General features: G+C 70.4%; 45 protein-coding genes and 1 riboswitch (1 of these 46 running past the window's edge). Of the genes, 26 read left to right on the forward strand and 19 right to left on the reverse strand.

Going from position 1 to position 48,432, the window contains the following annotated elements; all coding sequences use genetic code 11:
- Positions 1-1,929, reverse strand: the 5' portion of a protein-coding gene (locus tag ACIPK3_RS29910) for a helix-turn-helix domain-containing protein (RefSeq protein WP_402574666.1). Its footprint begins 120 nt before the window's first position; the window shows 1,929 of its 2,049 coding nt (coding positions 1-1,929); its start codon is at positions 1,927-1,929; the stop codon falls past the left edge of the window.
- A 261-nt stretch (positions 1,930-2,190) separates the two neighbouring features.
- On the opposite strand from ACIPK3_RS29910, the gene ACIPK3_RS29915 reads away from it, so the two are divergent.
- The gene (locus tag ACIPK3_RS29915; RefSeq protein WP_402574668.1) at positions 2,191-2,925 is read left to right on the forward strand and encodes a methyltransferase domain-containing protein; all 735 of its coding nucleotides are present in this window, start codon (positions 2,191-2,193) and stop codon (positions 2,923-2,925) included.
- Between the two features lie 42 nt (positions 2,926-2,967).
- On the forward strand, positions 2,968-5,469 hold the full coding sequence (pabB, locus tag ACIPK3_RS29920) for an aminodeoxychorismate synthase component I (protein ID WP_402574670.1): 2,502 nt from the start codon (positions 2,968-2,970) through the stop codon (positions 5,467-5,469).
- Here pabB and ACIPK3_RS29925 read toward each other — a convergent pair.
- From ACIPK3_RS29925 to ACIPK3_RS29935, 3 genes are all read right to left on the reverse strand, one after another.
- On the reverse strand, positions 5,390-6,397 hold the full coding sequence (locus ACIPK3_RS29925) for a transaldolase family protein (RefSeq protein ID WP_402574672.1): 1,008 nt from the start codon (positions 6,395-6,397) through the stop codon (positions 5,390-5,392). The two genes, pabB and ACIPK3_RS29925, sit on opposite strands and share 80 nt — an antisense overlap.
- Before the next feature lie 124 nt (positions 6,398-6,521).
- Positions 6,522-6,821 carry a PASTA domain-containing protein gene (locus ACIPK3_RS29930; protein ID WP_402574674.1) on the reverse strand — a complete coding sequence of 100 codons (300 nt, stop codon included), beginning with the start codon at positions 6,819-6,821 and terminating at the stop codon, positions 6,522-6,524.
- A gap of 116 nt (positions 6,822-6,937) precedes the next feature.
- Complete coding sequence (locus ACIPK3_RS29935; RefSeq protein ID WP_402574676.1) at positions 6,938-7,456, reverse strand: GNAT family N-acetyltransferase; 519 nt, start codon at positions 7,454-7,456, stop codon at positions 6,938-6,940.
- A gap of 98 nt (positions 7,457-7,554) precedes the next feature.
- On the opposite strand from ACIPK3_RS29935, the gene ACIPK3_RS29940 reads away from it, so the two are divergent.
- Positions 7,555-8,838, forward strand: coding sequence for a geranylgeranyl reductase family protein (locus ACIPK3_RS29940; RefSeq protein WP_402574678.1), 1,284 nt, complete (start codon positions 7,555-7,557; stop codon positions 8,836-8,838).
- Positions 8,839-8,974: 136 nt separating this feature from the next.
- Here the strand turns inward: ACIPK3_RS29940 and ACIPK3_RS29945 are convergent, their stop codons facing one another.
- The 7 genes from ACIPK3_RS29945 to ACIPK3_RS29975 all read right to left on the reverse strand — a co-directional run bounded on the left by ACIPK3_RS29945 (position 8,975) and on the right by ACIPK3_RS29975 (position 14,203).
- Positions 8,975-9,418, reverse strand: a complete 444-nt coding sequence (locus ACIPK3_RS29945; protein ID WP_402574680.1) for an NUDIX domain-containing protein — start codon at positions 9,416-9,418, stop codon at positions 8,975-8,977.
- Positions 9,415-10,071 carry a dTMP kinase gene (gene tmk / locus ACIPK3_RS29950; protein ID WP_402574682.1) on the reverse strand — a complete coding sequence of 219 codons (657 nt, stop codon included), beginning with the start codon at positions 10,069-10,071 and terminating at the stop codon, positions 9,415-9,417. The genes ACIPK3_RS29945 and tmk overlap by 4 nt, the downstream gene beginning before the upstream one ends.
- Complete coding sequence (locus ACIPK3_RS29955; protein WP_402574684.1) at positions 10,068-11,564, reverse strand: B12-binding domain-containing radical SAM protein; 1,497 nt, start codon at positions 11,562-11,564, stop codon at positions 10,068-10,070. Before ACIPK3_RS29955 ends, tmk begins: the two co-directional genes overlap by 4 nt.
- Positions 11,524-12,366: a hypothetical protein gene (locus tag ACIPK3_RS29960; RefSeq protein WP_402574686.1), complete on the reverse strand. Its 843-nt coding sequence runs from the start codon at positions 12,364-12,366 to the stop codon at positions 11,524-11,526. Before ACIPK3_RS29960 ends, ACIPK3_RS29955 begins: the two co-directional genes overlap by 41 nt.
- Positions 12,363-12,626 carry a hypothetical protein gene (locus tag ACIPK3_RS29965; RefSeq protein ID WP_402574688.1) on the reverse strand — a complete coding sequence of 88 codons (264 nt, stop codon included), beginning with the start codon at positions 12,624-12,626 and terminating at the stop codon, positions 12,363-12,365. The genes ACIPK3_RS29960 and ACIPK3_RS29965 overlap by 4 nt, the downstream gene beginning before the upstream one ends.
- 508 nt (positions 12,627-13,134) lie before the next feature.
- Entirely contained in the window at positions 13,135-13,338 is a 204-nt protein-coding gene (locus ACIPK3_RS29970) for a DUF397 domain-containing protein (RefSeq protein WP_402574689.1), read from the reverse strand.
- 10 nt (positions 13,339-13,348) lie between these two features.
- The gene (locus tag ACIPK3_RS29975; protein WP_402574691.1) at positions 13,349-14,203 is read right to left on the reverse strand and encodes a helix-turn-helix domain-containing protein; all 855 of its coding nucleotides are present in this window, start codon (positions 14,201-14,203) and stop codon (positions 13,349-13,351) included.
- Between the two features lie 244 nt (positions 14,204-14,447).
- On the opposite strand from ACIPK3_RS29975, the gene ACIPK3_RS29980 reads away from it, so the two are divergent.
- Together ACIPK3_RS29980 and ACIPK3_RS29985 are read left to right on the forward strand one after the other, a co-directional pair.
- Positions 14,448-14,876 (forward strand): ATP-binding protein, encoded by a 429-nt coding sequence (locus tag ACIPK3_RS29980; RefSeq protein WP_402574693.1) that lies wholly within the window; start codon positions 14,448-14,450, stop codon positions 14,874-14,876.
- Positions 14,876-15,082, forward strand: coding sequence for a hypothetical protein (locus tag ACIPK3_RS29985; RefSeq protein WP_402574695.1), 207 nt, complete (start codon positions 14,876-14,878; stop codon positions 15,080-15,082). Before ACIPK3_RS29980 ends, ACIPK3_RS29985 begins: the two co-directional genes overlap by 1 nt.
- A gap of 258 nt (positions 15,083-15,340) precedes the next feature.
- Here ACIPK3_RS29985 and ACIPK3_RS29990 read toward each other — a convergent pair whose 3' ends face one another.
- Positions 15,341-16,150, reverse strand: coding sequence for a C40 family peptidase (locus ACIPK3_RS29990; protein WP_402574697.1), 810 nt, complete (start codon positions 16,148-16,150; stop codon positions 15,341-15,343).
- A 754-nt stretch (positions 16,151-16,904) separates the two neighbouring features.
- On the opposite strand from ACIPK3_RS29990, the gene ACIPK3_RS29995 reads away from it, so the two are divergent.
- Genes ACIPK3_RS29995 through nuoN form a run of 14 tightly spaced genes read left to right on the forward strand, consistent with a single transcriptional unit; the run spans position 16,905 to position 32,924 of the window.
- Complete coding sequence (locus ACIPK3_RS29995; protein WP_402574699.1) at positions 16,905-17,264, forward strand: NADH-quinone oxidoreductase subunit A; 360 nt, start codon at positions 16,905-16,907, stop codon at positions 17,262-17,264.
- A gap of 13 nt (positions 17,265-17,277) precedes the next feature.
- Entirely contained in the window at positions 17,278-17,832 is a 555-nt protein-coding gene (locus ACIPK3_RS30000; protein ID WP_402574701.1) for a NuoB/complex I 20 kDa subunit family protein, read from the forward strand.
- On the forward strand, positions 17,829-18,593 hold the full coding sequence (locus ACIPK3_RS30005; RefSeq protein WP_402574702.1) for an NADH-quinone oxidoreductase subunit C: 765 nt from the start codon (positions 17,829-17,831) through the stop codon (positions 18,591-18,593). The genes ACIPK3_RS30000 and ACIPK3_RS30005 overlap by 4 nt, the downstream gene beginning before the upstream one ends.
- Positions 18,590-19,930, forward strand: a complete 1,341-nt coding sequence (locus tag ACIPK3_RS30010) for an NADH-quinone oxidoreductase subunit D (RefSeq protein WP_402574704.1) — start codon at positions 18,590-18,592, stop codon at positions 19,928-19,930. The genes ACIPK3_RS30005 and ACIPK3_RS30010 overlap by 4 nt, the downstream gene beginning before the upstream one ends.
- The gene (gene nuoE / locus ACIPK3_RS30015) at positions 19,927-20,799 is read left to right on the forward strand and encodes an NADH-quinone oxidoreductase subunit NuoE (protein WP_402574706.1); all 873 of its coding nucleotides are present in this window, start codon (positions 19,927-19,929) and stop codon (positions 20,797-20,799) included. The genes ACIPK3_RS30010 and nuoE overlap by 4 nt, the downstream gene beginning before the upstream one ends.
- Complete coding sequence (gene nuoF, locus ACIPK3_RS30020) at positions 20,796-22,145, forward strand: NADH-quinone oxidoreductase subunit NuoF (protein WP_402574708.1); 1,350 nt, start codon at positions 20,796-20,798, stop codon at positions 22,143-22,145. Before nuoE ends, nuoF begins: the two co-directional genes overlap by 4 nt.
- Positions 22,142-24,646, forward strand: coding sequence for an NADH-quinone oxidoreductase subunit G (locus ACIPK3_RS30025; protein WP_402574710.1), 2,505 nt, complete (start codon positions 22,142-22,144; stop codon positions 24,644-24,646). The genes nuoF and ACIPK3_RS30025 overlap by 4 nt, the downstream gene beginning before the upstream one ends.
- Positions 24,643-26,007, forward strand: a complete 1,365-nt coding sequence (gene nuoH / locus ACIPK3_RS30030; RefSeq protein ID WP_402574712.1) for an NADH-quinone oxidoreductase subunit NuoH — start codon at positions 24,643-24,645, stop codon at positions 26,005-26,007. The genes ACIPK3_RS30025 and nuoH overlap by 4 nt, the downstream gene beginning before the upstream one ends.
- Positions 26,000-26,647 carry an NADH-quinone oxidoreductase subunit NuoI gene (gene nuoI, locus ACIPK3_RS30035; RefSeq protein ID WP_402574714.1) on the forward strand — a complete coding sequence of 216 codons (648 nt, stop codon included), beginning with the start codon at positions 26,000-26,002 and terminating at the stop codon, positions 26,645-26,647. Before nuoH ends, nuoI begins: the two co-directional genes overlap by 8 nt.
- Positions 26,644-27,486 (forward strand): NADH-quinone oxidoreductase subunit J, encoded by an 843-nt coding sequence (locus ACIPK3_RS30040; RefSeq protein WP_402574716.1) that lies wholly within the window; start codon positions 26,644-26,646, stop codon positions 27,484-27,486. The genes nuoI and ACIPK3_RS30040 overlap by 4 nt, the downstream gene beginning before the upstream one ends.
- Complete coding sequence (nuoK, locus tag ACIPK3_RS30045) at positions 27,483-27,782, forward strand: NADH-quinone oxidoreductase subunit NuoK (protein ID WP_121787439.1); 300 nt, start codon at positions 27,483-27,485, stop codon at positions 27,780-27,782. The genes ACIPK3_RS30040 and nuoK overlap by 4 nt, the downstream gene beginning before the upstream one ends.
- Positions 27,783-27,796: 14 nt before the next feature.
- A complete protein-coding gene (gene nuoL, locus ACIPK3_RS30050; RefSeq protein WP_402574718.1) occupies positions 27,797-29,701 on the forward strand; it encodes an NADH-quinone oxidoreductase subunit L in 1,905 nt (634 codons plus the stop codon).
- Positions 29,702-29,706: 5 nt separating this feature from the next.
- Positions 29,707-31,278 (forward strand): NADH-quinone oxidoreductase subunit M, encoded by a 1,572-nt coding sequence (locus ACIPK3_RS30055; RefSeq protein ID WP_402574720.1) that lies wholly within the window; start codon positions 29,707-29,709, stop codon positions 31,276-31,278.
- Positions 31,275-32,924: an NADH-quinone oxidoreductase subunit NuoN gene (gene nuoN, locus ACIPK3_RS30060; RefSeq protein WP_402574722.1), complete on the forward strand. Its 1,650-nt coding sequence runs from the start codon at positions 31,275-31,277 to the stop codon at positions 32,922-32,924. Before ACIPK3_RS30055 ends, nuoN begins: the two co-directional genes overlap by 4 nt.
- A gap of 68 nt (positions 32,925-32,992) precedes the next feature.
- On the opposite strand, the gene ACIPK3_RS30065 is transcribed toward nuoN, so the two are convergent.
- Positions 32,993-33,595, reverse strand: a complete 603-nt coding sequence (locus ACIPK3_RS30065; protein ID WP_402574724.1) for a Uma2 family endonuclease — start codon at positions 33,593-33,595, stop codon at positions 32,993-32,995.
- 200 nt (positions 33,596-33,795) lie between these two features.
- On the opposite strand from ACIPK3_RS30065, the gene recQ reads away from it, so the two are divergent.
- On the forward strand, positions 33,796-35,820 hold the full coding sequence (recQ, locus tag ACIPK3_RS30070) for a DNA helicase RecQ (RefSeq protein WP_402574756.1): 2,025 nt from the start codon (positions 33,796-33,798) through the stop codon (positions 35,818-35,820).
- 24 nt (positions 35,821-35,844) lie between these two features.
- Here recQ and ACIPK3_RS30075 read toward each other — a convergent pair whose 3' ends face one another.
- Positions 35,845-36,783: a M56 family metallopeptidase gene (locus ACIPK3_RS30075; RefSeq protein WP_402574726.1), complete on the reverse strand. Its 939-nt coding sequence runs from the start codon at positions 36,781-36,783 to the stop codon at positions 35,845-35,847.
- A 236-nt stretch (positions 36,784-37,019) separates the two neighbouring features.
- Positions 37,020-38,249 carry a fumarylacetoacetase gene (gene fahA / locus ACIPK3_RS30080; protein ID WP_402574728.1) on the reverse strand — a complete coding sequence of 410 codons (1,230 nt, stop codon included), beginning with the start codon at positions 38,247-38,249 and terminating at the stop codon, positions 37,020-37,022.
- A gap of 180 nt (positions 38,250-38,429) precedes the next feature.
- On the opposite strand from fahA, the gene ACIPK3_RS30085 reads away from it, so the two are divergent.
- On the forward strand, positions 38,430-39,233 hold the full coding sequence (locus ACIPK3_RS30085) for an HAD family hydrolase (RefSeq protein ID WP_402574730.1): 804 nt from the start codon (positions 38,430-38,432) through the stop codon (positions 39,231-39,233).
- A gap of 21 nt (positions 39,234-39,254) precedes the next feature.
- Here ACIPK3_RS30085 and ACIPK3_RS30090 read toward each other — a convergent pair whose 3' ends face one another.
- A complete protein-coding gene (locus ACIPK3_RS30090; RefSeq protein ID WP_402574732.1) occupies positions 39,255-39,725 on the reverse strand; it encodes a transglycosylase SLT domain-containing protein in 471 nt (156 codons plus the stop codon).
- 5 nt (positions 39,726-39,730) lie between these two features.
- Positions 39,731-39,951, reverse strand: a riboswitch (cyclic di-AMP (ydaO/yuaA leader).
- Positions 39,952-40,438: 487 nt separating this feature from the next.
- Here ACIPK3_RS30090 and ACIPK3_RS30095 point away from each other — a divergent pair.
- From ACIPK3_RS30095 to ACIPK3_RS30110, 4 genes are all read left to right on the forward strand, one after another.
- Positions 40,439-41,449 carry a polyprenyl synthetase family protein gene (locus tag ACIPK3_RS30095; protein ID WP_402574734.1) on the forward strand — a complete coding sequence of 337 codons (1,011 nt, stop codon included), beginning with the start codon at positions 40,439-40,441 and terminating at the stop codon, positions 41,447-41,449.
- 237 nt (positions 41,450-41,686) lie between these two features.
- A complete protein-coding gene (locus ACIPK3_RS30100; protein WP_402574736.1) occupies positions 41,687-42,937 on the forward strand; it encodes an outer membrane lipoprotein carrier protein LolA in 1,251 nt (416 codons plus the stop codon).
- A gap of 43 nt (positions 42,938-42,980) precedes the next feature.
- Entirely contained in the window at positions 42,981-43,961 is a 981-nt protein-coding gene (locus tag ACIPK3_RS30105) for an ABC transporter ATP-binding protein (RefSeq protein WP_402574738.1), read from the forward strand.
- Positions 43,948-44,832, forward strand: coding sequence for an ABC transporter permease (locus ACIPK3_RS30110; RefSeq protein ID WP_402574740.1), 885 nt, complete (start codon positions 43,948-43,950; stop codon positions 44,830-44,832). The genes ACIPK3_RS30105 and ACIPK3_RS30110 overlap by 14 nt, the downstream gene beginning before the upstream one ends.
- Positions 44,833-44,835: 3 nt before the next feature.
- Here the strand turns inward: ACIPK3_RS30110 and ACIPK3_RS30115 are convergent, their stop codons facing one another.
- The gene (locus ACIPK3_RS30115) at positions 44,836-45,429 is read right to left on the reverse strand and encodes a flavodoxin family protein (RefSeq protein ID WP_402574742.1); all 594 of its coding nucleotides are present in this window, start codon (positions 45,427-45,429) and stop codon (positions 44,836-44,838) included.
- A 236-nt stretch (positions 45,430-45,665) separates the two neighbouring features.
- On the opposite strand from ACIPK3_RS30115, the gene ACIPK3_RS30120 reads away from it, so the two are divergent.
- Complete coding sequence (locus ACIPK3_RS30120; protein WP_402574744.1) at positions 45,666-46,688, forward strand: hypothetical protein; 1,023 nt, start codon at positions 45,666-45,668, stop codon at positions 46,686-46,688.
- Positions 46,689-46,721: 33 nt separating this feature from the next.
- On the opposite strand, the gene ACIPK3_RS30125 is transcribed toward ACIPK3_RS30120, so the two are convergent.
- Positions 46,722-47,213: a VOC family protein gene (locus ACIPK3_RS30125; protein WP_402574746.1), complete on the reverse strand. Its 492-nt coding sequence runs from the start codon at positions 47,211-47,213 to the stop codon at positions 46,722-46,724.
- Between the two features lie 20 nt (positions 47,214-47,233).
- Positions 47,234-48,223, reverse strand: a complete 990-nt coding sequence (gene rarD, locus ACIPK3_RS30130) for an EamA family transporter RarD (RefSeq protein WP_402574748.1) — start codon at positions 48,221-48,223, stop codon at positions 47,234-47,236.
- Between the last annotated feature and the right edge of the window lie 209 nt (positions 48,224-48,432).

Consider the following 48,432-nt stretch of genomic DNA (forward strand, 5'->3'; position numbering starts at 1 on the left):
CAGCCGCCGCGAGACCGTGTTCGGGTGGACGTGGAGCAGCTCCGCGGCCCGGGTGGGACTGCTGCCGGAGACGAAGTAGGCCTCCAGCGTCCGCAGCAGCTCGGTCGACTGCTGGTGGTCGTAGTCCAGTACGGGCCCGACCGCCGAGGCGACGAACTGCCCGACGTCCTGCTGCTCGGACAACAGCAGCCCCAGAAAACCCAGTTCCCTCGGTGACGCCGTACCTCCCGTGCCGCCCAGCGCGGTGAGCGCGTCCAGGCAGCGCTGGGCCTCCTGGTAGACGCGTCTGATGTCGTCGGGCGCGGTGGTCGGACCGGCCGCACCGCCGGTCACCGGATGCCCGAGCACCGTGGACAGCTCCCGTTGCACCGAGCGGGCGGCGCCGGCCGGGTCGTTGCCCGGCAGCAGGAGCACGATGTGACCGCCGTCGACGTACTTGAGACCGGACAGCCGGTGCGCGTACGACGAGGCCCAGGCGTTGGCCCGGCTCTGCGAACCGCCCTCGGGGCGGACCACGACGATCACGTGCGGCTCGGTGAGGTCGACCGCGAGGCGGCGGCCCCGGGCGGCGAGCTGACCCGGCGGCAGCTGGGAGACATGGAGCAGGTCGTGCAGCAGCTCGTCCCTGACGTGGCCCTCGGCCACGGCCGTACTGCGCTGCATCAGCAACTGCACGGCCACGGCCTGGGCGACCAGCCCCAGCAGCTCCTCCTGGGCCTCGCACGGGGGGCGCGTGGCGCGCAGCACCAGCGTGCCGAGGCTCTCCGTGCCTCCGGTGACCGGGCACGCCGACAGCACGCCGCCCGCTCCGTCGTCGCACCGGACGGGTCCGCCCGCGGCGTGCGCGTCCAGGCAGATCCGGTCGAGAGGGGAGGCGAGGGGGAAGTCCTCCGTGCGGCCGGAGACGCGCCCGGAAGCCCGGTCGGACACGCGGCGGGATCCGGCGCCCCCGGCCTCCGCCGCGGTGTCCGGGAAGTCCTCGGGGCCGGGGAAGTCCTCGGTGCGCGCGAGGTCCTTGCCGATCGTGTCGCGCACCAGCAGCGCGCCGCCCAGTGCGGCGGACGCCCGGTCCACCAGAGTGGTCAGTTCACCGCCGCCGAGCGCCAGTTCGATCAGCTCCCGGTGGATGCCGGACAGCTTGCGCACGGTGGCGGAGGAGTCCATGGCGTCGGAGACGTCGCCGGTCAGCTCCGCGACCTCGGTCCGGGTCCGCTCCAGCAGCCGGGTCCGCTCGATGGCGACGGCCGCGAGGTCGGCCAGCGAGGTCATCAGGGAGATCTCGTTGGGCAGGAAGTGCCGTACGTTGCGGTCCGCGACGTAGAGCACGCCCAGTCCGGAGTGCTCGTGACGCAGCGGGACGGCCATGATCGCCCGCAGCCCCTCGGAGCGCACCACGTGGTCGATGGCCTCGTTGCGGACGAAGCTGTCGTCCCGCAGGTAGTCGGGGGTCCAGAAGGGGGCGGATCGATTTTGCGCGAGTTCGCCGACCCCGCCGCCGAACGGCACCTGGAACCCGACGGTGATCGCCGAGGCGTGTCCGTCGGAGGCCCGGACGAGGGATGCCCCGTCCTCGCCCGGCAGGCTCACCCACGACATGTCCAGGCCCATCAGCAGCCGGGCCCGGCGGGTGATGACGGCCAGCAGGGTGTCCAGGTTGTACGAGTGGGTCAGGTCGCGCGCGGTGTCGACCAGCGCGGACAGCCCGGCCTCGCGCTGCTGGCGGCGCGCGAACAGCTGTCTGACCTCCAGGGAGCGGTCCTTGGCCGCGACGAGCCGGGCGAGTTCCTCCCCGGCGGCGCCCGCTTCGGCCGCCTGCCGGGCCAGTTCCTCGAAGTGCTCCGCGGGTGCCTCCCGGGCCAGCAGTTCGAGCATGGCCAGCGCGTACCTGCCGAGCGATACCTCACCGGGTAATCCCTCACCGGTCAGCACGCTGTGCTCCCCCAAAGGGCAGATGGACTGAAAAAATGGTGATCGCAAGGTAATTGAGTGGTTTCCGATTGGTCAACAAGCGACTCGCCGCAGCGGAGGCGAAAGCCCAGGTCATCGGCGCGCACGGTGATGTGATCACCTTCCTGTGAGCAAGTGGTGTCGTCGGAGCACCTTCCGCTGTGTCGCCGCTGCCCAGCACGCTCGGTACGACGGCATCGCACCGTGCGACGCCGCTGAGCCGAACGGATCGGGTGGGGACTCATGCCGCACACACCGCAGGTGCAGGACTACCGGCGTTCGCTGGAACGCAGCCGACAGTCCCTCGGCCGCGCGGACCGGCCCGCCGTCTTCTCCCTGGCCGGCCGGCAGTGGGATCTGCTGGACGAGGTGTTCGCACCGGTGTACTCCCCGTCGACCGGTGTCGCCCTGGACTTCCTCGGGCTCACCGAGCCCGTCGGCGGCGACCGGTCGCACCGGGGCTCGTTCCTGGAGATCGGCTGCGGCACGGGCGTCATCGCGGTGACCGCCGCCCTGGCCGGTCACGGTCCGGTCGTCGCCTCGGACATCAACCCCCGGGCGGTACGGAACGCGGCCGGCAACGCCCGGCGCCACGGGATGACGGACCGGGTCCGAACCGTGCACGGCGACCTGTTCTCCGGGCTCGGCGACGACGAGCGGTTCGACACCGTGTTCTGGAGCTCCAACTACGTACTGGGCCCCGACCACTACGAGTACCGGTCGGTCCACGAGCGCGCCTACGTCGACGCGGGATACCGGTCCCACCGCCGCTACCTGGAGCAGGCGCCGCACCGCACGACACCCGGCGGGCGGGCGCTGCTGCACTTCAGCAGCCGCGGCGACCGGCGGCTCCTGGCCGGCATCGCCGAGCAGACCGGCCGCGAGCTGCGCGTGCTGAGCAGCTGTCAGGTCCGGGAGGGCGAGTACGGCAACGATGTCGTCGAGCACCAGCTCCTCCAGATCGTGCCCACCACCTGATCGGCCCGCCAGGGCAAGGAGAGACCGAGGGACCGGCCTTCCATGCGCATACTGCTCGTCGACAACCACGACTCGTTCACCTACAACCTCGTCCACCAGCTCGCGCGCGTCACCGGCGAGGAGCCGACCGTCGTCCGCAACGACGACCCGAACTGGCATCCCGCGATGCTGGCGGACTTCGACGGGGTGGTCATCTCGCCGGGACCGGGAACCCCGGAACGCGCCGCGGACTTCGGCATCTGCCGGGAGATCATCGAGCGGACCGAGCTGCCGCTGCTCGGCGTCTGCCTGGGGCACCAGGGCATCGGGCTGTTGCACGGGGCGCGTGTCGGACGTGCCCCCGAGGTGCGGCACGGGCGGACCTCACCGGTGCTGCACGAGGGCAACGGCCTGTTCGCGGGCCTGCCTTCACCGTTCGAGGCGGTGCGCTACCACTCGCTCGCGGTGACCGGCCTGCCGCCGCACCTGGAGGTGACGGCCTGGACACCGGACGGGGTGGTGATGGGCCTGCGCCACCGGGAACGACCGCTGTGGGGCGTGCAGTTCCATCCCGAGTCGATCTGCTCGGAGTACGGCGACGAACTGCTGGCCAACTTCTGCGACCTGGCCCGCACGGGCGACGGCCACCACCGCGGAACCGTCGAGCTCCGGCTCCCGTCCGCCACGGCAGTCCCGGCCGCCTGGACCGCCACGGCAGTCCCGGCCCCGGCGACCACCCCGGCAACCCCGGCTGCGGCGAGCGTCCCGGCAGGCCTGGCCGTCCCGGCTGCGGCGAGCGCCCCGTCCGCCACGGCAGTCCCGGCCGCCCGGACCGCCACGGCAGCCCCGGCCGAGGTGACGACTTCGGCAGCCTCGGTTGCGGTGACCGTCCCGGCTGGCCTGGCGGTCCCGGCTGCGGTGACCGGCCCGGCGGCTCTGGCCGTCCCTGCCGCGGTGACGACCCCGGCTGTCCCGACCGCCTCGACCGTCCCGGCCGCCCCGGCTGTCCCGACCGCCTCGACCGGCCCGGCTGCCCTGGCCGTCCCGGCTGCGGCGACCGCCCCGGCCGTCCCGGCCACCCCGCCCCCCGCGACCGGGACAGCCGTCCCGCCCCCCGCTCGGTCCCTCCGTGTGTTCGCCGTCCAGGTGCCCACCCCGTGCGACGACGAGACGCTCTTCCAGCGGCTCTTCTCCGACGGCGACCACGCCTACTGGCTGGACAGCAGCCGGCGCGACGGCCAGGGCCGGTTCTCGGTCATGGGCGACGCCTCCGGTCCGCTGGCCCGGGTGGCGTCGGCCGACGTGTCCGTCGGCACCGTCACCGTGCGGTCGGCGACGTCCGAGGAGATATTCGAGGGACCGTTCCTGGACTGGCTCGACCGCGACCTCGCCGCCCTGGACGTCGAGGTACCGCCGCTGCCCTGTGACTTCGCCCTCGGCTGGACCGGCTACCTCGGCTACGGACTCAAGGCGGAGTGCGAGGGACCGGCCGGCCACCGGGCCGAGGAACCCGACGCCGTGATGGTCTTCGCGGACCGGGCCCTCGTCCTCGACCACGAGACCGGCACGACCCATCTGCTGGCCCTCGCCGAGCACGACGACACGCGGACCGCCCGCGACTGGCTCGACGACACCGCGCGGCGGCTCGCCGGACTCACCGGCACCGTCCCGGCGCCGCCCCCCGGACCGCCCGCCGGGCTCGGGGAACTGCGGCTGCGCCACAGCCGGGAGGGCTACCTCCGTCTCATCGACGCGTGCCAGGCCGAGATCGCCGCCGGGGAGAGCTACGAGATCTGCCTCACCAACATGGCCGAGGTCCGGGGCACCCTGGACCCCTGGCAGGGGTACCGCTTTCTGCGGCGGAGCAGCCCCGCCCCGTTCGGCGCCCTGCTCCAATTCGGCGAGCTCTCGGTGCTCTCCACCTCCCCCGAGCGGTTCCTGCGGATCTCGGCCGACGGCGTGGCCGAGTCCAAGCCCATCAAGGGGACCCGTCCGCGTGGCCGTACCCCCGAGGAGGACGCCGCCCTCGCCGCCGACCTGCGCACCCACGAGAAGGACCGCGCCGAGAACCTGATGATCGTGGACCTGGTCCGCAACGACCTCGGCCGGTGCGCGGACATCGGCACCGTGCGCGCCGACCCCGTCTTCGCCGTGGAGAGTTACGCCACCGTGCATCAGCTGGTCAGCACGGTGACGGCCCGGCTGCGCCCGGACAGCAGCCCGGTGCGCTGCCTGCGCGCGGCCTTTCCGCCGGGATCGATGACCGGCGCGCCCAAACCGCGCACCCTGGAGATCATCGACCGTATGGAGAACGGCCCGCGCGGGGTGTACTCCGGTGCCATCGGATACCTGTCCCTCTCCGGTGCCGCCGACTTCAGCGTCGTCATCCGCACCGCCGTCGTCACCCCCGGCCGGCTGCGGTACGGCGTGGGAGGCGCGATCGTCGCGCTGTCCGAACCGGCGGAGGAGTTCGAGGAGACCGTCGTCAAGGCGGCTCCGCTGCTTGCCCTGACGGGTACCGGGTTCTCGGACCCGCGGGACGCTGTGCCGGCATCCGTGCGATGAGACCGGCGGCCCGGTACCGCCAGGCGGACCGGGCCGCCAGCAGTTCCGCGGTGACGTCGTCCAGGTCCGCGTCCCGCTGCGCGAGCTCGCGCAGCACCCGCGCGGACTGCTCGTGACGCCCCATCAGGGTGTCGCCCTCCAGCCGGTCCCCGCGCGCCGCCGTCTCCACCGTCTCCGTCGTCATCACATGGCCGGTGTTCCAGCTGACCAGGGACCGCACCTGCTCGGGGCGGGTGCCCGCCCACAGCAGCATCGGCGGACGGCTGCCGGACGCGCGCAGGGCCTGCCAGCGCTCACCGGCCAGCGACGTCTCACGCTGCCAGTACAGGAGCCGCGCGGTGGCCAGGCCCGCCGTGTCGCGCAGTTCGCGCGCCGCGTCGCCGGAGAAGCCGTTGAGACGGGCGTTCACCTCGGCGTCGAGTGCCCCGAGGTCGCAGGAGGCGGCCGTGCCAAGGGGCGCCAGATCCATGCCCCGCGCCCGGGCCCGCTCCAGACCCGCGCACTGGAACTCCAGGACGGCGCGGTACTGCCGCACCGAGAAGACCAGGGTGGACTCGACGCCGATGCCCTCGGCCAGGCACCGGGTCGTGGCGTCCATCCCGGCCCAGGTCGCCGGGACACCGACCAGCAGGTTCGGCCGGTCCACCCCGCTGCGCAGCACCCGCGCCGCCGCCACCCACGCTTCCGGGTCGTCGGCCCCGTCGAAGGCGGCCGCGGCGACGGCCACGACGCCACCGCAGGCCCGCAGCGCGTCACACGCCGCCCGTACCGCGACCAGGGGCGTCCCCGGTGCCATCCGGATGCCGCGAAACCCACTGCGCACCGCGTCGAGCACCGGAGGCTGCTCTTCCGGACACGCCGCCCACCAGGGCGAGACTCCTTCGGCGGCGAGTTCTTCGAGGAGTCCGAGAGCTTCAGCCGTCATCATCCCTCGACGCTATGCCGGACGGCCCGGACCGGTGACCACCAAGCCCAGAGGCTGTCAAGTCTCCACGGAATCTGTCAGGTGGGGCCGGCCCCGGCGGCCCGGCCCCGGCGGGCCGCCGGACGTCTCAGCGGTCGATCATCTCGAACGCGTCACCGGGCCGGTCGAGTTCGCGGTGCGTCCCGCCGTGGGGCGGCCGCGGTTCGCGCGGTTCGCGCACCCCTCCGCCGCCGTCGTCGCCGAAGTCGAACCACACGTACACCAGCGAGTCCCGTGGCACCTCGGCGCCGGGCCGCGGGTACTGCCGTACGACGTAGTCGACGACGGTGAGATGGAAGTCGGGCCGGTCCGGCGCGTTGAGGGAAAGGCCCCAAGTGCGGGCCGTGCGGCGCGCGTCCACGGCCATCAGGCCGACCAGGCGAGGCACGCGAGTTTCGGGTGTTATGCGCACAGATGTCACCCCCAGCGGTACTGGCAGAGTAACTCCGGCGTGCCCCGCCCGGAAGCGTTCGCTGTCTTTCTGTGACAGTCAACTACCCTGAGTCACAGGTCGAGTCGGTAGCAGTGCCCCTCCCGTGACTCCCGCCCCGCCCGCTCCGGCGTCACGAACACCTCCGCGCGACGCATCCCCAGCCGCCGGGCCACCGCGATGGAACGCTCGTTGCGCGCGTCCACCATCGCCACCACCCCCGGTACGCCGGCCGCCCGCAGCCGCTCCAGGGTCTCCCGCGCGGCGGCGGTGACGAAGCCCTTCCCCCAGTGCGCCCGCCCGAGCCGCCAGCCGATCTCGGTCTCGCCCGTCGGCCCCCACGCCCGCTCCCAGGGCTGGGCGCCGGTGAACCCGATGACCTCGCCGGACGCGTCGAGCAGGGACCACAGACAGAAACCCCGCTCGGCGTCGTGCCGGCGCTGGCGCGCCGTGAGCTCCTCGTAGGCGGAGAGCTCCGCGGCCCTGCCGCCGTGGAACTCCATGACGTCCGGGTCCGCGAAGACCCGGTGCCAGGCGAACGCGTCCTCGTGGGTGGGGACGCGGAGCCGTACTGCGGGGAGAGCTCTGTTCACGGGGCAGCCCTTCAGCCGGTGATCAATCGTGCTGAATAGACTGCCCATGTCCAGTGCCGGCCGGCACGTACATTTTCGAACCTTGGGGAGATCCCGCCGTGACCGAGCCCCTCTCCGACAACACCGCCGACGTGATCGTCGTGGGCGCGGGGCCAGCAGGCTCCACCACCGCGTACCACCTCGCACGGGCCGGACTCGACGTACTCCTGCTGGAGAAGACCGCGTTCCCCCGCGAGAAGGTCTGCGGCGACGGACTCACCCCGCGCGCCGTCAAGCAGCTGGTGTCGATGGGCATCGACATCTCCGAGGAGGCCGGCTGGCTGCGCAACAAGGGGCTGCGGATCATCGGCGGCGGCTCCCGGCTCCAGCTCGACTGGCCGGATCTCGCCTCCTTCCCGGACTACGGACTCGTCCGCAGGCGCGACGACTTCGACGAGCAGCTCGCCCGCAACGCCCAGAAGGCCGGGGCTCGGCTGTACGAGCGCTGCAACGTCTCCGGCCCCGTCGTCGACGACCGCACCGGCCGCATCACCGGCGTCACGGCCAGGCTCGGCGAGGAGAAGCGCGAGGTCACCTTCCGGGCGCCCCTGGTGGTGGCCGCCGACGGCAACTCCACCCGCCTCTCCCTGGCGATGGGCCTGCACCGCCGCGAGGACCGGCCGATGGGCGTCGCGGTGCGCACGTACTTCACCTCGCCGCGCCACGAGGACGACTACCTGGAGTCCTGGCTGGAACTGTGGGACCGCCGCGGCCCGCAGGACCGCCTGCTGCCGGGCTACGGCTGGATCTTCGGCATGGGCGACGGCACGTCCAACGTCGGCCTCGGCGTCCTCAACACCTCGGACTCCTTCAAGGAGCTGGACTGGCGCGAGGTCCTGAAGGCCTGGTGCGCCTCCATGCCGGCCGAGTGGGGCTACACCCCGGAGAACATGACCGGGCCCATCCGCGGGGCCGCGCTTCCGATGGCCTTCAACCGCCAGCCCCACTACACCAAGGGCCTGCTGCTCGTCGGCGACGCGGGCGGCCTGGTGAACCCCTTCAACGGCGAGGGCATCGCCTACGCCATGGAGTCGGGGCAGATCGCCGCCGACGTCATCGTCCAGGCGCACGCGCGGGCGACACCGGGCCAGCGGGAACTGGCCCTCCAGCGGTACCCGCGGGTCCTCAAGGACACCTACGGCGGCTACTACACGCTGGGCCGGGCCTTCGTGAAGCTCATCGGCAACCCGAAGGTCATGCAGATCGCGGCCCAGCGCGGCCTGACCCACCCGGTCCTGATGAAGTTCACCCTGAAGCTCCTGGCCAACCTCACCGACCCGACGGGCGGCGACGCGATGGACCGGATCATCAACGGCCTCAGCAAGGTAGCTCCGCGTTCGTGATCATTCAACCGAGACAGCAGAACGCCTGCTGAACTTCGGCGCTCTACCTACGGCGCGAGTCCTTTCGCGCCGTAGGCATGACTCCGCCCGCCGGCCATGGGGGCACCGACGGGCGGAGAGAGGCACGCGTGAGGGGCTACGACCAACCGTGCTCGGTGAGCGCCTCGGCGCCCTTCAGGTAGCCGTACAGGCCCGCGGCGGGGTACTCGATGATGTCCTCGGGCAGGGCGTCGATGGGGAACCACGTGAGGGCGAGGCACTTCTCGGGCTCGCGGTTCTCGGGCTCGCCCGCCCACTCGGTCGCCAGGAAGAACAGGCCGATGCGCTCGACCTGCTCGCTCTGCTTGTGGTGCACGGTGTGCACGAGTCGCAGGTTCTCGGGGTCGACCTCGACCCCGGTTTCCTCGCGCAGCTCGCGGGCGGCGCCGACGGTGAAGGGCTCGCCCTGGTCGAGCTTGCCGGAGGGGGCGTGCCACCGGCCGTGGCCGTAGGGGCCGCCGCGCTGCGAGAGCAGGATCATGTCGCCGTCGCGCAGGATCACGTGCGTGTCGATCACGGGGGTTGCAGGTGCCGCGTTCATGAGTTCACCGTGGGGTCGTCGGGCCGGTTGGGACTTTCGACGCTACCCCTGGGCGGGGGTACGGCGTCGGCGATTCGCTTCGCTACGTCCGTAGGGGTGGTGTCGGTGGTGTCGAGCACGAGCACCTCGACGCCGAGGGTCATCAAGGTCTGTGCTGCCTCGCGGTAGAGCTCGACCTCGCGGGCCGGCCCGTTGGGGTCGTCGTGGAAACGGTGGCGCTTCCCGCGCTTGGCGATGCGGGCCGCGATGCTCTCGGGGTCTGCGGTGAGGATCACGGCGAGGTCGGGCAGTAGGACGTGCCGGTTCAGCGCGAGCACGAACGGCTCGGGTACGCCGTCGAGCCGCTGGAGTACGAGACTCGACGCGAGGTACCGGTCGCAGACGACGGTGCAGCCGTCCTTGAGGAGCGGATCGAGCTCGACGTCGATGTGCTCGTACCGGTTCGCGGCGACGAGGCAGGCAAGGGCCCGTCCGTGGATGTGGTTTGCCTTGGCTCGGGTGAACTCGCCGAGCTCACTCGTCGAGGGTTCGGTCGTCCGGTGGACCGTGGCGCCCTGGTGCGCGAGCAGGCGGCCGAGCTCGGCGGATGTGGTCGACTTGCCCACCCCGCTCGGCCCGTCGAGGGAGAGGAACACGCCGGCGTGCGGGCTCATGCTGCGATCCCCATCCGGTTGCGGTCGTGCTGCTCGCGGGTGAGCTTGGCGAGGGTCGCGCGCAGCTTGGGGAGGGGGACCGTGCCGAACTGGATGCCCACGGTGAAGTTGAACTCGTCGCGGGCGCGCATGGACTCGTTGGCGCCGTCCGCGGTGAGGTCGACGTCGGAGTACGCGAGCAGGGCGTCGGGGTCGTGCCCGGCCTCGGTGAGCGTGTTCCAGACCGGAGTACCGGGGTAGGGCCGGAACTCGAACACGGACGCTCGGAATCGGGCGCCTGCGTGCCGGTCGGCGATAGTCCACAGATTGTGAATGTGGCGCACGGTGGCGTCGAGGTCTTCCTGCTCCTCCCCGGGGTAGCCGAGGATGAAATACCCCTTCACGCCGATGCCGCGTTCGAGCAGGCGGCCGGCGACGCGCTCGGTCATCTCGGCCGTGATTCGCTTGTCCATGCCGGCGAGCACGCGGTCGCTGCCCGACTCGATGCCGAGGGCGACCTCGCGCAGCCCGTTGGTCTTGAGTGTGTCGAGCATGGCGTCGTCGAGGCGGTCGAGAACGTTGATCCGGCCCGTTGCGTCCCACACGTACCGGTCGCCGATCTTGTGGCGGGTGAAGGCTTCCATCTGGGGGACGATCACGCGTTTGGCGCCGAGGAACAGGTCGTCGACGAACCGGTATGCGGTGGTCCCGTAGGTGTCGTGCAGGTGGTCGAGTTCGGCGACGATGCCCTCGGGTGAGCGGGTCCTGATCTTGACGTCAGGGTTTGCCGAGACCGCGGCGCCGCAGAACGTGCAGTCGTAAGGGCACCCCCGCGCACCGACGACGTTCGCCTCGGTCCGGCCGTCGTCCGCAATGTACGGGTCTTGGGGCAGGAACTCGCGGTTCACCAGCGGCAGGGCGTCGATATCGGGGCTCAGCCATTTAGCCGTGTCACCCTGCGCGATCCCGGCGGCGTGCGTGCCGAGGATGCGGTCGCGCCACATGACCCCGGGCAGCTCGGCGCGACGGCGTTCGTCGGCGAGCAGCGCGGCGACGCGGGTCTCGCCCTCGCCGATCACCAGGGCGCGCAGGGCGCGCATTCGGGGGTCGGCGAGGATGCGGCCGGGCATGGCCTTGGCGTGGTGCCCGCCGACCATGAGGGCGATCCCGTCGTCGATCTCGGCGGCGATCCGGGCCGACATCTCGTACGTGGGGGCGAGCAGGTTCATGCCCACCCATCGGGGCCGTACCTTGTTGATCAGGCGGGCGGTCGCGTCGATGCCGAGTCCGTGAGCCTCGGCGTCCAGTACGCCGACGTTGAACCCGGCCTGCTGCGCGTACGTAGCGATGTACGCCATGCCGAGCACCGGCAAGGTGTAGTCGTTCATGCGGGGCCGCAGCGCGTAGTCGCGGAGCGGAGCGTTCACGAATAAGGCGTCGAGCACCCGGTCGGGGTCGGCGCCGGCGATCAGATCAGGGGCGGTGCGGTTGTCCTCCGTGGCCGTTAAGGTCATGGCTCCCCCAGGTGAGTGTGAACAGGGTCAGGGCGTGCAGGTGGGACCGGGACGGCGCCCATCGGCGCCAAAGCGCCTCGAACTCGCGGTCGGAACTCGGGAAGGTGAGCCCGGGAGCCGCTTTGCTGGCCCACGTGCGCACGGCGAGGTCGCCGTGCGGGTAGATCGAGAAATCGCCCGTGTAGTCGGCCGCGGCTGCTGCCGCGGTCCACGGGCCGATACGGGGGACCTCGACGAGCTCTTTGATCAGGCTCTCGGCGTCGAGGGTCGCCCACTTCTCGCCGCAATCGAGGTATGCCTCGGCGGCGGCGCGCAGGGCGCTGGTGTTGAACTTGCACCCCACGGCGGCGTACCCCTCGTCGGAGAGTTGCAGCAGGGTCTCGGGGGTCGGGACGAGGGCGAGCTCGCTGGCGGCCGTGGTGAAGCTGCGCCCGTACGCGGCGTAGAGGCTGTGGTGCCGCTTCCGGGCTTGCCCTGCGGTCACGACCTGCCGCAGCAGTGCGGTAACGATCGCGTCCCACAGCGAGGGATTGTTGAGTCGAGCCACGGTGCCGAGAGACACGAGCTCGGCGAGCAGCGGTTCGGCGCCAACGGGCGCGGCCGGCAGCTCGATCGACGACGTGTAGGCGACGGGGGGCTGCTCGGCGGCTGCATCACCCATGAGAGGCCACAGGGCCAGGTGTCGGGCCTTGTCGCTCCAGATCGCGAGCCACGCGGCGCCCTGGTGCTCGACGAGGCGGGCACGCTCGCCCTGTTTGGTGGTCAGCCACGCCGGGTGTTCCGTGATGATCGTCGTACTCATGAGCTCAATTCCGGTCGAGGATGGGTGCGTTCGACATGGCGAGCGAGGTCGTCAGTCGTTCGCAGTTCGAGGTACCGCAAGGGGCGCACCGACCATTCGGCGACGGTCCCGCTCCCGAATACCACGGTGAACCCGGCGTGGTGACCCGAGTTGAGAAGTCCGAGGGCGTAGAGCCACCCGGATTCCGCCCACTCGACCGCCCGCGCTGTTTCCCTGGGAGTCATGCCGAACACATGCGCCGAGCGGATCTCGATCCGCATAGCTCGTATCGCATCGGACGCGGTGGGGTGGGCGCGGGGCGGCTTGACCGGTTGGGCGTCGTGCCTGGTCTGTGATGAGTGCCGCACGGTGGTGAGCAGGAAACCTTGCCCCATGACGCTCACTGCGGCGGCCGGGCCGTGGCGAGCCCCCGCTTGCAACCTTGCGCCCACGTAAGCGGGGTGAGGGGGTAATGCCTGCATTCGTACCTCCCTGCCGCGGCGTCTTGGCTGCGCGCTGCCGGGCCATGGTTGGAACGGCAGGCATGGTGCAGCCTTGGGGAGACCCTCGCCCAACGTGCGTAACGGCAGGCAGAGTTAGGGCACGTCAGGCACGGTGTGGGGTAGTGAATCCGCCTCACCGTGGTAACGCAGGGAGACCGTAGCGCCACGCATATGAGGGGTGCAAGGGTGGACCGGTACAAACATGCAGACTGGCATATGCAAAAACCCCCCGGCCCTGGTCAGGTGGGGGGTTGTCGACGCTGCGGCGTCGAGCGAGCAGGCGTCCCTAGTTGACGAAGTGGTCGAACTCGCCGTTCTTCACGCCCATGATGAACGCTGCGAGCTTCTCGGGTGACGTGGTGATGATGTTCGCCGGCTCGTCGCTCTCGCAGAGCAGGATCGCACCGTCGGGCCCTGCGGCGACGTGCAGGCACTGCTCGCCGCCGCCTCCGGAAAAGCTCGACTTCTGCCAGGTGAATTCGCTGTTCATTCCTGATCTCTCACAGTTCTCTTGCGATGTGGTGAATGAAGCTGCGCGACTCGTCGGGGTCGAGTGAGGTCTGCTCGGCGAAGTCGAGCAGACCTCTATACCGGTCGAGGTCCGCGGCTGTGTCCAAGAAGCGACCGCCGAAAGGTGTGTCGATATGGACGGTGTCGAGCTGCGGGACGGCGCCGGTCGCGTACATCACGGTCTGTGTGACCTCGATGAAGTCGTCGGCCGTGAAGGGGATCACCCGGAGTGTGATCCATTCCTGCTCGGACGCTTGCAGCAGGTGTTCGAGCTGTGCGCGGGCTACCTTCCGACCACCGACCCTCATTCGCAGTGCAGCCTCGTGCACGATCGCCTCGAACCGTGGCGGCATGTCGCGGTCGAAAATCGCGCGGCGCTTCATGCGGTGCTCGACTCGGGCGTCTACCTCGTCGCTCGGTACCTGGGGGATGACGCCGGCGAACAGTGCTCGCGCATACTCCTCGGTCTGCAAGACGCCAGGGAACGTCATCGGTTGCAGGCATCGGAGCTTCGGCGAGTGGTGTTCGAGTTCGGCGATGTCGAGGAACCCGGGGGCAAGAATGCCGCGGTAGTCGTCCCACCAGTGTGTTCCCCGTCGCTCTCCAGCGATGACGCACAGGGCGGAGAGCAGCGCGTCGTCGTCGCATTGGTAGAACGTGAACAGCCGACGAATGCGCTCCTCGCTGATGCCGAGGCGGCCGGCCTCGATGTTGCTGATCCTGGCTGCGTCGGTGGAGAGCAAGCCGCCGGCGTCTCGTGCGGTCAGGCCAGCGCGTTCGCGGAGCTTCCGCAGTTCAGAGCCCAAGCGGATCTGTCGGGCGGTCGGATTGTCCCTCGGCGGCATGTGTCCCTTCCCCTTGTCCTACCTGAGTTTGCCGGTTGCGGCGTCACGGGTCCACCCGCAGAGGCTCTTGGGGGTACAGGGTTGTACCGGTCCAACCTTTTACCCTATGGTCCTGGCAGCACCGCGTCGCACGCCAGTGAGACAGAAGTGCAGCCGCTGACACGCGCCTTGACGCGCAGTCACCCGGGAGCGGCCATTGCCACGCATGGCGGGCAGCGCGAGCTCAACCGCGTTGGGAGACGAGATGAAAATCAGCGCCTTACCTGCACAGTCCGCAAGCGTCAGCTATCGGTTCGTCGTGCCTCGCGCCGCGACGGCACCGAAGATCGTGCGTGAGCTCGTGGCCGTTTTGGTCACCGCGTACGGGCACGAGGACATCGTCGAGCACCTGAAAATCTGCGTGTCCGAGGTAGTGACGAACGCCTACCAGCACACGCGCACGGCCCAAATCACGGTGGACGTATCCCTTGGATCGGACAACGTCACCGTGTGGGTGAACGATGGCCGCCCCGGGTGGCTCCCCCGTGTGCCGAGCTCTGCGCCGCCCTGGCATGACGAGTCAGGGCGCGGCCTCTACCTCGTGTCGAGGTACGCCGACCGCTTGGGCGTGGGAGCCAACGACGACGGCGTGCCGCGTCTGGGGTTCAGCATCGGCTACGAGGGGGCGGCGTAGTGGCTTGGCACGAGCTGAACGTCGGGGCCGTGTTCCGGCCGGGGGACGGCGAGGGTGACGAGCGCGCCGTGTGGTTGATCGACAGCACGTACACCCCGATCTGTGAGATTCCCGAAGGCGACGCGCGCGGCCTTGCGATCGAACTTGCCGAGCTGCTCGGGCTGTTCGTCTGCGACCGCGGCATCGCGGGGGAGGTGGTCGAATGATCAACGATCAGGTGGTCGTCGGCGCTATCGCGGTGTGCGTCAGTCTTGGGCTGCCTGCCCTCGCGGCGGTATGGGCCTCGATGCCGAGCGCGCGGCGCGCAGTTACCCCTGCGCCGGACCGGCCCGGGAAGCGGTACCGGTGTTACTGCTGGAAAGAGGGTGGCGCCCAAGGCGTGACCCGCCGGACACAAGGCTGAAGGGCCGCTGCCCCCGAGCGGCTGCGGCCCTTCACGTGTATACCGCGAGGCGGTGTGCTTCTCAGAGCACCCGCACCGCGCCGGACGGCGGGTCGTACGAGAGGTCCCGCTCGACCACACCGGTGGACGGGTTCTGTGCTCCGACGAACTTACCGCCGCCGACGTACACACCCACGTGGTACGCGCTGCCCGCGCCGCCCCAGTAGAGGATGTCGCCCGGCTGGAGGTTGTCCAGCGACACCTGGGTGCCGGCGGTCGACTGGTCCTGGGAGACGCGGGGCAGGTCGACACCGACCTGCTTGAAGGCCGCCTGCACCAGGCCCGAGCAGTCCCACACGTTGGGGCCCGTGCCGCCGGAGATGTAGGTGTCGCCGATCTGCGCCTTGACGAAGGCGACGACCGTCGCGGCCGTACCGGTGGCCGTCGAGCCGCTCGACGAGGCGCTGGAGCCTCCGGCGGAGGCGGAGAGGGTGGTCCGCGCGGAGCTGCGGTTCGCGCGCTCGGCGGCCTCCTGGCGGGCCTTCTCGGCGGCCTTCTTCTTGGCCGCGGCCTGCTTCTTCGCGTGGGCGAGGTCCGACTTGGCCTGCTTTGCCGCGTTTGCCGCGGCGGCGTCGCGCTCGGCCCGCAGCTGGTAGTTCGCGGCCGCCTGCTGAGTGGCGTCCGCGGACTGGGCCACCTGGTTGGCCATGTCGGCCGTCAGGGCGGGGAGTTCGAGGGTCTGTGTCACGGGTTCGCCGGCGTCGGCGGCCGACGCGGCGCCGGCCGCGGCCAGGCTGAGAACGCCACTGGCAACTCCGGCCCGCATCGCGATCGTCGACGCGCTGCGGTTGCGGGGCTTCCGGTGGCTGCGTATGTGAGCGGTGTGGGGCATGGGAATAACGGGTACCAGGCGCTCGTTCATATCTTCAAGAAACGTGTGCTGCGCCACAGTTGTTCAATCGCCGGCCCGAATCCCGGGCACGTCATTCCTTATTGACGCCGTAACGGGCAATTCGGACGTCAGTGATCAAGCCCATGATCATGCGCTTTCGTCATTACGCCCGAATTGCCCTGCGCCTACCATCGCTCCGGCTCGATGGCCAACCCCCGTTCTCATCCCGCTCTCATGGTGTGGCGCAGGTCACGGAACGGTCACCGGGCGGACCGCGTCTCGCGCGTCCGACACGCGTCCCTCACATCGCGCCGACTTCGTGAACGCGTGCACGCGTCCACATCCGGCCGCGCATCTCCCTCTCATGTGTGAACGGGCCCTCTATCAGGACGTCGCACCCCGCACCAATTTGCATGCGACGGAAGTCTCTTGATATTGAGACGACCCCTCCGGCCTGCGACGACGAGCGAAAATGTCACTTCTGGTGACCAGCTGGACGCTTCTAGTGCGAAGATCACCGATCATCCGACTTCATGATCCTTCGTCAGGTGGTGGAGATCACAAAGCTTGTGGAATACCCCGTGTCGCAGATCACAGAGCCACGGGCATAAGATGCGGAGCAGTTGGGCTTGTGACCTGCTTCACATGTTCGCGATCTTCGCCGGGACGAGCGGGGTTCGGGGGACAGGCGGGGCGGCAGCGGGCCCACGGCAACCCGCCAGCAGTCAGTGCCGACTGAGAGGAGCGAGGAGCGGTGAACGCGTATGCGCCCATCCTCGTACTGGGAGCCCTCGGGGCAGGCTTTGCGATCTTCTCCGTGGTCATGGCCACGCTGATCGGTCCGAAGCGGTACAACCGCGCCAAGCTCGAAGCCTACGAGTGCGGCATCGAGCCGACCCCCACGCCGGCCGGCGGCGGGCGCTTCCCGATCAAGTACTACCTGACGGCGATGCTCTTCATCGTCTTCGACATCGAGATCGTCTTCCTCTACCCCTGGGCCGTCGCCTTCGACGCCCTGGGTGTTTTCGGGCTCGTGGAGATGTTGCTCTTCGTGCTCACCGTCTTCGTCGCGTACGCGTACGTACGGCGGCGGGGCGGCCTGGAATGGGACTGAGGGGCCTAAGGACATGGGACTCGAAGAAAAGCTGCCGAGCGGCTTCCTGCTCACCACCGTCGAGCAGGCCGCGGGCTGGGTGCGCAAGGCGTCCGTCTTCCCCGCCACATTCGGCCTCGCCTGCTGCGCCATCGAGATGATGACCACCGGCGCCGGCCGCTACGACCTGGCGCGCTTCGGCATGGAGGTCTTCCGCGGCTCGCCCCGGCAGGCCGACCTGATGATCGTCGCGGGCCGGGTCAGCCAGAAGATGGCACCGGTGCTGCGCCAGGTCTACGACCAGATGCCCGACCCGAAGTGGGTGATCTCCATGGGCGTCTGCGCCTCCTCGGGCGGCATGTTCAACAACTACGCGATCGTCCAGGGCGTCGACCACATCGTCCCCGTCGACATCTACCTGCCCGGCTGCCCGCCCCGGCCCGAGATGCTGATGGACGCGATCCTCAAGCTCCACCAGAAGATCCAGTCCACCAAGCTCGGGGTGAACGCCGAGGAGGCCGCCCGGGAGGCCGAGCAGGCCGCGCTCAAGGCTCTGCCCACGATCGAGATGAAGGGGCTGCTGCGGTGAGCGACGCGAACGGAACCAACGGCGCGAACGGGTCCCCGGAGGGCGTGAACCCCGAGCAGGACCTCTCCGCCTCCAACCTCCCCGGCCAGCGCGGCCAGGGCGGCGAGGAGATCCGCGTACAGCGCGGCATGTTCGGCGCCGCCAACGGCGGCGACACCTCCGGCTACGGCGGCCTGGTCCGCTCCATCCGGCTCCCCGGCCCCGCGAACCGGCCCTACGGCGGATGGTTCGACGAGGTCGCCGACGAGCTGGAGGGCGCCCTGGAGGAACAGGGACTCGTCCCGGAGAACGCCATCGAGAAGACGGTCGTCGACCGCGACGAGCTGACCTTCCACATCGAGCGCGAACACCTGGTCCGCGTCGCCCAGACCCTGCGCGACGACCCGGCCCTGCGCTTCGAGCTGTGCACCGGCGTCAGCGGCGTCCACTACCCGCACGACAAGGGCCGCGAGCTGCACGCCGTCTACCACCTGCGCTCGATCACCCACAACCGGCTGATCCGCCTGGAGGTCAGCGCCCCGGACGGCGACCCGCACATCCCGTCCCTCGTCCCGGTGTACCCGACCAACGACTGGCACGAGCGCGAGACCTACGACTTCTTCGGGATCGTCTTCGACGGTCACCCGGCCCTCACGCGGATCATGATGCCGGACGACTGGCAGGGCCATCCGCAGCGCAAGGACTACCCCCTCGGCGGCATCGCCGTCGAGTACAAGGGCGCCCAGATTCCGGCTCCGGACCAGCGGAGGTCGTACTCGTGAGCACGCACTCAGCATCCGCGGCCTCGGCCGCCTCGGCGCGCGAGACCACCGAGGGCACCGTCTACACGGTCACCGGTGGCGACTGGGACGAGGTCGTCCGGTCCGCGGCCCGCGCCGACGACGAGCGCATCGTCGTCAACATGGGTCCCCAGCACCCGTCCACCCATGGAGTGCTCCGGCTCATCCTGGAGATCGACGGGGAGACGGTCACCGAGGCCCGCTGCGGCATCGGCTACCTCCACACCGGAATCGAGAAGAACCTCGAATTCCGCACCTGGACGCAGGGCACCACGTTCGTCACGCGCATGGACTACCTGACGTCCTTCTTCAACGAGACCGCCTACTGTCTCGCCGTCGAGAAGCTCCTCGGCATCGAGGGCGCGATCACCGAACGCGCCAAGATCATCCGGGTGCTCCTGATGGAGCTGAACCGGATGTCCTCCCACCTGGTGTGCATCGCCACCGGCGGCATGGAACTCGGTGCGACCACGATCATGATCTACGGATTCCGTGATCGCGAGATGATCCTCGACATCTACGAGCTCATCACGGGCCTGCGGATGAACCACGCCTACATCCGTCCCGGCGGACTCGCCCAGGACCTGCCGCCCGGCGCGGTCGACCACATCCGCGAGTTCGTGAAGAAGATGAAGAAGAACCTCCCGGAGTACGACAAGCTCGCCACCGGGAACCCCATCTTCAAGGCCCGCATGCAGGACGTCGGCTACCTCGACCTGGCCGGCTGCATGGCCCTCGGCGCCACCGGCCCGATCCTGCGCTCCACCGGGCTGCCGCACGACCTGCGCAAGGCACAGCCCTACTGCGGCTACGAGACCTACGACTTCGAGGTCCCGACCGCCGACTCCTGCGACTCCTACGGCCGCTTCCTGGTCCGCCTGGAGGAGATGCGCCAGTCGCTCCGCATCGTCGAGCAGTGCCTCGACCGGCTCCAGTCCGGACCGGTCATGGTCGCCGACAAGAAGATCGCCTGGCCCGCCCAGCTCGCGCTGGGCCCGGACGGCCTGGGCAACTCCCTCGACCACATCAAGAAGATCATGGGCACCTCCATGGAGGCCCTGATCCACCACTTCAAGCTGGTCACCGAGGGCTTCCGCGTCCCGCCGGGACAGGCGTACGCGGCCGTCGAGTCACCCAAGGGCGAACTCGCGGCACACGCCGTCTCCGACGGCGGCACCCGCCCCTACCGGGTCCACTTCCGCGACCCGTCCTTCACCAACCTTCAGGCCATGGCGGCGATGTGCGAGGGCGGCCAGGTCGCCGACGTCATCGTCGCCGTCGCGTCCATCGACCCCGTGATGGGAGGCGTCGACCGGTGACCACGAGTTCTTCGGAGCGGGGCGTCAGCCTGGGCATGCCCGAACTGCCCGCACCCGGCTACCCGGACGACGTCCGCGCCCGGCTGGAGGCGGACGCCCGCGAGCTCATCGCGCGCTACCCCGACTCCCGGTCCGCACTCCTGCCGCTGCTGCACCTCGTGCAGTCGGAGGAGGGACACGTCACCCGCACCGGGATGCGGTTCTGCGCGGACATGCTGGACCTCACCACCGCCGAGGTCACCGCCGTCGCCACCTTCTACACCATGTACCGGCGCAGGCCGAGCGGCGACTACCAGGTGGGCGTGTGCACCAACACGCTGTGCGCGGTGATGGGCGGCGACGCGATCTTCGAGACCCTCCAGGAACACCTGGGCGTCGGCAACGGCGAGACCACCGACGACGGCAAGGTCACCCTGGAGCACATCGAGTGCAACGCGGCCTGCGACTTCGCACCGGTCGTGATGGTCAACTGGGAGTTCTTCGACAACCAGACCCCGGCGAGCGCCACGCGACTCGTCGACGACCTGCGCGCCGGACGCCCCGTCGACCCCACACGCGGGGCGCGCCTGTGCACCTTCAAGGACACCGCCCGGATCCTGGCGGGCTTCCCCGACGAGCGGCCGGGGGCCGTCGAGGAGAGCGGAAGCGCGGGACCCGCCTCGCTGGTGGGCCTCCGGCTGGCCAAGGGAGAGGCCGCACCCGCGCGGGTGGTGCATCCGCGCGACGGCGGACCGCACGACGAACCGCAGGACGGGGCGGTGCACCGGCCGTCGCCGTCCGAACACCTCAGCTCACACGACGCGCCGCAGGAGACATCGGCCTCCGACCCGGCCCACCCGGCAGGGCCGACCGCCGAGGAGGGGGAGTGATGACCGTGGCAGCCGATATCAAGGACACCAGCCCGGAGAAGCTGCTCGCACCCGTGCTGTCCGCCTTCTGGGACGAGGACAGGTCCTGGACGCTGGACGTGTACCGAAGGCACGAGGGGTACGAGGGCCTGCGCAAGGCGCTCGCCATGTCACCGGACGAGGTGATCGCGTACGTCAAGGACTCCGGTCTGCGCGGACGCGGCGGCGCGGGATTCCCCACGGGCATGAAGTGGCAGTTCATCCCGCAGGGCGACGGCAAGCCGCACTACCTCGTCGTCAACGCGGACGAGTCGGAGCCCGGGACCTGCAAGGACATCCCGCTCCTCTTCGCGAACCCGCACAGCCTCATCGAGGGCATCGTGATCGCGTGCTACGCCATCCGGTCGTCGCACGCCTTCATCTATCTGCGGGGCGAGGTCGTCCCCGTCCTGCGGCGGCTGCACGAGGCCGTGCGCGAGGCCCACGCGGCGGGCTACCTCGGCGAGAACATCCTCGGCAGCGGACTCGACCTCACGCTCACCGTGCACGCCGGCGCCGGCGCGTACATCTGCGGCGAGGAGACCGCCCTGCTCGACTCGCTCGAAGGCCGCCGCGGTCAACCGCGGCTCCGTCCCCCCTTCCCCGCCGTCGAAGGGCTCTACGCCTGCCCGACCGTGGTGAACAACGTCGAGTCCATCGCTTCCGTTCCCGCGATCCTCCAGAACGGCAAGGAATGGTTCCGGTCGATGGGCAGCGAGAAGTCCCCGGGCTTCACGCTCTACTCGCTCAGCGGCCACGTCGCCAGCCCCGGCCAGTACGAGGCGCCGCTCGGCATCACCCTGCGCCAGCTCCTGGAGATGAGCGGCGGGATGCGCCCCGGCCACCGGCTCAAGTTCTGGACGCCGGGCGGCTCCTCGACGCCGATGTTCACCGACGAGCACCTCGACGTCCCCCTCGACTACGAAGGAGTCGGTGCCGCGGGTTCCATGCTCGGCACCAAGGCACTCCAGTGCTTCGACGAGACCACCTGCGTCGTGCGCGCCGTCACCCGCTGGACCGAGTTCTACGCCCACGAGTCCTGCGGCAAGTGCACCCCCTGCCGTGAAGGCACCTACTGGCTCGTGCAGTTGCTGCGGGACATCGAGGCGGGCAAGGGTGCCATGGCCGACCTCGACAAGCTCGCCGACATCGCGGACAACATCAACGGCAAGTCCTTCTGCGCCCTCGGCGACGGCGCGGCCTCGCCGATCTTCTCCTCGCTCCAGTACTTCCGCGAGGAGTACGAGCAGCACATCACGGGCCGGGGCTGTCCCTTCGACCCGGCGAAGTCGACGGCCTGGGCGGACCGCCCGGAGGTGAACGCATGACCGTGACCACCAGCGCTCCCTCCGGGGGAGGCGAAGCGGCGGTCCCACCGGAGGACCTCGTCACGCTGACGATCGACGGCGTGGAGATCAGCGTGCCCAAGGGCACCCTGGTCATCCGGGCCGCCGAGCAGATCGGCGTCGAGATCCCCCGCTTCTGCGACCACCCCCTGCTCGACCCGGTCGGCGCCTGCCGCCAGTGCATCGTCGAGGTCGAGGGCCAGCGCAAGCCCATGGCGTCCTGCACCATCACCTGCACGGACGGCATGGTGGTGAAGACACAGCTCACCTCCCCGGCCGCGGAGAAGGCCCAGCACGGTGTGATGGAGCTGCTGCTCATCAACCACCCGCTGGACTGCCCGGTCTGCGACAAGGGCGGCGAGTGCCCGCTCCAGAACCAGGCCATGTCGCACGGCAACGCCGAGTCCCGCTTCGAGGGCCGCAAGCGGACCTACGAGAAGCCCCTCGCGATCTCCACCCAGGTGCTGCTCGACCGCGAGCGGTGCGTGCTGTGCGCCCGCTGCACCCGCTTCTCCAACCAGGTCGCGGGCGACCCGATGATCGAACTGATCGAACGGGGCGCGCTCCAGCAGGTCGGCACCGGCGAGGGCGACCCCTTCGAGTCGTACTTCTCCGGGAACACCATCCAGATCTGCCCGGTCGGCGCGCTCACCTCGGCGGCGTACCGGTTCCGCTCCAGGCCCTTCGACCTCGTCTCCTCGCCGTCGGTGTGCGAGCACTGCTCCGGCGGCTGCGCCACCCGCACCGACCACCGGCGCGGCAAGGTCATGCGGCGGCTCGCCGCCAACGACCCCGAGGTCAACGAGGAGTGGATCTGCGACAAGGGCCGCTTCGGGTTCCGGTACGCGCAGCTGAGGGACCGGCTGGACACCCCGCTGGTGCGGGGCGCCGACGGCAAGCTGGAACCGGCCTCCTGGCCCGAGGCGCTGGGGATCGCCGCCCAGGGCCTGCTGGCCTCGCGCGGCCGGGCCGGTGTCCTGACCGGCGGCCGGCTGACCGTCGAGGACGCGTACGCGTACAGCAAGTTCGCGCGGGTGGCCCTCGACACCAACGACATCGACTTCCGCGCGCGGGTGCACAGCGGCGAGGAGACCGACTTCCTGGCCGCCCGGGTCGCCGGACACGGCCGTGACCTCGACGGCAGGGGCGTCACCTACACCGCACTGGAGAAGGCGCCCGCCGTCCTGCTGGTCGGGTTCGAGTCCGAGGAGGAGGCCCCCGGCGTCTTCCTGCGGCTGCGCAAGGCCTGGCGCAAGCGGGGACAGCGGGTGTTCTCGCTGGCCACGCACGCCACTCGGGGTCTGGAGAAGGCGGGCGGCACCCTGCTGCCGGCCGCGCCCGGCACCGAGACCGAGTGGCTCGACGCGCTCGCCGGCGGCGCCGGTCTGGAGGAGCCCGGCTCACGGGCGGCCGAGGCGCTGCGCGCCGACGGCGCGGTGATCGTCGTGGGCGAGCGGCTGGCCGCCGTCGCGGGCGGCCTCACCGCCGCGGTACGCGCCGCGACCGCGACCGGAGCCCAGCTGGTGTGGATCCCGCGGCGGGCCGGGGAGCGCGGCGCGATCGAGGCGGGCGCGCTGCCCTCGCTGCTGCCGGGCGGCCGCCCGGCCACCGACCCGCGCGCGCGGGAGGAGGTCGCCACCGCCTGGGGCCTGGCCGAACTCCCGCACGGCTACGGCCGGGACACCGGCCAGATCGTCGAGGCCGCCGTACGCGGCGAGCTCCAGGCGCTGCTGGTCGCGGGCGTCGAGGTCGCCGACCTGCCCGACCCGGCACGCGCGCGGGAGGCCCTCACCGAGGTCGGCTTCCTGGTCTCGCTGGAGCAGCGGCCCAGTGAGGTCACCGAGCTCGCCGACGTCGTACTCCCGGTCGCCGCGGTCGCCGAGAAGGCGGGTGCCTTCCTCAACTGGGAAGGCCGGGTCCGCTTCTTCGAGGCCGCCCTCAAGCCCGACCAGATGACCCGCCGTCTGTCCCCGACGGACGCGCGGGTGCTCCAGATGCTGGCCGACGCCATGGACGTCCACCTGGGGCTGCCGGATCTGCGCACCGCGCGCGCAGAGCTGGACCGGCTCGGCGCCTGGCACGGACCACGGGCCTCGGACCCGCTGGCCACCGCGGACCCGCTGCCGCGCCCTGCGGCCGGTGAGGCCGTGCTCGCCGGACACCGGCTGCTGCTCGACCAGGGCTCGCTCCAGCAGGGCGACGCGGCGCTCGCCGGCACGCGGCACGCGGCCCGCGCGCGCGTGTCGCCCGCGACGGCCGCCGAGGCGGGCATCAAGGACGGCGACGCGCTCGCCGTGACCGGCCCCGCCGGGACGGTCGAACTCCCGCTCCTGATCACCGAGATGCCCGACCGGGTGGTCTGGCTCCCGCTGAACTCCACGGGCTCGGGCGTCGCCTCCGACACCGGGGCGCAGCCCGGCACCCTCGTCCGTATCGGCCCGGCGGTCCGCGCCGGCGAGGCCCCCAAGGAGGTGGAGGCATGAGCCCGTACCTCGCCGCTGAAGACCTCTCGATGTTCGGCCGCGACCCCTGGTGGCTGGTCGTCGTCAAGGCGGTGTTCTGCTTCGCCTTCCTGATGGTGACCGTGCTGTTCTCCATCGTCTGGGAGCGCAAGGTCGTCGCCTGGATGCAGCTGCGCATCGGACCCAACCGGCACGGCCCCTGGGGCATGCTCCAGTCGCTCGCCGACGGCGTGAAACTGATGCTCAAGGAAGACGTCATCGTCAAACGCGCGGACAAGGTGGTATACGTCCTCGCGCCGATCGTCGCGGCCATCCCGGCCTTCATGGCGATCGCGGTGATCCCCTTCGGGCCCGCCGACAACCAGGTCTCGATCTTCGGCACCCGCACCACGATGCAGCTCACCGACCTGCCGGTCGCGATGCTCTTCGTCCTCGCGGTCGCCTCGGTCGGCATCTACGGCATCGTGCTCGCCGGCTGGAGCTCCGGATCCACCTACCCGCTGCTCGGCGGCCTCCGCTCCTGCGCGCAGATGATCTCGTACGAGATCGCCATGGGCGCCGCGTTCGCCTCCGTGTTCCTCTACTCGGGCTCGATGTCGACGTCGACCATCGTCGAACAGCAGCAGGACCGCTGGTACATCGTGCTGCTGCCGGTCTCCTTCATCCTCTACATCGTCACGATGGTCGGCGAGACCAACCGCGCCCCCTTCGACATGCCGGAGTCCGAGGGCGACCTCGTCGGCGGCTTCAACACCGAGTACTCGTCCATCAAGTTCGCGATGTTCATGCTCGCCGAGTACGTGAACATGGTGACGGTGTCGGCGGTGTCGACCACCCTCTTCCTGGGCGGCTGGCGGGCTCCCTGGCCGATCAGCGGCTTCTGGGCGGGCGCCAACCACGGCTGGTGGCCGCTGCTCTGGTTCGTCATCAAGGTCCAGCTGCTGCTGTTCTTCTTCATCTGGCTGCGCGGCACCCTGCCACGCGTCCGGTACGACCAGCTGATGAAGCTCGGCTGGAAGGTCCTCATCCCCGTCTCGGTGGTCTGGCTGATGCTCGTCGCGACGGTGCGGACCCTGCGCAACGAGCACTACGACTTCGCCGACATCGCGCTCTACGTCGGCGGCGGAGTCCTGGCCCTGCTGCTCCTGTCCTTCGTCGTCGACATGTTCCGCGAGCGGGCGAAGGAGGTGTCCGCGCCGGCCGCGGCGCCGACCGCGTTCGACCCGGCCGCCGGCGGATTCCCCGTGCCACCGCTGCCCGGACAGGAGCTGCCGCCGGTACCCCGGCGCCGTCCGCGCAGGGAGCGGGAGCTGATTGTCAGTGGCGGAGCGGACACTGTCAGTGACGGATCTACGGATGGAAAGGAGGCGTCCGATGGCTGAGGAGACCGAGGAGGCCGGGCAGACGAAGCCCGGCTTCCTGAACCCCGTGGCCGGCTTCGGCGTGACCTTCAAGGCCATGTTCAAGAAGCGGCTGACCGAGCAGTACCCGGAGCAGAAGAAGACCACGGCTCCGCGGTTCCACGGACGGCACCAGCTCAACCGCCATCCGGACGGCCTGGAGAAGTGCGTCGGCTGCGAGCTGTGCGCCTGGGCCTGCCCCGCCGACGCCATCTATGTGGAGGGCGCCGACAACACGGACGAGGAGCGCTACTCGCCCGGCGAGCGGTACGGCAGCGTCTATCAGATCAACTACGCCCGCTGCATCCTGTGCGGCCTGTGCATCGAGGCGTGCCCCACGCGCGCGCTGACGATGACCAACGAGTTCGAGCTCGCCGACTCCAGCCGGGCCAACCTCATCTACACCAAGGAGCAGCTGCTCGCCGGGCTCCAGGAGGGCATGGTCGACTCGCCGCACGCGATCTACCCCGGGATGGACGAGCAGGACTACTACCGGGGCCTGGTGACGGAGGCCGCACCCGGGACCGTGCGCCAGGTCGCCGTGTCCAAGGGGGAGCCGGATTCGATGGCAGGCCCTTCGGGTGCGGCCGATGCGGCCGAGGACCAGGAGGTGGACGTATGAGCCCGCAGCTCGCCGCCTACACGACGTCCACCGGCGAGGCCTTCCAGTTCTGGATCCTCGGCACCGTCGCCGTGATCGGCGCCCTGTGCACCGTGTTCATGCGGAAGGCCGTGCACAGCGCGCTCTGCCTCGCCGGAACCATGATCGTCCTGGCGGTCTTCTACCTCGCCAACGGCGCCTACTTCCTGGGCATCGTGCAGATCGTCGTCTACACGGGCGCGATCATGATGCTGTTCCTGTTCGTGGTGATGCTCGTCGGCGTGACCGCGGCGGACTCCCTGAAGGAGACCATCAAGGGCCAGCGCTGGCTGGCCCTCGTCTGCGGCGTCGGCTTCGGCGTCCTGCTCCTCGCCGGGATCGGGAACGCCTCGCTGACGGAGTTCGCCGGCATCGGCAAGGCGAACGCGAACGGCAACGTGGAAGGCCTCGCGGCCCTCATCTTCACCAAGTACGTCTTCGCCTTCGAGATCACCGGCGCCCTGCTCATCACGGCCGCCGTCGGCGCCATGGTGCTCACCCACCGCGAGCGCACCGAGCGGGCCAAGACCCAGCGCGAGCTGGCCGAACAGCGCGTCCGCGAGGGCAAGCACCTGCCGCCGCTGCCCGCCCCCGGGGTCTACGCCCGGCACAACGCCGTGGACATCGCGGGCCTGCTGCCCGACGGCACCCCCTCCGAGCTCACGGTCAGCAGCACGCTGCGCCAACGCGGCCAGATGCGGGACGTGTCGACGCAGGCGCTCAATGACCTCCGCGCCCTGGAACAGCGCGCGGAGGACCGTCTGGAGCGTGGCGGGACCGAGCCGGCGAACGGCAAGCGGACCGAGGAGGCGTCGAAGTGAACCCGGTCAACTACCTCTATCTCGCGGCCCTGTTGTTCACCATCGGAGCCACCGGCGTCCTCATCCGGCGCAACGCGATCGTCGTCTTCATGTGCGTCGAGCTGATGCTCAACGCCTGCAACCTCGCGTTCGTCGTCTTCTCCCGTATGCACGGCAACCTCGACGGCCAGATCATCGCCTTCTTCACGATGGTCGTCGCCGCCGCGGAGGTCGTGGTCGGGCTCGCGATCATCGTGTCGCTGTTCCGTACCCGCCACTCGGCCTCGGTCGACGACGCCAGCCTGATGAAGCTGTAAGGGGTCGCAGACTCGTGGACAACGCAGACAACCTGATCGCGCTGCTCATCGCGGCGCCCCTGCTCGGAGCGGCCGTCCTGCTGCTCGGCGGCCGGCGTCTGGACGCCGTCGGCCACTGGATCGGCACGATCCTGTCGACCACCTCCTTCGTGTTCGGCGTGATCCTCTTCGCCGACCTGCTGGGCAAGGACGCCGAACACCGCACGCTCACCCAGCACCTGTGGACGTGGATCCCGGTCGGCGGCTTCCAGGCGGACGTCACCTTCCGTCTCGACCAGCTGTCGATGACCTTCGTCCTGCTGATCACCGGCGTCGGCTCGCTGATCCACCTGTACTCGGTCGGGTACATGGAGCACGACGAGCGCCGCCGCCGCTTCTTCGGCTACCTCAACCTGTTCCTCGCGGCGATGCTGCTGCTCGTCCTCGCCGACAACTACCTGCTGCTGTACGTCGGCTGGGAGGGCGTTGGCCTCGCCTCGTACCTGCTGATCGGCTTCTGGCAGCACAGGCCCAGCGCGGCCACGGCCGCGAAGAAGGCCTTCCTGGTCAACCGGGTCGGCGACATGGGCCTGTCCGTCGCGATCATGCTGATGTTCACCACGTTCGGGACCTTCGCCTTCGGACCGGTGTTCAGCCACGCGGGCGACGCCTCCGAGGGCAAGCTCACCGCCATCGCCCTCACCCTGCTGCTCGCCGCCTGCGGCAAGTCCGCCCAGGTACCGCTCCAGTCCTGGCTCGGGGACGCGATGGAGGGCCCGACCCCGGTCTCGGCCCTGATCCACGCCGCGACGATGGTGACCGCGGGCGTCTATCTGATCGTGCGCTCCGCGGCGATCTTCAACGGTGCCCCCGACGCGCAGCTCGTGGTCACCGTGGTCGGCGCGGTCACCCTGCTCTTCGGTGCGATCGTCGGTTGCGCGAAGGACGACATCAAGAAGGCGCTGGCCGGCTCGACGATGTCCCAGATCGGCTACATGGTGCTCGCCGCCGGCCTCGGCCCCATTGGATACGTCTTCGCGATCATGCACCTGGTGACGCACGGCTTCTTCAAGGCCGGGCTGTTCCTCGGCGCCGGTTCGGTCATGCACGGCATGAACGACGAGGTCGACATGCGCAAGTACGGCGGCCTGCGCAAGTACATGCCGGTCACCTTCGTCACCTTCGGCCTCGGCTACCTCGCCATCATCGGCTTCCCGGGCCTGTCCGGCTTCTTCTCCAAGGACAAGATCATCGAGGCGGCCTTCGCCAAGGGCGGCACCGAGGGCTGGATCCTCGGCGGCTGCGCCCTGCTCGGCGCGGCCATCACCGCCTTCTACATGACCCGCGTGATGCTGATGACCTTCTTCGGCGAGAAGCGCTGGCAGCCCGACGAGCACGGCCACGAACCGCACCCGCACGAGTCGCCCGGGGTCATGACGATCCCGATGATCGTGCTGGCCGTCGGCTCGGTCGCGGCGGGCGGTCTGTTCAGCATCGGTGACCGTTTCCTGCACTGGCTGGAGCCGGTCACCGGCCACAGCGAGGGCGACTCCCCGCTGAGCGCCTGGACGGTCACCGGAGCGACCATGGTGTGCCTGGTCGTCGGCGTCGCCCTCGCCTACGCGCAGTACGGCCGGCGCCCCGTGCCGGTCGTCCCCCCGCACGGCTCGCTGCTCACCCGCGCCGCCCGGCGCGACCTCTACCAGGACGACTTCAACCACGTCGTCCTGGTCCGCGGCGGCGAGCACCTCACGCGGTCCCTGGTCTACGTCGACCACACCCTGGTCGACGGGGTCGTCAACGGCACGGCAGCCGGCTTCGGCGGCCTGTCCGGGCGGCTGCGCCGCCTCCAGAACGGCTTCGCCCGCTCCTACGCGGTCTCGATGTTCGGCGGTGCGGCACTCCTGGTCGCAGCGACCCTGCTGATGAGGGCGGTCTGATACCGATGTCCTTTCCTCTGCTGACAGCGACGGCGGCGCTCCCTGCCGTCGGGGCGGTCGCCACGGCCGCCGTACCCGCCGCGAAACGAGGCGCCGCCAAGTGGCTGGCGCTGCTGTTCGCGCTCGCCACCCTCGCCCTCGCGATCGTCGTCCTGGTCCGCTTCGACCCGGACGGCGCCCGCTACCAGCTCACCGAGTCCCACTGGTGGATCAAGGACTTCGGGGTCAGGTACGAGCTGGGCGTGGACGGCATCGCGGTCGCCCTGGTCGCGCTCACCGCCCTGCTCATCCCGTTCATCGTCCTCGCGGGCTGGCACGACGCCGACCCGCTGGAGACGGGCAGCCGCCGCTGGCGGCCGACCCAGGGCTTCTTCGCCCTGATCCTGGCCGTCGAGGCGATGGTGATCATCTCCTTCGAGTCCACCGACGTCTTCGTCTTCTACGTCTTCTTCGAAGCCATGCTGATCCCGATGTACTTCCTCATCGGCGGCTTCGGCGACCGCGCCCACGAGCACGGCGAGGAAGCGGCGTCGACACAGCGCTCGTACGCGGCGGTCAAGTTCCTGCTGTACAACCTGGTCGGCGGCCTGATCATGCTGGCCGCGGTGATCGGCCTCTACGTGGTCGCCGGGAACTTCTCGCTCACGGAGATCGCGCAGGCGCGCGCCGACGGCTCGCTGCACATGGCCACCAGCACCGAACGCTGGCTGTTCCTCGGGTTCTTCTTCGCCTTCGCGGTGAAGGCGCCCCTGTGGCCGCTGCACACCTGGCTGCCCAACGCGATGGGCGAGGCGACCGCCCCGGTCGCCGTCCTCATCACGGCCGTCGTCGACAAGGTCGGCACCTTCGCGATGCTCCGCTTCTGTCTCCAGCTGTTCCCGGAGGCCAGCAAGTGGGCGACGCCCGTCATCCTCGTCCTGGCGCTGATCAGCATCGTCTACGGGGCGCTGCTCGCGGTCGGCCAGCGGGACATCAAGCGGCTGGTGGCGTACGCGTCGATCTCGCACTTCGGCTTCATCGTCCTGGGCATCTTCGCGATGACCAGCCAGGGCCAGTCCGGCGCGACGCTGTACATGGTCAACCACGGCATCTCGACGGCCGCGCTGATGCTGGTCGCCGGCTTCCTGATCTCCCGGCGCGGCTCGCGGCTCATCGCCGACTACGGCGGTGTGCAGAAGGTCGCCCCGGTGCTCGCCGGCACCTTCCTGATCGGCGGCCTCGCGACCCTGTCGCTGCCCGGGCTGGCGCCGTTCGTGAGCGAGTTCCTGGTCCTGGTCGGCACGTTCACGCGGTATCCGGTGATCGGCATCATCGCCACCTTCGGCATCGTGCTCGCCGCGCTCTACACGCTCGTCCTCTACCAGCGGACGATGACCGGCCCGGTGAAGCCGGAGGTCTCGACCATGCCGGACCTCAGGGCGCGGGAACTCGTGGTCGTCGCCCCGCTGGTGGCGCTGCTCATCCTGCTGGGCGTCTTCCCGAAGCCTCTGACCGACATCGTCAACCCGGCGGTCAACCAGACCCTGTCCGACGTACACAAGACCGACCCCAAGCCCGAGGTGGAGGCCGCAAGGTGAGTGCAGCAGCCGTCCACAGCCTGTGGACAACCGCGGCCGAACCGATCGCGAAGATCGACGCGCCGAAGATCGAATACGGCCAATTGTCGCCTGCCCTGATCATCTTCGGCGCGGCCGTCGTCGGTGTGCTGATCGAGGCGTTCGTACCGCGCAGGGCCCGTTACCACGCGCAGGTCTTCGTCTCCGCCGTCTCCCTGTGCGCCGCCTTCGCCGCGGTCGTCGCCCTCGCGGCCGGTGGGTACGGCACGACGAAGGCGCACATCGCGGCCATGGGCGCGGTCGCCGTCGACGGACCCGCCCTGTTCCTCGAAGGCACGATCCTGCTCGCCGGACTCGTGGGCCTGTTCACCTTCGCCGAGCGCCGGCTGGACCCGGCGGCGCACGGCAACCGGGTCGACTCGTTCGCCGCGCAGGCCGCGTCCGTGCCCGGCAGCGACAGCGAGAAGGCGGCGGTCAAGGCGGGCTTCACCACCACCGAGGTGTTCCCGCTCCTGCTCTTCGCGGTCGCCGGCATGCTGGTGTTCCCCGCGGCCAGCGACCTGCTGACCCTGTTCGTGGCCCTGGAGGTCTTCTCCCTCCCGCTGTACCTGCTGTGCGCGCTGGCCCGCCGCAAGCGCCTGATGTCGCAGGAGGCCGCGGTCAAGTACTTCCTGCTCGGGGCGTTCGCCTCCGCGTTCACCCTGTTCGGCATCGCGCTCCTCTACGGCTACGCGGGCTCGGTGTCGTACTCGACGCTCGCCCGCGTCGTCGACGGCACGGTCACCGACGTCGACCCGGCGCTCGCGGGCACCATGGGCAACGACGCCCTGCTGCTGATCGGCACCGCCCTGGTCGTCATGGGCCTGCTCTTCAAGGTCGGCGCCGTCCCGTTCCACATGTGGACGCCCGACGTCTACCAGGGCGCACCGACCCCGGTGACCGGCTTCATGGCCGCGGCGACCAAGGTGGCCGCGTTCGGCGCGCTCCTGCGCCTGCTGTACGTCGTCCTGCCGGGACTGCGCTGGGACTGGCGGCCGGTCATGTGGGCCGTCGCGATCATCACCATGCTGGGCGGCGCGATCGTCGCGATCACCCAGACCGACATCAAACGCCTGCTGGCCTACTCGTCCATCGCGCACGCCGGATTCATCCTCGCCGGTGTCATCGCGACCTCGGAGGACGGCGTCTCGGCCGTTCTCTTCTACCTCGCCGCCTACTCCTTCGTGACGATCGGCGCCTTCGCGGTGGTCACCCTGGTGCGCGACGCCGGGGGAGAGGCGACGCACCTGTCCAAGTGGGCGGGTCTCGGCCGCCGGTCCCCGCTGGTCGCCGCCGTGTTCGCGGTGTTCCTGCTGGCCTTCGCGGGCATCCCGCTGACCTCGGGTTTCGCCGGGAAGTTCGCCGTGTTCCGGGCGGCGGCCGAGGGCGGGGCCGCCCCGCTGGTCGTGGTCGGTGTGATCTCCTCGGCGATCGCCGCGTTCTTCTACATCCGGGTGATCGTGCTGATGTTCTTCAGCGAACCCAAGCCGGACGGCCCGACCGTCGCCGTGCCCTCCCCGCTGACCATGGCGGCGATCGGCGTGGGCGTGGCGGTGACCCTGGTCCTCGGCGTGGCCCCGCAGTACTTCCTGGACCTGGCGAACCAGGCGGGGGTGTTCGTGCGCTGAGTCACTTCGCACGCGTACGCCGCTGCCCGGCACCTCCGAGGAGGGCCGGGCAGCGGCGCATGCGGGGGCTACCGTTCGCTGTCGCGGCGTGCCTTGATCTGAGTCAGGTCCAGGTCCACCGGGAAGGGGACGTCGGTCTTCAGCCGCTCCCGGAAGATGCCCGTGCTGGTGTAGGTGCCGGTGGTGGGCTCCAGCTCGAAGACGTGCACCGCGGCGCGGCCCTTCTCGTTCTCGACCCGCCAGTAGTGAGGGATCTTCGCAAGGGCGTACTTCAGAGGCTTCGTCTCGCGGTCCCGGGAGACCGAGTCTTCCGATACCACCTCGATGGCCAGGACGACGGACTCGACCGGGAAGCGGGTCTGGTCCGCATCCTCCACCGCGTCTCCGCGCACTACGACGACGTCGGGCTCGGGCCGGTTCTGGCGGTCGATGTCGACAGTGAACTCGCGGACGATCTCAAGATCGCCGGGTGCCACGGACTGAAGCTGCCATTCGAAGAAACTCACCGCGCGTGAGTGGAACAGCGTCTGCGGACTCACGAAAACCAGGCTCCCGTCGATCAATTCCGTATGCGGAGGAAGATTCGGGAGGCGGTCCAGGTCGTCGGCGGTCCAGCCGCCTTCCGGCGGGATCGGCCAGCTGGACGCGGACGCCTTCGGTGCGACGCTCATCAGTGCTCCCATGGGACGGAGTCTCGCCGGTGCATTCAGACTATCCGCCGGAAACCGGCAGGTCTGCTGCGAACGTGTGACCGACGGTCGTGTCGTTGGCGGGGGCGGGACCAAGCAGTCTGTGGACAACTCCGTCGCTGTCGGTCCCGCCCCCTATCGTGGAAGCAGTGGTCGAGGGACGACGTACGGGGGGCACGGCGATGGGTGGGACGGGCGGGATCAGCGAGATGGCCGAGACGGCAGGGGCGACCGACAGCGAGGCGCTGGCCACACTGCACCGGGTCTTCGGATACGAGGCCTTCCGCGGTGAGCAGGAAGCGGTCATCGAGCATGTGGTGGCCGGCGGCGACGCCGTGGTCCTGATGCCGACCGGCGGCGGAAAGTCGCTGTGCTATCAGATCCCCGCCCTGGTCAGAGCGGGTACCGGCATCGTCGTCTCGCCGCTCATCGCGTTGATGCAGGACCAGGTGGACGCGCTGCGGGCACTGGGCGTGAGCGCCGGGTTCATCAACTCGACGCAGGACTTCGACGAGCGGCGGGTGGTCGAGGCGCAGTTCCTGGCGGGCGAGCTCGACCTGCTGTACCTCGCCCCGGAGCGGCTGCGCCTGGACTCCACCCTCGACCTGCTGTCCCGGGGCAAGGTCTCCGTGTTCGCGATCGACGAGGCGCACTGTGTGTCCCAGTGGGGTCACGACTTCCGCCCCGACTACCTGGCCCTCTCCCTGCTGGGCGAGCGCTGGCCCGACGTCCCGCGGATCGCGCTCACGGCGACGGCCACCCGCGCCACGCACCGGGAGATCACCGAGCGGCTGGGCATGCCGGAGGCCCGGCACTTCGTGGCGAGCTTCGACCGGCCGAACATCCAGTACCGGATCGTCCCCAAGGCCGACCCCAAGAAGCAGCTGCTCGCCTTCCTGAAGCAGGAGCACGCGGGCGACGCGGGCATCGTGTACTGCCTCTCACGGAACTCGGTGGAGAAGACCGCCGAGTACCTGTCCCGCAACGGAGTGGAGGCCGTGCCCTACCACGCGGGTCTGGACGGGGGCATGCGCGCGGCGCACCAGTCCCGGTTCCTGCGCGAGGACGGTCTGGTCGTGGTGGCGACCATCGCCTTCGGAATGGGCATCGACAAGCCGGACGTGCGCTTCGTCGCCCACCTGGACCTGCCCAAGTCGATCGAGGGCTACTACCAGGAGACGGGCCGCGCGGGACGCGACGGCATGCCCTCCACGGCCTGGATGGCCTACGGGCTGAACGACGTCATTCAGCAGCGCAAGCTCATCCAGTCCGGCGAGGGCGACGAGGCGTTCCGCCGCAGATCCGCCGCCCACCTCGACTCGATGCTCGCGCTCTGCGAGACGGCCGCGTGCCGCCGCAGCCAGTTGCTCGCCTACTTCGGCCAGGACCCGGACACGGCGGCCTGCGGCAACTGCGACACCTGTCTGACGCCCCCGGAGACCTGGGACGGCACGATCGCCGCGCAGAAGGCGCTGTCGACGGTGGTCCGGCTCCAGCGGGAGCGCGGACAGAAGTTCGGCGCCGTGCAGATCGTCGACATCCTGCTCGGCAAGCGCACCGCCAAGGTGATCCAGTTCGACCACGACCAGCTGTCCGTGTTCGGCATCGGTGAGGATCTGACCGAGGGCGAATGGCGGGGCGTCATAAGGCAGTTGCTGGCCCAGGGACTGCTCGCGGTCGAGGGCGAGTACGGCACGCTGGTGCTCACCGAGGCAAGCGGTTCGGTGCTGCGCCGGGAGCGCGAGGTGCCGCTGCGCAAGGAGCCGAAGAAGCCGACGGCCGCGCGTCCGGCGTCGTCCTCGTCCGGCCGGGGCGACCGAGGTCCCAAGGCCGCCGTGGCCGAGCTGCCCGAGAACCTGCTGCCCGCGTTCGAGGCGCTGCGCGCCTGGCGTGCCGAGCAGGCCCGTGAGCAGGGCGTTCCGGCGTATGTCATCTTCCATGACGCGACGCTCCGGGAGATCGTCACCCAGTGGCCCGGTTCCGTCGCCGAGCTGGGCACGGTGGGCGGCGTCGGAGAGAAGAAGCTGGCCACCTACGGCGAGGGCGTTCTCGGGGTGCTGGCCTCCCTGGCCGCCCCGGGCCGGGCTGCCCCTGACCAGTCCGACGCGGGCCTGCCCGCCCCGGTCACCGGCTCCGCCGCCGCACCGGTCACCGACGAGGAAGACGCATGGCCCGACGAGGAGCCGGAGCCGGACGACTGGATGTGACGCCGGGCAGGCCGGGCGGGCGGCTCAGGACAGCGCCGTCAGCCCCGGTGCGAACGTGATCAGCAGAGGCAGGAGGACGACCAGTGTGGCGGCGGTCGTCGTGAGCGCCCGCTGACTGCGCAGCAGCCGGGGCGGCGGTTCCAGCAGACGGTCGACGCGCTCGCCCAGCAGACGGCGGCTGGACGCGCAGGACAGAACGCCGCGGTGCTGGTTCAGCTCGATCAGGGCCAGCGCCGTGGTGAGGTGGCCGCAGCGGCGGGACGCCGTGTCGTCGGCGGCCAGTTCGACCAGGCGGTGGGTCTGGTCGCAGAAGTGGGAGAACAGGGGGATGCGGGGGAAACCGGTGGCCAGCGCCGTGGAGAGGTGCAGCAGCCAGTCGTGGTGGGCGCGGGCGTGACCGCGCTCGTGGGTGAGGACGGCGTCCAGCTGTGGGTCGGTCAGCCGGTGCAGGGCCCCGGTGGTGACGACCAGCTGGGGCGGGTGGCCCGGCATCCACCAGGCGTCCGGGTACTCGTCCTCCAGCACCAGCATGGGGCCGCGCGCTGCGGGCAGCCCGGCGGGCAGGTCGGGGGCGCGTTCGCGCAGATGGGCGCGGGCCTGGCCACGGCGGCGCCGCACCTCGGCCAGTTCGCGGGCCAGCATCGCCGTGGTCCATGCGGCGCCGCAGGCCAGCAGGGCGGTGAGCACACCGGCCCAGACCGGGGCGGTGGAGAGGTCGTACGCGGCGGTGACGGCGGGCGGCGCGGGCGCGAAGACCCGGTCGCGCACGGTGTGGAAGACGGCCGCGGCACCCAGGACGAGCGAGGTCAGGCAGCACAGCAGCACGGTGGCGACCAGGCACTGCCACACCCACAGCCCGATCACGGGCTCCCGTTCGGGCCACGCGGCCCGGGTGAGCGCGCGCGGTGCCGGCACGGCGGCCGCCAGGGCGACGGCACTGAGCAGGAGCAGGCAGACGGTCATGCCGGGGGCTCCGGTTCCTGGTCGGAGGCAGGGGCGGGCGGCCGGGTGGGGACGGCGGCTCGTACGGCGCCGAGGCGGCCGTACGTCGGGTCGTGCTGTGCCCCGCCAGTATGACGCCGACAGCCCCCTGGAGTCAGGTGTCGAAGGGCTGTTGACCACTTCGCCACCCTGCCCCGCCCGGCCCCGCCCGCCGTCCGGCCCCGCTCGCGCGACGCCCCCGCGCCCGGCTCCCCGGGTCAGCCGCCGCTGACGACCCGGCCGGTGACCTCCCCGAGTCCCACTCGGACCCCGCCCGGACCCGGGGCCCAGGCGGACAGCGTCACCGTGTCGCCGTCCTCCAGGAAGGTCCGCTTGCCGTCGGGCAGGTCGAGGGGGTCGCGACCGTTCCAGGTGAGTTCCAGGAGCGAGCCGCGTTCGCGCTCCGAGGGCCCGCTCACGGTGCCGGACCCGTACAGGTCGCCGGTGCGCAGGGAGGCTCCGTTCACCGTCATGTGGGCCAGCTGCTGCGCGGCGGTCCAGTACATGGTGGAGAAGGGGGGCTCGGCCACCACATGCCCGTTGACCGCGACGGAGATCCGCAGGTCGTAGCCACCGGGACCGTCCGCCTCGTCGCCGTCGCCGGAGTCGTCGAGGTAGGGCAGCAGCGGGTAGGTGCGCTCCGGCGGTGCCACCCGTGCCGCGTCCAGCGCCTCCAGCGGGGTGATCCACGCCGACACCGACGTGGCGAACGACTTCCCGAGGAACGGGCCGAGGGGGACGTACTCCCAGGCCTGGATGTCCCGCGCCGACCAGTCGTTCAGCAGGCACAGCCCGAATACGTGCTCCCGGAAGTCGCCCAGTGGCACCGGGCGGCCGCGCTCCGAGGGCACGCCCACCACGAAGCCGACCTCGGCCTCGATGTCCAGCCGGACGGACGGGCCGAAGACGGGCACCGGGTCGTTCGGTCCCTTGCGCTGCCCGGACGGCCGTACGACGTCCGTGTCCGACACCACGACGGTGCCGGAGCGCCCGTGGTAGCCGATCGGCAGGTGCTTCCAGTTGGGCGTCAGCGTGTCGACGGCGTCGGGGCGGAACATCTGTCCCACGTTCCGCGCGTGGTTCTCCGACGCGTAGAAGTCGACGTAGTCGGCGACCTCGAACGGCAGGTGCAGGGTCACCGAGGACAGCGGGTGGAAGAGCGGCTCGATCACCTCGCGGTGCGAGGGCACGGTCACCCACGCGGTCAGCGCCCGCCGGATGTCCGACCACGCCGTACGGCCCGCGGCGAGCAGCGGGTTCAGGGTCGGGCGGGCCAGCAGGGAGGCGTACGGGGAGCCGAGCGCGTGCGCCGCCGCGCCCGCGTCGAGCACGTGGTCACCGAGGCGGACGCCGACGGTCCGTTCCCCGCCGCCGGGGGGTGAGAACACGCCGTAGGGAAGGTTGTGCGGGCCGAAGGGGTCGCCCTCAGGGACGTCGAAGGGGGGCATGGGGTGCTGCCTCGCTCTCATCCGTGCCAAGCATGGCCATCCGTTCCATGTGGTCTGGCCACACGTTACGGGTCGCCGGCCGCTCTTGGGCAGTGCCACCCGCCTGGTCGCAACTGCTCGGGGAGGCCGGGGAGTACGGCGGGCTTCGCGTCACGCTGATCACTCTGGAACACTCGGATCATGGCCGCGCCTCCCGTTCATACGCTCATCGCCACCGATCTGGACGGGACGCTTCTGCGCGGCGACGACACGTTCTCCGGGCGGTCCCGGGCGGCACTGGCACGGGCGGCGCGGGCGGGCGCCCGGCATCTGGTGGTGACGGGGCGCCCGGCGCCCAAGGTACGGACGCTGCTGGCGGACCTCGGATGCACGGGGCCGGCGGTGTGCGGCCAGGGCGCGCAACTGTACGACGCCGACACGGACCGCCTGTTGTGGTCGGTCACCCTGGACCGGGAACTGGCGGAGACCGCGCTCGGCAAGATCGAGGCCGAGGTGGGACAGGTGTACGCGGCCGTCGACCAGGACGGGGTGGCGGGGCTCACGCTGATCGAGCCCGGCTACCGCATGCCCCGTCCGGCCCTGCCCGCCGTACGGGTCGGACGGCGCGACGAGCTGTGGGTCGCGCCCATCAGCAAGGTTCTGGTGCGCCATGACGCCCTGTCCGACGACGAGTTGGCCGAGGCGGCACGGGCGGCGGTGGGCTCACTGGCGACGGTGACCATGTCCGGGCCCGGGACCGTGGAACTCCAGCCCCACGGCGTCACCAAGGCGACGGGCCTGGCGCTGGCCGCCGAGTGTCTCGGGCTGAGCCGTGAACAGGCCGTCGCGTTCGGGGACATGCCCAACGACATCCCAATGTTCGACTGGGCCGCCCACGGCGTCGCCATGGCCAACGCCCACCCCGCGCTCAAGGCGGTGGCGGACGAGGTCACCACGTCGAACGAGGACGACGGCGTCGCCGTCGTCCTCGAAAGACTCTTCTGACCCGGATCCGTCAGTACGCGCTCAGTACGCGCTGTTGACGTTGTCGATCGAGCCGTACCGCTTGGCGGCGTAGTTGCAGGCGGCGGTGATGTTCGCGACCGGGTCGTAGGGGTCGAAGGAGGTTCCGGCCACGTGGTACGCGTTGAACGTCGGGTCGATGACCTGGAGCAGGCCCTTCGACGGGATGCCCTTGGCCGCGTTGGAGTCCCAGAGGTTGATGGCCCTCGGGTTGCCGGACGACTCGCGCATGACGTTCTTGTGGATGCCGTTGTACGTGCCGGGTATGTGCTTCTCCGCCATGATCGCGAGGGACTCGCGGATCCAGCCGTCGAGGTTGTTCGGGTACCCGGCGAGGGTGGTGGAGGGCGTCGTGGCGGCCGAGGCGGCGTTCGCGCAGACGAGGGGGAGGGTGAGCACCGCGGCTCCGGTGCCGGCGAAGGCGATCCGGCGGACGAGGCGGGCGGTGCGTCGGGGCTGAGCGGCAGCGGGCATGGCGATATTCCTCTCCGTCGCCTGCGAGGTGAGCTGTCGGGTTCGGGCGGGAGGTGCCCGGCCGTGCCTCCGTCGTGAGGGGAGGGGTACGGCTTCACCCCTAGCCGTTCCGTGCGACGTGTGTCGTCCGGCCCGGCGACTTACCTGGTTCCCCCGCTCCTGCCTACGTGAATGTGTTCGCGGATCGGTTGCGTCGGACGGTGGCAGGATTCGGCGTCCGTTCGACGTGCCGGGAAGCTATGCGACAGCACATGTCGGCATCAAGTACCTGTTTCGTGGAACATCCCATTTGACCTTGATCTGAGGCGTATGGGGCACTTGATCCTTTGCGACCGCCAACCCTCAACTCGCTTGCGACAGAAGGGTGGAGGTGGATACCGGGAGGTGCGGGACGGCATCGGCCCCGCGTGACCCAATTCACGGAATAACAAGCACGGCAAATCGGACATGCAGGTCACGGGGGGTTTCGCGGGGTCCGCGCGAGGCACTCGTCAGGGGCGGAGTAAGTGAGTCCGCATTGCGGCGAATGGGTAAATATCCATCCATATCATTCGATCAAGAACATACCGGTCGTGATCCGAAACCGCCCGGGCTGTAACGGTGGGCGCTATCGGTGATCGAAACCTGACCGGATACGCTGACTTGAGTGGTGGCAGCGACCTATCGACAAACCGTGTGATCACCGGCAGACACCAGCAGACAGGAGACCCCTCGTGACCGTCGTCGGGCCGTTCGGGCTGAGCGTGCGGGACCAGGCTCTGGAAGCCGATGTCCAGGCCGGATTGGCGGCCGTCGAGGAAGGTTTGCTCGAAGCCACCAAGAGCGAGGTCCCCTTCATCACGGAGGCCGCACAGCATCTGGTGAAGGCGGGCGGCAAGAGGTTCCGGCCGCTGCTGGTGATGCTCGCGGCCCGTTTCGGCGACCCGTACGCGCCGGGTGTCGTCCCGTCCGCCGTGGTCGTCGAGCTGACCCACCTCGCGACGCTCTACCACGACGACGTGATGGACGAGGCGGCGGTGCGCCGCGGCGTGGACAGCGCCAACACCCGCTGGGGGAACTCGGTCGCCGTCCTCACCGGCGACTTCCTGTTCGCCCGCGCCTCGCAGATCCTCGCCGACCTCGGCCCCGAGGCGGTACGGGTACAGGCCCTCGCGTTCGAGCGGCTGGTCACCGGACAGATCCTGGAGACCGCGGGGCCGTCCGACGGCCGCGACCCGGTCGAGCACTACCTGGACGTGCTGGGCGGCAAGACGGGGTCGCTGGTGGCCGTGTCCTGCCGGTTCGGGGCGATGATGTCGGGCGCCGACGAGACGGTCGTGGACGTGCTCACCCAGTACGGCGAGCGGCTCGGCGTCGCCTTCCAGCTGGCCGACGACGTGCTGGACATCGCGTCCGACTCGCGCGAGTCGGGGAAGACGCCCGGCACCGACCTGCGGGAGGGCATCCCGACGCTCCCCGTGCTGCGGCTGCGGGAGCGGGCGGCCCGGCTCGGCCTGGCCGAGGACATCGCGCTCTGCGAACTGCTCGACTCCGACCTCACCGACGACGCCCGGCACGCGGAGGCGCTGACCGCCCTGCGCACGCATCCGGCGCTGGAGCAGGCACGCCGCGACACCGTGCGCTACGCCAAGGAGGCGCGGGCGGCGCTGGCCCCGCTGCCCGAGTGCGACTCGAAGACCGCCCTGACCGAGCTGTGCGACGCGGTGGTGCACCGGGCGGGCTGACGGCCGGCCCCGCCCCTCCGCCCGGCCGACCCCTACGGGTCGGCGGAGACGTCGCCACCCGGTGTCATACCCCAGGCGTACACCAAGCTGAGTCCGCGGACTGACGATTCCGGACGGCCGATTTGGTCAACTGGAAACCACGGAAATCACCACTGCTCACCGATTCGGGTGAGAATGGCGGCTCAGGGTGGGACCGAGTGGAGGACAGCCGCCGCCGACGACGGAGGTAAGGCACACATGGCACCGTACGAATCCGACGCCAGCAAGGGCGCCGCGGAGACCGACGAACCGCGCGCCGGCCGGCGCAAGGCCGCCCGGTACGTCGTACCGGGCGCGGTGGTGGGGGTGGCGGCGGCGACCATCGGACTGGTCCCGGCACTCGCCGCCTCCGGCGACCCCGACCTGCCGAAGATCACCGCGCAGCAGCTCATCGAGAAGATCGCCAAGTCGGACGTACAGCAGCTGTCCGGCACCGTGAAGGTCAGCACCGACCTGGGTCTGCCGGACCTCGGCGGCCTGGCGGGCGGTGTGCTCTCCGGTGTCGGCCAGTCCGGCGACGGCTCGTCCGCCGACCCGAGCACCAAGCTGACCGAACTGCTCACCGGCACGCACACCCTGCGCGTCGCCGCCGACGGCCCGGACCGCCAGAAGGTCTCGCTGATCGAGAGCGCCGCCGAGTACAGCCTCATCCACGACGGCAAGGACGTGTGGGGCTACGACAGCAAGTCCAACGAGGTCTACCACGGCACCGGCGCCGACCACGGCAAGGACCGCGGTGCGGGACGACAGGCGCCGCCCGCCACTCCGAAGGACTTCGCCGACGAGGCCCTGAAGTCCGTCGACGACACCACGTCGGTGACCGTGGACGGCACGGCGCGGGTGGCCGGCCGGGACGCCTACCGGCTGCTCGTCAAGCCGAAGCAGTCCGGCTCCACCGTCGGTGCGATCACCATCGCCGTCGACGCCAGGACCGGCCTGCCGCTGAAGTTCACCCTCACCCCGTCGAGCGGCGGCGCGGCCGTGGTCGACGCCGGGTTCACCCAGGTCAGCTTCGCCCGGCCGGCCGCCTCCACCTTCGACTTCACCCCGCCCAAGGGCGCGAAGGTCACCGAGCAGGGCGAGGAGAAGGCGAAGGGCTCCGGGCACGACCGCCCGGGCCCCGGAGGGGACTTCCCGGGCCTCGGTGAGGAGTTCGCGAAGGGCTTCAAGGGCGGCAAGGGTGGCGAGGGCTTCGACGTCCTCGGCGAGGGCTGGAACTCCGTCGCCACCTTCGAGACCGGAGCGAAGGGCGGCATGCCGTCCGGCTCCGAGGGCGGCGACCTGGGCGGATTCCTCGGCTCCTTCGGCGACAAGGTGAGCGGCAAGTTCGGCAAGGGCACGGTCTTCTCCACCCGCCTGGTCAACGCCCTGATCACGGAAGACGGCAAGGTCTACGTCGGCGCCGTGACCAAGGACGCCCTGGTCAAGGCGGCGAACACCGCGAAGTAGCACCGCGGAGCACCACCCCGGGTTCGACGAATCGAGGGAGCCGATGGACGAACCGTCCGCCACGGAGGCCCAGGCCCAGGCGGGGGACGCGGCACCGGTCGTCATCGACACCCGCGGCCTCACCAAGCGCTACCGAGGCGGACAGCTCGCCGTGGACGGTCTCGACCTGACCGTCCCGGCGGGCAGCGTCTTCGGCTTCCTCGGCCCCAACGGCTCCGGCAAGACCACCACCATCCGCATGCTGATGGGGCTGATCGAACCCACCTCCGGTACGGCACGCGTGCTGGGCCGCCCCATGCCGCGCTCCGCGCGTGCCGTACTCCCGCAGGTCGGCGCCCTCATCGAGGGCCCGGCCCTGTACGGCTTCCTCTCCGGCCGGGACAACCTCCTGCGCTACGACGCCGCCGACCCGACCGCCGACCCCCGCACCCGGCACACCCGCGTCGCGGCCGCGCTGGACCGGGTGGGGCTGACCGCGGCCGCGGGCAAGAAGGCGAAGGCGTACTCCCTGGGCATGAAGCAGCGCCTCGGGCTCGCGGCCGCCCTGCTCCAGCCGCGCAGACTCCTCGTCCTCGACGAGCCCACCAACGGACTCGACCCGCAGGGCATGCGGGAGATCCGCTCCCTGGTCCGGGAACTGGCCTCCGACGGCACGACCGTCTTCCTCTCCTCCCACCTCCTCGACGAGATCGAGCAGGTGTGCACGCACGCCGCGGTGATGGCACGGGGACGGCTCATCACCCAGGGCCCGGTGACCGAGCTGGCGGCCGGCGCGCACGGCCGGCTGGTGGTGCGCACCCCGGACCCGGGGGACGCGGCCCGTGTGCTCAAGGAGCGGGGCGTCACGGACCTCGCCGTCGCCGAGGACCGGGTGACCGGCGAACCACCGGACGGCGAACTCGCCGACCTCAACGCCGCGTTGGTGGCGGCCGGGGTGCGGGTGCGCGGCTTCTTCGTGGAACGGGCCTCGCTGGAGGACGCGTTCATGGCGCTGACCGGAGAGGGCTTCGATGTCGCGGGCTGAGACCGTACCGCCGCCGTCCGTGCGCGCCCCCGGCGCGCTGTGGACCCTCGGGCTGCTGCGCAACGAGCTGCTCACCACCCTGCGCCGCTGGCGCACGCTGGCACTGCTGGGTGTGCTGGCCGGGGTGCCGGTCCTGGTCGGCGTCGCGGTGAAGATGGAGACGCGGGGCGGCGCGCAGACCGGTCACGGCGGCGGGGACGGCCCCGCCTTCATCGCGCAGGTCACCAACAACGGCCTGTTCCTGGTCTTCACCGCGCTCGCGGCGACCCTCCCGTTCTTCCTGCCGATGGCCGTCGGCGTCATCGCGGGCGACGCCGTCGCGGGCGAGGCCGGCGCCGGCACCCTGCGCTATCTGCTGGTCGCCCCCGCCGGCCGCACCCGTCTGCTGCTCACCAAGTACGCGACGACGATGGCCTTCTGCCTGCTGGCCACCCTGGTGGTCGCGGTCACCGCGCTGGCCGTCGGCGCGCTGCTGTTCCCGCTCGGCGACCTGACCACCATCTCCGGCACCCGCATCGGCTTCGGTGAGGGCCTCGGCCGGGCGCTGCTGATCGCCCTGGTGGTCGCCACGTCACTGACCGGGATCGCGGCGCTCGGCCTGTTCGTGTCGACCCTGACCAACAGCGGGATCGCGGCCATGGCGACCACGGTGGGGCTGCTGATCACCGTGCAGATCCTCGACCAGATACCGCAGCTGCACGCGCTCCAGCCCTACCTCTTCTCCCACTACTGGCTGTCGTTCGCCGACCTGATGCGCGCCCCGGTCTACTGGGACGACCTGGTCAGGAACCTCGAGTTGCAGGCCCTGTACGCGATGGTGTTCGGCTCGGCGGCCTGGGCACGGTTCACGACGAAGGACATCAACGCGTAGGCATCAACGCGTAGGCGTCTCGAACGGGAACCGCGCGAGCGGCGCCTCCCGCGTGAAGAAGGTCTTCGCGCGCGCCGCCGCCTCGGGGTCGCGCGCTATGTCCCCGGGTGCGCTGCCGTTGCCCAGCAGCAACCCGCCGAAGCGCATCTTCAGATACGCCGCCGTGTTGCTGAGCGTCCCGGTCAGGGGGTCGGCCACCTCGAGCTCCCGGTGCGCGAGCGCGGTGACGCCCCAGAGGGTGCGTTCGGCCATGGTGGCCCTGAAGTCGGCGCCGGGGACACGCAGCCAGCCCGACCAGTGGTCCAGGTAGCGCTTGGTCTGGGCGGACAGCGAGTACCAGTACAGCGGCGAGACGATCACGATGTCCGTGGCCGCGAGGGTGGCGTCCAGGAGCAGGGCGGCCGCGCTGCCCGCGGGCGGCCGTACGTACTCGCTGTCGTGCCGCCGGTCCACGAAGTCGGGCAGCGGGTGCTCGGCGAGGCTGATCCAGTGCCGCTCCACGTCCGTGGGCAGCTGCTCGGCGGCCATACGGGCCAGCCGCTCCGAGTTGCCACCGGCGCGGGCGCTGCCCAGTACGAACAGGAAGCTGCGGGTCATGAGTCCCCCTGGAGAGTCGGCGTACGACAAATACAGGTACCTGCATTAGATGCATCTGCATTGTATGCGCCTGCATCGTAATTGTCTGCGTCGCGGATCTGCGTCGCGGAATGGCACGCGAGTTCCTGGTGCGAGGCTGTGACATCGCGGTGACGCGAGAACCGTGGTGGAACGGTCACACTCGACAGTACGCAGGGGTACGACCGGATCGTGAGGCCGGGGGAGTGAGAGGGCCGATGACTCGACTCAGCCATGAGGAGAAGCGCGACCAGTGGCGGGAAGCCCGCCCGGCGCAGCGGATCGAGGTCCATGTGTCCGGGGCGGGAACCGCGTCGGTCGGCGGCGTGACGGTCGTGGCCGAGCCCGGCCAGGAGATCCAGAACGCCGTCCTGAACCACCTCCACCACCTCGTGCTCACCACCGGCCGCCCCGTGCTCGCCTCGGTCCACGACGACCGCATCGGATACGTCGTCCCGCTCCGGATGGACCCGGACGGCTCGAGCTGCTGCACCGGCGAGCCCGTACGGATGACTCCGCGGGTCGGACCGGCCGTCGCGGCCGGGACCGTGCAGGCACCCACCGGGGTGTTCGGGCCGCCGCCCATCATGGACACCACACCACCCCAGGTGTTCACGGAGCCGACGGAGCCCGCCGCCACCCCTGCACCCGACCTCACCCCTGCACTCGCCCTCGGCCTCGACCCGGACCCCGACCCTCAGCACACCCCCGCCCGCGGCTTCGACGCGGTGGCCGAGGCAGTGCTCGGCGACGGGCCGGTCACCAGCACCGAGGAGGGCGCCGCGCTGCTCACCGAGCCCCTGACGCGCATCAACGAGGCCGTCAAGGAGGGCCGTATCGACTCCGCGTCCGCCCTCGCCGAGCGCACCATCACGGAGGCGTCGGCCGTGCTGGGCCCGGACCACCCCGAGGTGCTCCGCCTGCGCGAGCTGGCCGCGTACATCGCCTATCTCGGCGGCGATCCGGTCCACGCGTTCCGGCTCTCGCTCGACGTCGCCCGACTGCACCGGCGGTCCGGCGACGCCGAGGGCGCCTACGGCAACGTGCGGAGCGCCGCCACCGCCTGGCGCGCCGTCCGCGACCCCGAACAGGGCCTTGACCTGGGCCGTGAGCTGATCGCGCTGTGGACCGAGCTCACCACGCAGGCCGGCCCGGCCGCCACCGACCTCGCCCCACTCGACTCCGCGCACGCCCGCATGGGCCGCCTGACCGAACGAGCCAGGGCGGCAGCGAGCCGCTGAGGCGTGTCTGACACGCCCTGGCCCGGCCACGCCCTAGTGGACGCAGAATTCGTTCCCCTCGGGGTCCGCCATGACCACCCACTGTCCGGCGGGCTCCCGCACCTGCCGCAGGACTCGTGCTCCCAGCCGTTCCAGCCGCTCGACCTCGTCCGTCCGCAGCCCGTCCGCCGGGTGCAGGTCGAGGTGCAGCCGGTTCTTGGCCGACTTGGTCTCCGGTACCCGCTGGAACAGCAGCCGCCGTCCCAGACCGGTGCCCCGCTCCTCGTCGTACGGGTCGTCGGGATGCCGTACGGCGATCAGGTCCCGGAAGGCGAGACGGCCGTGGAAGTCGACGGTCGCCTCGGCCGGGAGCGCCCCGAGCTTCAGCAGCTGTTCGATGAACGCGCTGTTGTCCTCGGACTCGTAGCGCAGCGCGGCGGCCCAGAAGTCCGCCTGCGCGTGCGGGTTCACGGCGTCGATGACCAGCTTCCAGTGCAGTGGGGCGGGCCGGACGGGTTGTGTCTCCGGTGGCTGCGTCTGTGTCATGCGCACCACTTAAGGGCCGTTCAGGGACGGACGTCCAGTGGTTCGGGCTCCGGCGCGGCGGTCACGTCCCGTGGTCCGGCGTTCGCGCTCTCCGCCCTGGCCGACGCCAGGGCGCGCGAGGCACGACGGGCGGTGCGCAGGGCGTCCCAGGTCAGCAGGGCCAGGGCCACCCAGACCAGGGTGAAGCCGGCCCAGCGCTCGGGCGGCATCGCCTCGTGGAAGTAGAGGATGCCGAGCAGGAACTGGAAGACCGGGGCCAGGTACTGGAGCAGCCCCAGCGTGGACAGCGGGACGCGGATCGCGGCCGCTCCGAAGCAGACGAGCGGGACGGCGGTGACGATGCCGGTCGAGGCGAGCAGGGCCGCGTGCCCGGGGCCGTCGGTGGTGAAGGTGGAGTGGCCCTGCGCGGAGAGCCACAGCAGATAGCCGAGCGCGGGCAGGAACTGGATGGCGGTCTCAGCGGCCAGTGACTCGATGCCGCCCAGGTTGACCTTCTTCTTCACCAGTCCGTAGGTGGCGAAGGAGAACGCCAGGCACAGGGAGATCCACGGCGGCTCCCCGTAGCCGATGGCCAGGACCAGTACGGCGGCGAAGCCCACGCCCACCGCGGCCCACTGCGCGGGCCGCAGCCGCTCCTTCAGGAGGAGCACGCCCATGGCGATGGTGACCAGGGGATTGATGAAGTACCCGAGCGAGGCCTCCACCACGTGCCCGGAGTTCACGGCCCAGATGTAGACACCCCAGTTGACGGTGATCACCGCGGCCGCCAGTGCGACGAGGGCCAGTCGGCGCGGCTGCCGCAGCAGCTCACCGGCCCAGGCCCAGCGCCGTACGAAGAGCAGTGCCACCGCGACGAAGGCGAGCGACCACACCATCCGGTGGGCGAGGATCTCCACCGAGCCCGCGGGCCTCAGCAGGGGCCAGAACAGCGGCACGAGCCCCCACATCCCGTAGGCCGCGAAGCCGTTCACGAGCCCTGTCCGCCGCTCGCCCTTCGATATGTCGGCCACGGCCCCTCCCGCTCGTCTCGCACACCCTGCAACGCCTCGACGAAGGTAGCGCCGAACACCCCCGACTGTCATGCCCGTATCGCCATACGGTCATGACATTGAAAGCGGGTCTCAGTCGGTGACGGTCCAGGTGTCGTTTCCGGTGAGGAGGGTGGTGAGGTCGCCTTTGCCGTGTTGGTTGGTGGCGGTGTCGAGTTGGTCGTTGAGTT

It is taken from the genome of Streptomyces sp. NPDC086787, from assembly GCF_044745865.1.
Taxonomy (GTDB): domain Bacteria; phylum Actinomycetota; class Actinomycetes; order Streptomycetales; family Streptomycetaceae; genus Streptomyces.

What these genes read in the sequence shown, in the direction of transcription:
- ACIPK3_RS29915 (WP_402574668.1), top strand. Translation starts at nt 2,191, where the DNA reads ATGCCGCACACACCGCAGGTGCAGGACTACCGGCGTTCGCTGGAACGC.
- pabB (WP_402574670.1), top strand. Translation starts at nt 2,968, where the DNA reads ATGCGCATACTGCTCGTCGACAACCACGACTCGTTCACCTACAACCTC.
- ACIPK3_RS29925 (WP_402574672.1), bottom strand. Translation starts at nt 6,397, where the DNA reads ATGATGACGGCTGAAGCTCTCGGACTCCTCGAAGAACTCGCCGCCGAA.
- ACIPK3_RS29945 (WP_402574680.1), bottom strand. Translation starts at nt 9,418, where the DNA reads ATGAACGCGGCACCTGCAACCCCCGTGATCGACACGCACGTGATCCTG.
- tmk (WP_402574682.1), bottom strand. Translation starts at nt 10,071, where the DNA reads ATGAGCCCGCACGCCGGCGTGTTCCTCTCCCTCGACGGGCCGAGCGGG.
- ACIPK3_RS29955 (WP_402574684.1), bottom strand. Translation starts at nt 11,564, where the DNA reads ATGACCTTAACGGCCACGGAGGACAACCGCACCGCCCCTGATCTGATC.
- ACIPK3_RS29960 (WP_402574686.1), bottom strand. Translation starts at nt 12,366, where the DNA reads ATGAGTACGACGATCATCACGGAACACCCGGCGTGGCTGACCACCAAA.
- ACIPK3_RS29965 (WP_402574688.1), bottom strand. Translation starts at nt 12,626, where the DNA reads ATGCGGATCGAGATCCGCTCGGCGCATGTGTTCGGCATGACTCCCAGG.
- ACIPK3_RS29970 (WP_402574689.1), bottom strand. Translation starts at nt 13,338, where the DNA reads ATGAACAGCGAATTCACCTGGCAGAAGTCGAGCTTTTCCGGAGGCGGC.
- ACIPK3_RS29975 (WP_402574691.1), bottom strand. Translation starts at nt 14,203, where the DNA reads ATGCCGCCGAGGGACAATCCGACCGCCCGACAGATCCGCTTGGGCTCT.
- ACIPK3_RS29980 (WP_402574693.1), top strand. Translation starts at nt 14,448, where the DNA reads ATGAAAATCAGCGCCTTACCTGCACAGTCCGCAAGCGTCAGCTATCGG.
- ACIPK3_RS29990 (WP_402574697.1), bottom strand. Translation starts at nt 16,150, where the DNA reads ATGCCCCACACCGCTCACATACGCAGCCACCGGAAGCCCCGCAACCGC.
- ACIPK3_RS30000 (WP_402574701.1), top strand. Translation starts at nt 17,278, where the DNA reads ATGGGACTCGAAGAAAAGCTGCCGAGCGGCTTCCTGCTCACCACCGTC.
- ACIPK3_RS30025 (WP_402574710.1), top strand. Translation starts at nt 22,142, where the DNA reads ATGACCGTGACCACCAGCGCTCCCTCCGGGGGAGGCGAAGCGGCGGTC.
- nuoH (WP_402574712.1), top strand. Translation starts at nt 24,643, where the DNA reads ATGAGCCCGTACCTCGCCGCTGAAGACCTCTCGATGTTCGGCCGCGAC.
- nuoI (WP_402574714.1), top strand. Translation starts at nt 26,000, where the DNA reads ATGGCTGAGGAGACCGAGGAGGCCGGGCAGACGAAGCCCGGCTTCCTG.
- ACIPK3_RS30040 (WP_402574716.1), top strand. Translation starts at nt 26,644, where the DNA reads ATGAGCCCGCAGCTCGCCGCCTACACGACGTCCACCGGCGAGGCCTTC.
- ACIPK3_RS30055 (WP_402574720.1), top strand. Translation starts at nt 29,707, where the DNA reads ATGTCCTTTCCTCTGCTGACAGCGACGGCGGCGCTCCCTGCCGTCGGG.
- ACIPK3_RS30065 (WP_402574724.1), bottom strand. Translation starts at nt 33,595, where the DNA reads ATGAGCGTCGCACCGAAGGCGTCCGCGTCCAGCTGGCCGATCCCGCCG.
- recQ (WP_402574756.1), top strand. Translation starts at nt 33,796, where the DNA reads ATGGGTGGGACGGGCGGGATCAGCGAGATGGCCGAGACGGCAGGGGCG.
- ACIPK3_RS30075 (WP_402574726.1), bottom strand. Translation starts at nt 36,783, where the DNA reads ATGACCGTCTGCCTGCTCCTGCTCAGTGCCGTCGCCCTGGCGGCCGCC.
- fahA (WP_402574728.1), bottom strand. Translation starts at nt 38,249, where the DNA reads ATGCCCCCCTTCGACGTCCCTGAGGGCGACCCCTTCGGCCCGCACAAC.
- ACIPK3_RS30085 (WP_402574730.1), top strand. Translation starts at nt 38,430, where the DNA reads ATGGCCGCGCCTCCCGTTCATACGCTCATCGCCACCGATCTGGACGGG.
- ACIPK3_RS30090 (WP_402574732.1), bottom strand. Translation starts at nt 39,725, where the DNA reads ATGCCCGCTGCCGCTCAGCCCCGACGCACCGCCCGCCTCGTCCGCCGG.
- ACIPK3_RS30100 (WP_402574736.1), top strand. Translation starts at nt 41,687, where the DNA reads ATGGCACCGTACGAATCCGACGCCAGCAAGGGCGCCGCGGAGACCGAC.
- ACIPK3_RS30105 (WP_402574738.1), top strand. Translation starts at nt 42,981, where the DNA reads ATGGACGAACCGTCCGCCACGGAGGCCCAGGCCCAGGCGGGGGACGCG.
- ACIPK3_RS30110 (WP_402574740.1), top strand. Translation starts at nt 43,948, where the DNA reads ATGTCGCGGGCTGAGACCGTACCGCCGCCGTCCGTGCGCGCCCCCGGC.
- ACIPK3_RS30115 (WP_402574742.1), bottom strand. Translation starts at nt 45,429, where the DNA reads ATGACCCGCAGCTTCCTGTTCGTACTGGGCAGCGCCCGCGCCGGTGGC.
- ACIPK3_RS30120 (WP_402574744.1), top strand. Translation starts at nt 45,666, where the DNA reads ATGACTCGACTCAGCCATGAGGAGAAGCGCGACCAGTGGCGGGAAGCC.
- ACIPK3_RS30125 (WP_402574746.1), bottom strand. Translation starts at nt 47,213, where the DNA reads ATGACACAGACGCAGCCACCGGAGACACAACCCGTCCGGCCCGCCCCA.